This is a genomic window from Methylobacterium organophilum (genome assembly GCF_022179465.1).
Lineage (GTDB): Bacteria > Pseudomonadota > Alphaproteobacteria > Rhizobiales > Beijerinckiaceae > Methylobacterium > Methylobacterium organophilum.
The window spans coordinates 336,941-392,542 of record NZ_BPQV01000002.1; the positions used below are offsets into that span (position 1 = coordinate 336,941).

The 55,602-nt window shown below is 69.5% G+C and carries 54 protein-coding genes (2 of these 54 only partly in view); 28 read left to right on the plus strand and 26 right to left on the minus strand.

All coding sequences use genetic code 11. The features are described from left to right. A protein-coding gene (locus MFF21_RS04240) for a hypothetical protein (protein WP_238309955.1) crosses the window boundary here: on the minus strand, positions 1-84 show its beginning. The gene continues 495 nt to the left of window position 1, outside the view; the window shows 84 of its 579 coding nt (coding positions 1-84); it begins with the start codon at positions 82-84; the stop codon falls past the left edge of the window. Between the two features lie 129 nt (positions 85-213). Next, entirely contained in the window at positions 214-957 is a 744-nt protein-coding gene (gene mtgA / locus MFF21_RS04245; protein ID WP_238309956.1) for a monofunctional biosynthetic peptidoglycan transglycosylase, read from the minus strand. Positions 958-993: 36 nt separating this feature from the next. Between mtgA and MFF21_RS04250 the strand changes: the two genes are divergently transcribed. Next, on the plus strand, positions 994-1,956 hold the full coding sequence (locus tag MFF21_RS04250) for a polyprenyl synthetase family protein (protein WP_238309957.1): 963 nt from the start codon (positions 994-996) through the stop codon (positions 1,954-1,956). Positions 1,957-1,971: 15 nt separating this feature from the next. Here MFF21_RS04250 and MFF21_RS04255 read toward each other — a convergent pair whose 3' ends face one another. The 5 genes from MFF21_RS04255 to olsB all read right to left on the minus strand — a co-directional run bounded on the left by MFF21_RS04255 (position 1,972) and on the right by olsB (position 8,104). Further along, on the minus strand, positions 1,972-3,747 hold the full coding sequence (locus tag MFF21_RS04255) for a carbamoyltransferase family protein (protein WP_238309958.1): 1,776 nt from the start codon (positions 3,745-3,747) through the stop codon (positions 1,972-1,974). Positions 3,748-3,788: 41 nt separating this feature from the next. After that, positions 3,789-4,982, minus strand: coding sequence for a Na+/H+ antiporter NhaA (gene nhaA / locus MFF21_RS04260; protein WP_238309959.1), 1,194 nt, complete (start codon positions 4,980-4,982; stop codon positions 3,789-3,791). Between the two features lie 614 nt (positions 4,983-5,596). Continuing rightward, positions 5,597-5,725: a TFIIS helical bundle-like domain containing protein gene (locus MFF21_RS04265; RefSeq protein WP_238309960.1), complete on the minus strand. Its 129-nt coding sequence runs from the start codon at positions 5,723-5,725 to the stop codon at positions 5,597-5,599. 102 nt (positions 5,726-5,827) lie between these two features. Beyond that, positions 5,828-7,000, minus strand: coding sequence for an MFS transporter (locus MFF21_RS04270; RefSeq protein WP_238310190.1), 1,173 nt, complete (start codon positions 6,998-7,000; stop codon positions 5,828-5,830). A 105-nt stretch (positions 7,001-7,105) separates the two neighbouring features. Beyond that, on the minus strand, positions 7,106-8,104 hold the full coding sequence (olsB, locus tag MFF21_RS04275; protein ID WP_238309961.1) for a l-ornithine N(alpha)-acyltransferase: 999 nt from the start codon (positions 8,102-8,104) through the stop codon (positions 7,106-7,108). A 356-nt stretch (positions 8,105-8,460) separates the two neighbouring features. Here olsB and MFF21_RS04280 point away from each other — a divergent pair, with 356 nt between their 5' ends. Then, on the plus strand, positions 8,461-9,057 hold the full coding sequence (locus MFF21_RS04280; protein ID WP_238309962.1) for an SCO family protein: 597 nt from the start codon (positions 8,461-8,463) through the stop codon (positions 9,055-9,057). On the opposite strand, the gene MFF21_RS04285 is transcribed toward MFF21_RS04280, so the two are convergent. Further along, on the minus strand, positions 9,008-10,846 hold the full coding sequence (locus MFF21_RS04285; protein WP_444543579.1) for a glycosyltransferase family 2 protein: 1,839 nt from the start codon (positions 10,844-10,846) through the stop codon (positions 9,008-9,010). The two genes, MFF21_RS04280 and MFF21_RS04285, sit on opposite strands and share 50 nt — an antisense overlap. Before the next feature lie 198 nt (positions 10,847-11,044). Between MFF21_RS04285 and MFF21_RS04290 the strand changes: the two genes are divergently transcribed. After that, complete coding sequence (locus MFF21_RS04290) at positions 11,045-11,896, plus strand: transporter substrate-binding domain-containing protein (protein ID WP_373324918.1); 852 nt, start codon at positions 11,045-11,047, stop codon at positions 11,894-11,896. A 116-nt stretch (positions 11,897-12,012) separates the two neighbouring features. After that, complete coding sequence (locus tag MFF21_RS04295) at positions 12,013-13,710, plus strand: lysine--tRNA ligase (protein ID WP_238309965.1); 1,698 nt, start codon at positions 12,013-12,015, stop codon at positions 13,708-13,710. A 116-nt stretch (positions 13,711-13,826) separates the two neighbouring features. On the opposite strand, the gene MFF21_RS04300 is transcribed toward MFF21_RS04295, so the two are convergent. Both MFF21_RS04300 and rpoZ read right to left on the minus strand, forming a co-directional pair. Then, positions 13,827-16,085 carry a RelA/SpoT family protein gene (locus MFF21_RS04300; RefSeq protein ID WP_238309966.1) on the minus strand — a complete coding sequence of 753 codons (2,259 nt, stop codon included), beginning with the start codon at positions 16,083-16,085 and terminating at the stop codon, positions 13,827-13,829. A gap of 197 nt (positions 16,086-16,282) precedes the next feature. Then, entirely contained in the window at positions 16,283-16,693 is a 411-nt protein-coding gene (gene rpoZ, locus MFF21_RS04305; RefSeq protein WP_238309967.1) for a DNA-directed RNA polymerase subunit omega, read from the minus strand. 235 nt (positions 16,694-16,928) lie between these two features. Between rpoZ and MFF21_RS04310 the strand changes: the two genes are divergently transcribed. From MFF21_RS04310 to fabF, 5 genes are all read left to right on the plus strand, one after another. Then, positions 16,929-17,651 (plus strand): carbonic anhydrase, encoded by a 723-nt coding sequence (locus MFF21_RS04310; RefSeq protein ID WP_238309968.1) that lies wholly within the window; start codon positions 16,929-16,931, stop codon positions 17,649-17,651. 136 nt (positions 17,652-17,787) lie between these two features. Continuing rightward, complete coding sequence (gene fabD, locus MFF21_RS04315) at positions 17,788-18,732, plus strand: ACP S-malonyltransferase (protein ID WP_238309969.1); 945 nt, start codon at positions 17,788-17,790, stop codon at positions 18,730-18,732. A 19-nt stretch (positions 18,733-18,751) separates the two neighbouring features. Then, positions 18,752-19,492: a 3-oxoacyl-[acyl-carrier-protein] reductase gene (fabG, locus tag MFF21_RS04320; protein WP_238309970.1), complete on the plus strand. Its 741-nt coding sequence runs from the start codon at positions 18,752-18,754 to the stop codon at positions 19,490-19,492. 307 nt (positions 19,493-19,799) lie between these two features. After that, positions 19,800-20,036 (plus strand): acyl carrier protein, encoded by a 237-nt coding sequence (locus MFF21_RS04325; protein WP_147045707.1) that lies wholly within the window; start codon positions 19,800-19,802, stop codon positions 20,034-20,036. 92 nt (positions 20,037-20,128) lie between these two features. Beyond that, positions 20,129-21,391, plus strand: coding sequence for a beta-ketoacyl-ACP synthase II (fabF, locus tag MFF21_RS04330; protein ID WP_238309971.1), 1,263 nt, complete (start codon positions 20,129-20,131; stop codon positions 21,389-21,391). Between the two features lie 160 nt (positions 21,392-21,551). Here fabF and MFF21_RS04335 read toward each other — a convergent pair whose 3' ends face one another. After that, positions 21,552-23,426 (minus strand): AsmA family protein, encoded by a 1,875-nt coding sequence (locus MFF21_RS04335; RefSeq protein WP_238309972.1) that lies wholly within the window; start codon positions 23,424-23,426, stop codon positions 21,552-21,554. Positions 23,427-23,783: 357 nt separating this feature from the next. Between MFF21_RS04335 and MFF21_RS04340 the strand changes: the two genes are divergently transcribed. The 5 genes from MFF21_RS04340 (at position 23,784) to lpxB (ending at position 28,003) form a co-directional block, all read left to right on the plus strand. Continuing rightward, positions 23,784-24,050, plus strand: a complete 267-nt coding sequence (locus tag MFF21_RS04340) for a hypothetical protein (RefSeq protein ID WP_238309973.1) — start codon at positions 23,784-23,786, stop codon at positions 24,048-24,050. Between the two features lie 656 nt (positions 24,051-24,706). Further along, complete coding sequence (fabZ, locus tag MFF21_RS04345) at positions 24,707-25,171, plus strand: 3-hydroxyacyl-ACP dehydratase FabZ (RefSeq protein ID WP_238309974.1); 465 nt, start codon at positions 24,707-24,709, stop codon at positions 25,169-25,171. Beyond that, the gene (lpxA, locus tag MFF21_RS04350; protein ID WP_238309975.1) at positions 25,168-25,983 is read left to right on the plus strand and encodes an acyl-ACP--UDP-N-acetylglucosamine O-acyltransferase; all 816 of its coding nucleotides are present in this window, start codon (positions 25,168-25,170) and stop codon (positions 25,981-25,983) included. Before fabZ ends, lpxA begins: the two co-directional genes overlap by 4 nt. Before the next feature lie 8 nt (positions 25,984-25,991). Beyond that, the gene (locus MFF21_RS04355; RefSeq protein ID WP_238309976.1) at positions 25,992-26,846 is read left to right on the plus strand and encodes an LpxI family protein; all 855 of its coding nucleotides are present in this window, start codon (positions 25,992-25,994) and stop codon (positions 26,844-26,846) included. Then, a complete protein-coding gene (lpxB, locus tag MFF21_RS04360; RefSeq protein WP_238309977.1) occupies positions 26,843-28,003 on the plus strand; it encodes a lipid-A-disaccharide synthase in 1,161 nt (386 codons plus the stop codon). Before MFF21_RS04355 ends, lpxB begins: the two co-directional genes overlap by 4 nt. 70 nt (positions 28,004-28,073) lie before the next feature. Here the strand turns inward: lpxB and MFF21_RS04365 are convergent, their stop codons facing one another. Continuing rightward, complete coding sequence (locus tag MFF21_RS04365; protein WP_238309978.1) at positions 28,074-29,072, minus strand: helix-turn-helix transcriptional regulator; 999 nt, start codon at positions 29,070-29,072, stop codon at positions 28,074-28,076. Between the two features lie 267 nt (positions 29,073-29,339). After that, on the minus strand, positions 29,340-30,554 hold the full coding sequence (locus MFF21_RS04370; RefSeq protein WP_238309979.1) for an NADP-dependent isocitrate dehydrogenase: 1,215 nt from the start codon (positions 30,552-30,554) through the stop codon (positions 29,340-29,342). A gap of 271 nt (positions 30,555-30,825) precedes the next feature. On the opposite strand from MFF21_RS04370, the gene MFF21_RS04375 reads away from it, so the two are divergent. Further along, positions 30,826-31,374, plus strand: coding sequence for a formaldehyde-activating enzyme (locus MFF21_RS04375; RefSeq protein ID WP_076643331.1), 549 nt, complete (start codon positions 30,826-30,828; stop codon positions 31,372-31,374). A gap of 70 nt (positions 31,375-31,444) precedes the next feature. Then, positions 31,445-32,182: an RNA methyltransferase gene (locus tag MFF21_RS04380; protein WP_238309980.1), complete on the plus strand. Its 738-nt coding sequence runs from the start codon at positions 31,445-31,447 to the stop codon at positions 32,180-32,182. A 2-nt stretch (positions 32,183-32,184) separates the two neighbouring features. Here MFF21_RS04380 and MFF21_RS04385 read toward each other — a convergent pair whose 3' ends face one another. Next, entirely contained in the window at positions 32,185-32,364 is a 180-nt protein-coding gene (locus MFF21_RS04385) for a YegP family protein (RefSeq protein ID WP_238309981.1), read from the minus strand. 396 nt (positions 32,365-32,760) lie between these two features. Between MFF21_RS04385 and MFF21_RS04390 the strand changes: the two genes are divergently transcribed. Continuing rightward, positions 32,761-33,942, plus strand: a complete 1,182-nt coding sequence (locus MFF21_RS04390; RefSeq protein ID WP_238309982.1) for a Hint domain-containing protein — start codon at positions 32,761-32,763, stop codon at positions 33,940-33,942. 33 nt (positions 33,943-33,975) lie between these two features. Here MFF21_RS04390 and MFF21_RS04395 read toward each other — a convergent pair whose 3' ends face one another. The 5 genes from MFF21_RS04395 to MFF21_RS04415 form a co-directional block, all read right to left on the minus strand. Further along, a complete protein-coding gene (locus MFF21_RS04395) occupies positions 33,976-34,812 on the minus strand; it encodes an SDR family oxidoreductase (protein WP_238309983.1) in 837 nt (278 codons plus the stop codon). A gap of 34 nt (positions 34,813-34,846) precedes the next feature. After that, positions 34,847-35,026, minus strand: coding sequence for a DUF1328 domain-containing protein (locus MFF21_RS04400; RefSeq protein ID WP_238309984.1), 180 nt, complete (start codon positions 35,024-35,026; stop codon positions 34,847-34,849). 102 nt (positions 35,027-35,128) lie between these two features. Continuing rightward, on the minus strand, positions 35,129-36,463 hold the full coding sequence (locus MFF21_RS04405; RefSeq protein ID WP_238309985.1) for a chloride channel protein: 1,335 nt from the start codon (positions 36,461-36,463) through the stop codon (positions 35,129-35,131). A 91-nt stretch (positions 36,464-36,554) separates the two neighbouring features. Then, positions 36,555-37,943, minus strand: coding sequence for a deoxyribodipyrimidine photo-lyase (locus MFF21_RS04410; RefSeq protein WP_238309986.1), 1,389 nt, complete (start codon positions 37,941-37,943; stop codon positions 36,555-36,557). A 379-nt stretch (positions 37,944-38,322) separates the two neighbouring features. Beyond that, entirely contained in the window at positions 38,323-39,414 is a 1,092-nt protein-coding gene (locus MFF21_RS04415; protein ID WP_238309987.1) for a TRAP transporter substrate-binding protein, read from the minus strand. A 146-nt stretch (positions 39,415-39,560) separates the two neighbouring features. Between MFF21_RS04415 and MFF21_RS04420 the strand changes: the two genes are divergently transcribed. Then, complete coding sequence (locus MFF21_RS04420; RefSeq protein WP_238309988.1) at positions 39,561-40,139, plus strand: tyrosine phosphatase family protein; 579 nt, start codon at positions 39,561-39,563, stop codon at positions 40,137-40,139. A 19-nt stretch (positions 40,140-40,158) separates the two neighbouring features. Here MFF21_RS04420 and MFF21_RS04425 read toward each other — a convergent pair whose 3' ends face one another. Continuing rightward, on the minus strand, positions 40,159-41,283 hold the full coding sequence (locus MFF21_RS04425; protein ID WP_238309989.1) for a branched-chain amino acid ABC transporter substrate-binding protein: 1,125 nt from the start codon (positions 41,281-41,283) through the stop codon (positions 40,159-40,161). Between the two features lie 253 nt (positions 41,284-41,536). Then, on the minus strand, positions 41,537-42,703 hold the full coding sequence (locus MFF21_RS04430) for a polysaccharide biosynthesis/export family protein (RefSeq protein ID WP_238309990.1): 1,167 nt from the start codon (positions 42,701-42,703) through the stop codon (positions 41,537-41,539). A 262-nt stretch (positions 42,704-42,965) separates the two neighbouring features. Between MFF21_RS04430 and MFF21_RS04435 the strand changes: the two genes are divergently transcribed. The 8 genes from MFF21_RS04435 to MFF21_RS04470 all read left to right on the plus strand — a co-directional run bounded on the left by MFF21_RS04435 (position 42,966) and on the right by MFF21_RS04470 (position 49,861). Beyond that, positions 42,966-44,249, plus strand: coding sequence for an alpha/beta fold hydrolase (locus MFF21_RS04435; RefSeq protein ID WP_238309991.1), 1,284 nt, complete (start codon positions 42,966-42,968; stop codon positions 44,247-44,249). Between the two features lie 80 nt (positions 44,250-44,329). Continuing rightward, positions 44,330-44,824, plus strand: a complete 495-nt coding sequence (locus MFF21_RS04440; protein ID WP_238310191.1) for a gluconokinase — start codon at positions 44,330-44,332, stop codon at positions 44,822-44,824. Positions 44,825-44,867: 43 nt separating this feature from the next. Further along, positions 44,868-45,671 (plus strand): Cof-type HAD-IIB family hydrolase, encoded by an 804-nt coding sequence (locus tag MFF21_RS04445; RefSeq protein ID WP_238309992.1) that lies wholly within the window; start codon positions 44,868-44,870, stop codon positions 45,669-45,671. A gap of 177 nt (positions 45,672-45,848) precedes the next feature. Beyond that, a complete protein-coding gene (locus tag MFF21_RS04450) occupies positions 45,849-46,724 on the plus strand; it encodes a transglycosylase SLT domain-containing protein (protein WP_238309993.1) in 876 nt (291 codons plus the stop codon). A gap of 293 nt (positions 46,725-47,017) precedes the next feature. After that, positions 47,018-47,929 (plus strand): helix-turn-helix transcriptional regulator, encoded by a 912-nt coding sequence (locus MFF21_RS04455; RefSeq protein WP_238310192.1) that lies wholly within the window; start codon positions 47,018-47,020, stop codon positions 47,927-47,929. A 221-nt stretch (positions 47,930-48,150) separates the two neighbouring features. After that, positions 48,151-49,014 (plus strand): serine O-acetyltransferase, encoded by an 864-nt coding sequence (cysE, locus tag MFF21_RS04460; protein WP_238309994.1) that lies wholly within the window; start codon positions 48,151-48,153, stop codon positions 49,012-49,014. Positions 49,015-49,204: 190 nt separating this feature from the next. Further along, entirely contained in the window at positions 49,205-49,420 is a 216-nt protein-coding gene (locus MFF21_RS04465) for a DUF3126 family protein (protein ID WP_238309995.1), read from the plus strand. Between the two features lie 111 nt (positions 49,421-49,531). Continuing rightward, entirely contained in the window at positions 49,532-49,861 is a 330-nt protein-coding gene (locus MFF21_RS04470; protein ID WP_238309996.1) for a DUF6949 family protein, read from the plus strand. A 71-nt stretch (positions 49,862-49,932) separates the two neighbouring features. On the opposite strand, the gene MFF21_RS04475 is transcribed toward MFF21_RS04470, so the two are convergent. The 4 genes from MFF21_RS04475 to MFF21_RS04490 all read right to left on the minus strand — a co-directional run bounded on the left by MFF21_RS04475 (position 49,933) and on the right by MFF21_RS04490 (position 53,026). After that, positions 49,933-50,622 (minus strand): transglutaminase-like cysteine peptidase, encoded by a 690-nt coding sequence (locus tag MFF21_RS04475; protein ID WP_238309997.1) that lies wholly within the window; start codon positions 50,620-50,622, stop codon positions 49,933-49,935. A 156-nt stretch (positions 50,623-50,778) separates the two neighbouring features. Then, complete coding sequence (locus MFF21_RS04480; RefSeq protein WP_238309998.1) at positions 50,779-51,414, minus strand: transglutaminase-like cysteine peptidase; 636 nt, start codon at positions 51,412-51,414, stop codon at positions 50,779-50,781. A 227-nt stretch (positions 51,415-51,641) separates the two neighbouring features. After that, complete coding sequence (locus MFF21_RS04485; protein ID WP_238309999.1) at positions 51,642-52,268, minus strand: PilZ domain-containing protein; 627 nt, start codon at positions 52,266-52,268, stop codon at positions 51,642-51,644. A 116-nt stretch (positions 52,269-52,384) separates the two neighbouring features. After that, a complete protein-coding gene (locus tag MFF21_RS04490; protein ID WP_238310000.1) occupies positions 52,385-53,026 on the minus strand; it encodes a PAS domain-containing protein in 642 nt (213 codons plus the stop codon). A 486-nt stretch (positions 53,027-53,512) separates the two neighbouring features. Between MFF21_RS04490 and MFF21_RS04495 the strand changes: the two genes are divergently transcribed. Together MFF21_RS04495 and MFF21_RS04500 are read left to right on the plus strand one after the other, a co-directional pair. Further along, complete coding sequence (locus tag MFF21_RS04495; protein ID WP_238310001.1) at positions 53,513-54,328, plus strand: rhomboid family intramembrane serine protease; 816 nt, start codon at positions 53,513-53,515, stop codon at positions 54,326-54,328. 164 nt (positions 54,329-54,492) lie between these two features. Continuing rightward, positions 54,493-54,924, plus strand: coding sequence for a CBS domain-containing protein (locus tag MFF21_RS04500; RefSeq protein ID WP_238310002.1), 432 nt, complete (start codon positions 54,493-54,495; stop codon positions 54,922-54,924). Between the two features lie 70 nt (positions 54,925-54,994). On the opposite strand, the gene MFF21_RS04505 is transcribed toward MFF21_RS04500, so the two are convergent. Next, a protein-coding gene (locus MFF21_RS04505; RefSeq protein WP_238310003.1) for an aminopeptidase crosses the window boundary here: on the minus strand, positions 54,995-55,602 show its 3' end. The gene runs 658 nt beyond the window's last position; the window shows 608 of its 1,266 coding nt (coding positions 659-1,266); its start codon lies beyond the right edge, outside the window; it ends in the stop codon at positions 54,995-54,997.

Below are 55,602 nucleotides of genomic sequence, written 5' to 3' on the forward strand. Positions count from 1 at the left end.
ATGCGCCTCCGGGTTCCAGGCCACCACGAGGCGCCGGATCAGGGCGATCCGCTCCAGGGTGATCTCGGTGGCGGGCACGGACATGGGAACTCTCCTTCTCGGCGGGCTCCATAACCGATTTTCGGCCGGTTGCGCCCCCCGTGCGCCCCGGCCGCGGCAATCTCGTCCGCAACCGATTCGATCGTCGCGGGGCGGTTTCGGCCTCGTGCGGGATCAGCGGCGCAGGCAGCCCATCAACCCGTCGACCTGCCCCATCCGGCCCTGAATACGGGCGGCGATGGCGCGCAGGCCGCGGGACGGCTTGCCGGCCCGGCGCTCGATCGGGTTCGGCAGCGCGGCCGCGAGCAGGGCCGCCTCCTGGCGCGTCAGCGAACGGGCATCCTTGTGGAACCAGTACCGGGCGGCGGCCTGCGCGCCGTAGAGGCCTTCGCCCCACTCGGCGACGTTGAGGTAGATTTCCATGGTCCGCCGCTTGCCCCAGACCGCGTCCGCCAGCAGCGCCAGGGGGATCTCGAGGCCCTTGCGGATGTAGGAGCGGCCGGGCCAGAGGAAGACGTTCTTGGCCGTCTGCATGGTGATGGTGGAGGCGCCCCGGCTCGGTCCGTCCTCGTCGTCCACGACCTCGCGCAGCGCCCCCCAGTCGACGCCGCTATGCAGGCAGAAGCGCTGATCCTCCGAGGCCATCACCGCCTGGACGAGGAAAGGCGAGATCGCCTCCAGCGCCGCCGGCTCCCGGTCGACGCCCTGCCACGTCAACCATCGGCCCAGCATCAGGGTTGAGGGCGGCATCAGCACGCTATAGACGAGCGCCAGCGTGAGCGTGAGGGCGACCACGATGACGGGAGCGACGGTGAGGAGGGTGGCGAGCAGCCGCAATCCGCGCCCACGGCCCGGCGGCCGCACGCGGCGCAGATCGCGCCCCTCGGGCATCCCGTCGCTGTCCTCCGGCATCCGCAACCTGCGCCTGCCCCTTCTCGACCAAGGCTTGTCCCGATGACCTCAACGCAAGGTTCCGCCGCTCCGGTCAAGGCGAACCCGTCGGCCGATGCCTTTGCCCACAGGCTTGCCGAGGTGGCGGCCACCGTCGAGCGCTTCATGGTCGACCTGCTCGACGAAAGCGTCCGCCCCGGCGAGATCGCCCGTCCGCCCCGGCTGATGGAGGCGATGCGCCACGCGGTGCTCGGCGGCGGCAAGCGCCTGCGCCCGTTCCTCGCGATCGAGACCGCCCGCATGCTCGGCGGCTCCGAGGCCGGGGCGCTCGCCGCCGGCGCGGGCGTCGAGCTGGTGCACTGCTATTCGCTGGTCCACGACGACATGCCGGCGATGGACAACGACGACATGCGCCGCGGCAAGCCCACGGTGCACAAGGCCTATGACGAGGCCACCGCCATCCTCGTGGGCGACGCCCTGCAGACGCTGGCCTTCGAGATCACGGCGGACGCCCAGTGGCAGCCGAACCCGGCGATCCGCGCCGATCTCGTGCTCGGCCTCGCCAAGGCCTCCGGCCTCGGCGGCATGGTCGGCGGGCAGCTCCTCGATCTCGCCGCGGAAGGCCGCTTCGGCGCCGTCTCCCTCGACGTCGAGGACACCCTGCGCATGCAGGCCATGAAGACCGGCGCCATCCTCGCCTATTCGGTGGAGGCGGGCGCCATCGTCGGCAACGCAGACGCCGACGAGCGGGCGGCGCTCCTGCGCTACGGCAAGGCCCTCGGCCAGGCCTTCCAGGTCGCCGACGACATCCTCGACCGCGAGGCCTCCCCGGAGGCCATGGGCAAGGCCACCGGCAAGGACAAGGATGCCGGCAAGGCGACCCTCGTCGATCGCCTTGGCCTCGACGGCGCCCGCGCCGAGTGCGACCGCCTCGTCGCCCTCTGCGAGGAGGCGGTGGCTCCCTGGGGCGGGCGCGCCGAGATCCTGCGCCAGGCCGCCCGCTTCACGGTGGCCCGCAAGGCCTGAAGCGGCGCGCCGGGCTCACGCCCCGGCCGGCATCGCCTTGGTCAGCAACCAGTCCTCGACCACGATGGCGTCGAGGCCCGTGGTGTAGAACATCAGGATCGCGTCCTCCGCTGTGTGGAGGATCGGCTTGCCCATCACGTTGAAGCTCGTGTTGAGCAGGATCGGCACACCGGTCAGGGCGCGAAAGGCCTCGATCAGCGCGGCATAGGCCGGGTTGCGCGCCCGCGTGACGCTCTGGAGCCGGCCAGTGCCGTCCGCATGCACCACCGCCGGCACCTTGGCCCGCACGGCGTCCCGCCAGACCAGGGTGCGCTCCATGTAGGGGCTGTCCGCGTAATCCTCGAACCAGTCGGGCCCCGCCTCGGCCAGGATGGAGGGGGCGAAGGGCCGGAAGGCCTCGCGGTACTTCACCTTGGCGTTGAGCCGTTCCTTGGCCCATTCGGGGCGCGGATCGGCCAGGATCGAGCGGTTGCCGAGCGCCCGGGGACCGAACTCGGCCCGGCCCTGCACCCAGCCGACGAGGCCCCCTTCGGCCAGGATCCGCGCCGCCTCCCGGGTGACACCTTCGTGGCCGAGCTTCCGTGCCCGCGGCTCCCAGGCCGTCATGCGCTCGAAGGGCTCGGTCGAGACCGTCGAGCCGAGATAGGGCGTCAGCGGCCGGGCGGCGGCGGCAGGTCCGCGCCACTCGGGATGATCCTCCGCATAGGCGAGCCAGGCCGCGCCGATGGCGTTGCCGTCGTCGGCGGGCGCCGAGGGCACGTGAAGCCGCCGGAAGCCGGAGCGCCCGAGCACGCGGCCATTGTAGGAGGAATTGAGCCCGCAGCCGCCGCCGATCACCAGATTCTCCGAGGGGGCCAGCCGCTCGGCTTCGGCGACGAGCACGTCCATCAGCTCGCAGAAGATCTCCTGGCCGCTGCGGGCAAGGTCGGCCCAGCCCTGCTCGGTCAGGTCGGGCGGGCGCCGGGCGAGGATCTCCGTCGTCACCGCCTGAACGACCGGCGTGTCGGCGAATTTCAGCCGCCCGTCTTCCACGCCGTAGAAGCGGCGCAGCAGCTCCATCAGATCGGGATCGGGCGTGCCGTAGGGGGCGAGCCCCATGATCTTCCATTCCTCGCCCTTGATCTGGTCGAAGCCGGCCAGGTCGGTGACGAGGCCGTAGAGGAAGCCGACCGAGCCGCGGCCCCGGTGCCGGCGCACCTCCTCGATGCGGCCCTCCGCCAGCCGGTAGAGCGCCGCCGCACCCGTCTCGCCCATGCCGTCCACGATGAGCGCCGTGGCCTCGTCGAAGGGGCTGCCCCAGAGGGCGTAGGCCGCGTGCGCGAGGTGGTGGGGGTAGCGCCTCTGCGCGGCCAGGCTCACCCGAGGCGTCCCGCCGAAGCCGCGGGTCTCGTTGTCGAGCGCCATCAGCGTGCCATGCCCGATCCGGGCCTGCATGGCGTGGAGATCGGCCACCAGGATGCGCTCGGCCCGCTCCGGCACGAAGGAGCGGTTGAGGGTCGACGGATGGCGGCTCAGCGCCATCAGGTCGAAGGCGCCCGCCGCCGCCTGGCCCTTCAGGAACTCCGTGAACTGCTCACCCCAGGAGGAGGCGATGACGAGCTCCGCCCCCTCCGGCACATGGGCCTTCAAAAGGCCGACCATGCGGATGCCGGTGTCAGGCTCGCAGTTCGGGGCCCGCTTGTATTGCAGGAAGCGCTCCGCGCCCTCCGCGAAGAGCACGGTCCCGTCCGGTCCGACGAGGGCGAGGGCCGGATCGTGGAAGGTGGTGGCGAGGCCGAGATAGTACCGCATGGCGCGCAGTTACAACTGGTGCGCGCGCGGGACAACGCGGCTCAGGCCCGCGCCGCCTCCTCCACCCGCCGGGGCGCACGCGACAGTAGCAGGGCGCCCGCAAGCCCCGAGAGCAGGGAGCCACCGAGGACGCCGAGCTTGGTCTCCGTCTCGTGCAGGCCGTCCGTGAAGGCGAGGCCGCCGATGAACAGGCTCATGGTGAAGCCGATGCCGCAGAGCAGAGCGACACCGTAGACCTGCCGCCAGCTCGCCCCGGCCGGCCGCGCCGCGATGCCGGTCAGAACCGCGAGCCGCACGCTCGCGAAGACGCCGACCTGCTTGCCCAGGAACAGGCCGAGTCCCACGCCGAGGGTGACGGGATCGACCAAAGCCGAAGGCGGCAGGCCGAGGACACCGACGCCGGCATTGGCGAAACCGAAGACCGGCACGATCAGGAAGGAAACCCAAGGGCTCAGTCCATGCTCCAGCCGGTGCAAGGGCGAGGTCTCGTCCTCCGGCCGGCCCGGGCTCGGGCGGATCGGCACGAACAGGGCGAGCAGCACCCCGGCGACGGTGGCGTGCACGCCCGAGCGCAACACGAACACCCAGAGCAAGAGGCCGAGCAGCAGATAGGGGAAAAGGGCCCGCACGCCGAAACGGTTGAGGGCGAGGAGCGCGAGCAGCACGCCCCCCGCGCCGGCCAGCATCGGCAGGTCGAGGGAGCTTGTGTAGAACAGGGCGATGATGAGGACGGCGCCGAGATCGTCGACGATCGCCACCGCCGCGAGGAAGATCTTGAGGGAGACCGGCACCCGCGGGCCGAGCAGCGCGAGCACGCCCAAGGCGAAGGCGATGTCGGTGGCGGCGGGAATCGCCCAGCCGCGGGCGGTGCCGGAACCGAGATTGAAGGCGAGATAGACGAGGGCCGGTGCCGCCATGCCTGCGGCGGCGGCGATGCCGGGCAGCACCCGGTCTGGCCAGGTCCGCAAGCGTCCGTCCAGCCCCTCGCGCTTGATCTCGAGACCCACCAGCAGGAAGAACACGGCCATCAGGCCGTCATTCACCCAATGCAGAAGGCTGAAGGGCCCGAGCTTCGTATGCAGGGCGTGGGCGTAGTGCGCGCCGAGGGGCGAATTCGCCACGACGAGCGCCAGCGCCGCCGCCACCATCAGAACGATCCCACCCGCGGCCTCGTTGGTGAGGAAGCCGCGAAGAGCAGAGAGCGGACGGCGCGTGGACGGGGACGGAACGGTCATCGAGGGCGGAGTGCCCGGCTCGGAAGCGGAGCGCAAGGAGGACCGGCCGGTGCCGCGCATGGTTGCGACGCGATGGCCTTACCCGCTTCCGCGATAGACGCTGCCGCACGCTTCAGACATGGAAGGGCCGCGTCGTTTCGGCGGGCCAAGGTCGTGCCGGGATCGCGCTTCGGCACCTGCGTAGCGGACCTGAAGCTCAGGGACCTCCGCGGAGAACCGCGTTCGAGATCCGGATCGGCCGTGTTGCGCAGCTCGCAGGCAACCTGGGCGAAGGTGTCGTCCATGGGGACGTTCGCCAAGGCGAACTCCACCAGTTCCGTGTCTTGTCGCAGCCCCGCTCGTGCGTTCACCCGTTCGATTGGCTCGGGGGAGACGTGCACCGAAACGCACCCCTCCTTCCTGGCGCCATCGCGGTCGGTCAGGCATCGCATTGCCGACCTGCGATTGTCGCTCACATCCGAGACGATGCCGCATTCATTCAACTGCCGATCCAGGTGGCATGGAATCGCCCGCCCATGCGCCGAGCAGGATCGCGGCGGTTCCCTGCTCGGCTTCGGTCATGACGCAACCTATCGCGCGTCCGTCGGCCTCGTGCGGCTGACGGCAACAGGCGCCTACCTCCGCAGGATCTTGGTCACCAGCCGGCCGATCGGCGTGCTGGAGCCGGCATTGCGGTCGTCGCGGGCAACGGGGCGATCCTCGGTGCCGAGGATCTTGGTGACGAGGCGTCCGATCAGGCTCATGGCAGACCTCCGGCAAGGGGCTGAGACGGCGCATGCCGTCTCTCGGGCAGCAGCTTGAGCGTATAACGGCTCCAGGGGAGCGCCCGTTCCAGAATGTGGCGCTCAGGCGCCTCTTCCGGAAGAGCGGGCGAGGTTACGGATCACCACCAGCGCATAGGCGAGGAACGGGATCGCGAGCGCCACCGCGAAGCCGTGGGGCCTGGCGAGGTCCATGCCCCCGCCGATCACGGGCGGCCCGAGCATCAGCCCGACATTGTAGAGCATCACGAAGGCGGCGTTGGCGCCCGCGAGATCCGGTCCGCGCAGGGTCGCGCCGAGATGGGCGAGGCCGACCGTGTAGAGCGTGCCGGCAATACCGCCCCAGGCGAAGAGCAGGCCCGTCAGCCACGGCAGCGAACCGGAAAGCGCCGGAATCGCGGCTGCCCCGGCAGCGCCGAAAAGGCAGGCACCGAGCAGCACCCAGCGCCGGTCGATCCGGTCCGCGAGCAGACCGACGGGGATCTGGAAGGCCACGTTGCCCAGTGCCACGGCGCTCACCAGGGCCGCGGCCGTCTTCGCGTCGAAGCCGACATGGAGCGCATAAAGCGGCAGGATGGCGAAGCCGCCGGCTTCCACCGCCCCGTAGAGCGCGGCGGCGAGCACCGCGACCGGCGCGGTGCGCAGATAGGCGAGCACCTTGCCGCCGCCGCCATGGCCGAGACGCGGGGACAGGTTCCGGGCCAGCAGCAGCGGCGTCAGGCCGAGGAAGAAGAGGCCGGAGCCGGCGAGATAGGGGGCCCAGCCCTCCGTGCCGAACACGGCGAGCAAAGCCGGCCCGATGGCGAAGCCGATGGCGAGCACCGTGGCGTAGATGCCCATCACCAGCCCGCGCCGCGCGGGAGGCGCCGCGTCGTTGATCCAGTACTCGGACAGCACGAACAGCACGCCGAGCGTCGTCGAGAAGACGAAGCGCAGGGGAAACCACCAGGCCAGCCCGTAAAACAGCTTGAATCCCGAGAGGCAGAGGCCGCCCACGAGGATCGCCAGCACGAGCAGGCGCACCACGCCGATGCGGGCGGCGAGCCGCGGCACGAAGGGCACGGTAAGGATGCTGGCGAGCCCGGCCACGGCGGTGTTGACGCCGATGAGCCCGCTGGAAGCCCCCATCCGCTCCATCTCGAGGGAAAGGAGGGGGATCGACAGGCCGAGCCCGGTGCCGACCACGGCCACGCAGGTGATGGCCGCGGCCATGGCGCCGAGGCGTTCGCGGTCGGACCGGGGGGAGGGGGCGAGCATGACCTTCACGGACACGTGAGCGGACGGTCGCGCTGCCTCATCAGGCTTCACGGGCCGGAGCAAGCCGGGATGGAGCGGGTCAGCCCTGCCCGAACGGCGTTCCGGTCACGCGGCGTGCCGATCCGCACTCGCGCCGAAATGGCCGATATAGCGGGCGGCGATCGCCGAGACCGGCAACACCACGAAGACGTCCGTGGTGCCGAACTGGCGGTCGACCACGGCGCCGTCGCCGAAAGTCGCGCCGACGCGCAGATAGCCCTTCATCAGCGGGGGCAGGGCGTTCAGCGCCTTCTTCGGGTCGATCGCCTCCGGCGCCAGCCGGTCCATGGCGACGTAGCGCTCGGGCAGGGCCCGCACCCGCCAGGGCTCCGGCGCCCGGGCATGGTGGTGCAGGAAGCTGAGCGGCAGGGCGAGGCGCTCGGGATCCGTGCCCTCCAGGCTGGCGCAGCCGAGCATCGCATCGATGCGGTGATGCAGCACGTAGGTCCAGATGCCGTGCCAGAGCAGCTCCACGGTGCGCTTGGTGCGGTAGGGCTTGAGCACGCAGGAGCGGCCGAGCTCCAGGAAGCGCTTGCCGGGATGGCGCTCCAGCAGGGGGGCGAGGTCGTATTCCCCGGCCGAGTAGAAGCCGAAGGCCGCATCCGCCCGGTCCTGGCGCAGCAGACGATAGGTGCCGACCACCTTGGGCCGCGCCTTGCGGAAGGGCTTGGCCTCGGTCGCGGCGTGGTCGATCACCAGCAGGTGGTCGCAGACCGCGTCGTAGGCGTCGATGTCGCGCCGCTTCAGCGCCGCCATGCCGGAGGGGATCGCCGACATCTCCTCGTAGAACACGCGGAAGCGCAGGCGCTGCGCCCGGCGGATCTCCGATTTGGTGGTGGCGAGGCGCACCTCCAGCGTGCCGATGCGGCCGAGGCAGGGGTCGAGGCCCGGATCGACGACAAACTTCTTCGCCCGGGGCTTCAGGAGGATCGGCGCGCCGCCGGGCAGCATCAGGTCGCCGCCCTCGAAGGTCTGGCGGAAGCGGGCGAAGGGCGCCTGCACCTTCGTCTCCCAGCCGGCCTTCCACGCCGCGGTGGCATCACGCGCGGAAAAATTCGGCAGCATGGTCGACCCGTCCCGTCGAGGCCCGGGGCCGGGCGAACATCGTCCGCGCCCCCTCGTTGCCGGCGACAACAACACGAAGGCCGGCACGCTTTTATGACGGGAGAATGCGTGTTTGGACAAGGGGTTGGACCAATGGCCGCGCGGCGATTCCGGCGACTCTCCCTCCCGCCTGCCACGTAGCCGACGAACGAAACCGGCTAAGGATTTCAAGGCGTTGTGCAGGGGCATGACGCGTCGCTGCGCCTCGTCATCCGGCTCCGCGGCGACCCGCCCCTTGCCAGCGACCGTCCGGGCATGGTTCCTCCGGCAGCCTTGAGGCCGGACGGGAGCGTCCGCCCGCCCGCGAAGGCCCGACCATGGCACTGTCCCCCCGCACGCGCCGCCTGATCCTGCCCGTCGGCGCCTTCCTCCTCGGCCTGGTCGGCGTCAGCGCCGCCGCGGTGATCATGCTGGTGCCCCAGGCGCATCAGGCGACGAGCGGGATCGGCGGCCCCTTCACCCTCACCGACCAGAACGGGAAGACCGTCACCGACCAGGACTTCCGCGGCGCGACGCATCTCGTCTTCTTCGGCTTCACCCATTGCCCGGATGTCTGCCCGACCACGCTGCAGCAGATCTCCGACGTGCTCGCCGCCCTCGGCCCGAAGGCGGAGGGCATGAAGGTCGCCTTCGTGACGGTCGATCCCGAGCGGGACACGCCGGAGGCGCTGAAGGACTACCTGTCGAGCTTCGATCCCCGCATCGTCGGTCTCACCGGCAGCCCGGAGCAGGTCGCCGCTACGGTGAAGGCCTATCGCGGCTACGCCAAGAAGGTGCCGGGCAAGGACGGCGACTACGTCATGGAGCACACGGCACTGGTCTACGTCATGAATGCCCGCAACGACTTCGTTGGTGCCCTCAACCTCAACCGGCCGGCGCAGGAAACGGCGGCGGAGCTGACGAAGCGGCTCTGACCGTCCCCGTCCGCCGCCGCAGGTGCAGGGCGCCGCTGCGGGAGGTCCGCGAGAGGCCATGCTCGGTCTTGTTCCATCGGAAGGGATGGCGAACCAGCTCGAACATCGCGAGCCAGGCGGCGAGCCCGACGAGCAGGAAATACACGGGCATCAGCGGGACGCGCGGCAGCAGGTCGATCCAGCCGCGGCGCAGGCAGCCGAGAAGGCCGGGCAGCAGCATCGCGCCGGCGCCGCCGAGGAAGACGGCATAGCTGCCCAGGCTAGTCAGGGTCGCGAGCAGCCCGAACTCGGCGCGGGCTGGCCCCGCGATCATCTCGTAGAGGCTCGCGAGCATCAGGAACGGATAGAGCAGGGCGGAGGCGACCGTGCCGGGCAGGAGCGCCCCGGCATAGAGGAAGCCCAGGGGCCCGAGCCGCCGCCACGCCTTCCGCAGCCCGCGGCCATGGGTGAAGCTCGTCTGCAGGTAGCCCTTCATCCAGCGCGTGCGCTGCCGCAGCCAGGCCCCGACGCGCTTGGGCGCCTCCTCGTAGGTGGAGCTCGGCAGGTCGCCGACCGTGTAGCCGGCGAGCGCCAGCCGGATGCCGAGATCGGCATCCTCGGTCACGTTCCAGGGATCCCAGCCATGGAGCCGGCGCAGCACCTGCGTCCGGAAATGCGTGGAGGTGCCGCCGAGCGGGGTCGGCATGCGCCAGCGGGCGAGCGCCGGGCCGAGCACGTCGAAGAGGGCCGCGTATTCGATGGCGAAGAAGCGCGTCAGCCAGCCATCGGCGGCATTGTCGATCACGAGGCGGCCCTGCAGGCAGGCGGTCGTGGCAGGTGAGCGGGCGAACTGGGCCGCCGCGGCCCGGAGCTGGCCAGGATCGACCACGTCCTCGGCATCGTAGACGACGAGATGGTCGCCCCTGGCGAGGGGCAGGGCGATATTGAGGGCCCGCGGCTTGGTCCGCGGCAGCCCCGGCGGTGCGACGATCACCTCGAACCGGGCCGGCAAGGGAGCCGCCGCCAAAGCCGCCGCCGTTTCGGAATCGCCTTCCTCGATCAGGAACTTGATGTCGAGCTTGGCCGCCGGATAGTCGAGCTTCGACAGGGTGTAGATCAGGCGCGGCACCACCGCCGCCTCGCGGTAGAGGGCGACCAGCACCGTGTAGGTGGGCAGGATCGCGTCGGCGAGAGTCTGCATCTCGAAGCGCCGCGGCTCCAGCGAGGCGGCGACGCCGACCGCCGCGATCCGGATCGACAGCATCGCGATCAGCAGGATCTGCGTCGCCGCGAGCACCAGATGGCCGATGAGAAGGGGCAGCCGCGCGGTCACGAGCCCGAGCAGGATCGTGAAGCCGACGAGGGCGAGATGCGTCAGATGCGGACCGGGTCGGCAGGACCATTCGGGATGGTGGCGGCCGAGATCGTCCGAGGCGTCCGCGGCGATCCTGTCGGCATGCAGGGCGAACACCGCCGCGCGCAGGCGCGTCGGCGTCGTGATGGCCGGGGGCGAGGCCAGTTCGCGATGCACGTCGAGCAGCCGCGCGACGGCGTAGCCGCGGGGCGCCGCAACCAGGGCATGGGCCGATCCCGCCGCCAGCGGGGCCGCACCGGCGCGGAGGGCCTGCGGGTAGGGCGTGTCCTCCGAGAGCGCGAAGGCCTCCCCGAGGAAGGCCACGCCGAGATGCCGCGCGAGCGCCCGGTAGAACGCCTCCTCGGAGAGCAGGCCGGTGTTGAGGAGGGTCGTCGCGGCATCCGCGCCGCCCTGGCGGGCCTGCTCCGCCGCCTTCTCCAGAATCGCCCGCGACACGCCCTGCGCAGCGAGGAAGGCGATCTCCGGCGGGAGCAGGAGGGAGGCATGCTCCGGCGGCGCGAGCAGGGACACGGGACCGGCTCCCGGCGGCTCCGCGACGTGCTAGGGAGAGGCGTGAGCCCGATCCGCCCCACCGCCGTCCATCGCACGCCGCCGCCTCGCCGGCGGTCAATCCGCGCCCACGCGGCGCGCACCATGCTGCTGGGGTTACTCGCACCTTTGCTCGGGGCTGCGGCAGATCCGCAACAGGACAAGAAACCGGAGGTCGCGCCCGGCGCCGAAGTCACAATTCCCAATATGTGGAACCCGCGTGCCCGCGGCGAGCGGATCGATGCCCCGCAGCTCGGGCGCGCGGTCCGATTCCTGACGGACGACGAGTTTCCGTCGCTGCATTTCGCCGGGCCGGACGGCACGCCGACCGGCTTCTCCGTCGAGCTCGCCCGGGCGGTCTGCGAGAAGCTCGCCATCCCCTGCACGGTGCAGGCGCGCCGCTTCGACACCCTGCTCGACGCGCTGGCGGACGGCCAGGGCGACGTGGTGGCCGCCGCCGTGCCGCTCACCGGAGGTCTGCGGGCCCGCTTCCTCGCGACGCGTCCCTATTTCCGCTGGCCGGCCCGCTTCGCCGCGCGCACCGGCCGCGACCTGCCCGAGCCCTCCGCCGCGGCGCTCGCCGGCAAGAAGGTTGGGGTGATCGAGGGCAGCGCCCACCAAGCCTATCTCAAGGCGTTCTTCCCCAAGGCGGAGGCGAAACCCTTTACCGACCTCGCGGCCATGGAGGGCGGCCTCAAGCGCGGCGAGATCGACTACGCCTTCGCCGACGGTCTGAGCCTCGCCCTCTGGATCGGTGGCCAGGATTCGGAGAATTGCTGCGCCTTCATCGGGGGCGACTATCTGGAGAACCGCTATTTCGGCGAGGGAATCGGCCTCGTGACCCGGAAGGACGACGCTGCCCTTTCGCGCGCCCTCGACGACGCGCTTCAGCGCGTCTGGGACGACGGCCGATACACCGAACTCTACCTGCGCTTCTTCCCCGTCAGCCCGTTCTGAGCACCGGCCCGCGTTGACCGGGCCGGCCGCGCTCCATAGTTTGCGCCCCTCGCGACGCCCTCCGTGCCACCCCGCACCGCGCGCCTTTCGCCGCTTCCATCAAAAGCTTGCCGATCATGACGACCCCGTCCGCCTTCGATCCCGCCATTCTGGAGGCCGCCGCCACGGCGGCCGCGTGGCCTTTCGAGGAGGCGCGAAAGCTCGTCGCGCGGCTGGAGAAGAAGCCGAAGGCGGAGGTGCTGTTCGAGACCGGCTACGGCCCCTCGGGCCTGCCGCATATCGGCACCTTCGGCGAGGTGGCCCGTACCTCGATGGTGCGTCACGCCTTCCGGGTTCTGACAAACGACAGCGTGCCGACCCGGCTGATCGCTTTCTCGGACGACATGGACGGCCTGCGCAAGGTGCCGGACAACGTACCGAATCGCGAGAAGCTCGCCGAGGCGCTCAACCTGCCGCTGACCAAGGTGCCCGATCCGTTCGGCACGCATGAGAGCTTCGGCCACCACAACAACGCCGAGCTGCGCCGCTTCCTCGACGCCTTCGGCTTCGATTACGAGTTCCGCTCGGCGACCGACTGCTACAAGGCCGGCCTCTTCGACGACACGCTGCGCCTCGTGGCGGAGCGTTACGAGGCGGTGATGGCGATCATGCTGCCCTCGCTGCGGGCCGAGCGCTCGGCCTCCTACTCGCCCTTCCTGCCGATCCACCCCGTCACCGGCCACGTGATGCAGGTGCCGATCGACGAGGTGCGGGCGTCGTCCGGCACCATCGTCTGGCGCGATCCCGCCACCGGCGAGGCCTACGAGACCCCGGTGACGGGCGGCCACGTCAAGCTGCAATGGAAGCCCGACTGGGCCATGCGCTGGGTCGCGCTCGGCGTCGATTACGAGATGGCCGGCAAGGACCTGATCGATTCGGTGAAGCTCTCCGGGCAGATCGCCCGGGCGCTCGGCGCCGAGCCGCCGGAAGGCTTCAACTACGAGCTCTTCCTCGACGAGAAGGGCCAGAAGATCTCGAAGTCCAAGGGCAACGGCCTGACCATCGACGAATGGCTCGCCTACGGCACGCCGGAATCGCTGGCCCTGTTCATGTACAACAAGCCCCGCGAGGCCAAGCGCCTGTTCTTCGACGTGATCCCGCGCCATGTCGACGAATACGGCAATTTCCTCGAGCGCTACGCGAAGCAGGACGCCAAGCTGCGCCTCGGCAATCCGGTCTGGCACCTGCATGCCGGGGAGCCGCCCGCCCCGGAGACGATCGACGCCTCGGGCACGACCATCTCTTTCGCGATGCTCCTGAACCTCGTGGCGGTCGCCAATGCCGACACGCCGGAGGTACTGTGGGGCTTCATCCGCCGCTATGCGCCGAATGTCGGCCCGGAGACCCATCCGGGGCTCGCGGCGCAGGTCGCCGGGGCGCTCGCCTATTACCGGGACTTCGTCCGGCCGGAGAAGCAGTACCGCGCGGCGACCGACGAGGAGGCCGCGGCCCTGCGCGACCTTTCGGAGACGCTGGGCGCCTATGACGGCGCGATCGATCCGGAGGCGCTTCAGGCCATCGTCTACGAGGTCGGCCGGCGCCATTTCCCGGACCTGTCCGGCAAGGCCAAGAGCCCGGATGGGCGCCCGGGCGTGTCCAAGACGTGGTTCGCCTCGATCTACAACGTGCTGTTCGGCGAGGCGCAGGGGCCGCGCTTCGGCTCCTTCATCGCCCTCTACGGCGTGCCGGAGACCCGGGCGCTCCTGGAGAAGGCGCTGGCCGGCGACCTCGTCGCCGAGCACGCGGCCTTCCTCGAGAGCCGGAAGGCGGCCTGAGCCGATCCATCCGGAACGACGGTACGACAGGAAAGGGACCGGATCGGTGCGATCCGGTCCCTTTTTCGTTGTTCACGCCGTGAAGTAAGTCGCTGCGGCAGCTCGGCCGGGCCGCTTCAGCCGTTCACCCGCTCCACGCGGCTGACCGAGCGCTTGGTGCGCAGCTCCGAGATGATGGCGTTGAGCTGCTTCAGGTCCCAGACCGAGAGGTCGATGCCGATCTCGGTGAAGTCCTGGGTGCGCCGCTTCATCGAGACGTTGTCGATGTTGCCGTCATGCTCGGCGATGACATGGGCGATCTGGGCCAGCGTGCCGGGCTCGTTGATCGATTCGAGGGCGAGGCGGGCGGGGAAGCGCTCCTGCGAGCCCGCCTCCACGTCCCAGCGCACGTCGAGCCAGCGCTCGGGCTCGTTGTCGAAGGCCGCGAGCGCCGCCGACTGGATCGGGTAGATCGTGATGCCGACGCCGGGCGTCAGGATACCGACGATGCGGTCGCCGGGCACGGCGCCGCCGTTCGGGGCGAAGCTCACCGGAAGGTCGCCGGCGAGGCCGCGGATCGGGATGCCGCTGATGCCCTCCCGCTCCGCCTCGGGCGTCCCGCCCTCGGCGGGAGACATGACCCGCATGGTCTGGTCCTTCCGGCTGAGCCGCCAGGCGCCGTTGGCCGGCGAGGACTGCGTGCCGGGGGCGCCGACGCGCCGCTCGTCCTTGTAGTCGGGATAGACCGCCTTCACGACGTCGCCGGAGAACATCTCGCCCCGGCCGACCGCCGTGAACACGTCCTCGGTGCTGGCCCGGGCGAGCCGGGGCAGGGCCCCCTTCAGCTTCTCCTCCGAGAAGCTGCGGCCGGCCCGCTCGAAGGCGCGGTCGAGGATCTGGCGGCCGAGGCCGGCATATTGCCGGCGCACCGCCACCCGGGTCGCCCGCCGGATCGCGGCGCGGGCCTTGCCGGTGACGACGAGGGATTCCCAGGCGGCCGGCGGCGAGGCCCCGTCGGAGCGCGCGATCTCGACCTCGTCGCCGTTCTGGAGCTGGTGCAGCAGCGGCACCATGCGGCCGTTCACCTTCGCGCCGACGGCGGTGTTGCCCACATTCGTGTGGACGGCATAGGCGAAATCGATCGGCGTCGCGCCCCGGGGCAGGGCGATGAGCAGGCCCTTGGGCGTGAAGCAGAAGACCTGGTCCTGGAACAGCTCGAGCTTGGTGTGCTCCAAGAACTCCTCCGGGCTGTCGCCCTCGGCGAGCAGCTCGATCGTACGGCGCAGCCATTGGTAGGCGCCGCTCTCGGTGGCGAGCCGCGGATGCACGCTGCCGTCCTCGGCGCTCTCCGGCTCGTCCTTGGAGAGCTCCTTGTAATGGGCATGGGCCGCGATGCCGTATTCGGCGATCTCGTCCATGGCGGCGGTGCGGATCTGCAGCTCCACGCGCTGCTGCTTGGGCCCGATCACCGTGGTGTGGATCGAGCGGTAGTCGTTCTGCTTGGGCGTGGAGATGTAGTCCTTGTAGCGGCCCGGCACCATCGGCCAGCTCGTATGCACCACGCCGAGGGCGCCGTAGCAGGCCGCCACCGTCTCGACCACGACGCGGAAGCCGACGATGTCCGAGAGCTGCTCGAAGGCGATCGACTTGCGCTCCATCTTCGACCAGATCGAGAACGGCTTCTTGAGCCGGCCCTTCACCGCCGCGCGGATGTCCTGCGCCGCGAGTCGGGCCGTCAGGTCCTGCTCGATGGTCTTGATGAGCTCGCCGGACTTGGCCGAGAGGTCCTCCAGCCGGCGGGTGATGGTCTCGTAGACCTCCGGCTTCAGGTTGCGGAAGGACAGGTCCTCCAGCTCGTCGCGCAGCTCCTGCATACCCATGCGGCCGGCGAGCGGCGCATAGATGTCCAGCGTCTCCTCGGCGATGCGCGCGCGCTTCTCCGGCGTCATGAAGTGGAGTGTGCGCATGTTGTGCAGGCGGTCGGCGAGCTTGACGAGCAGCACCCGCACGTCGTCGGCCACCGCGAGCAGGAGCTTGCGGAAGTTCTCGCCCTGCACCGCCCGCTTCGAGACGAGATCGAGCCGCTTCAGCTTGGTCAGGCCGTCGACGAGGGCCCCGATATCCGGCCCGAACAGCGCGTTGATCTCGTCGACGGTGGCCGCGGTGTCCTCCACCGTGTCGTGCAGCACCGCGGCGACGATGGTCGCGTCGTCGAGCCGGAGGTCGGTGAGGATCGCCGCCACCTCGAGCGGGTGGGCGAAGAAGGGATCCCCCGAGGCGCGCTTCTGCGTGCCGTGGGCCTTCATGGCGTAGATGTAGGCGCGGTTGAGAAGGGCCTCGTTGGTCGCCGGGTTGTAGCGCTTGACCCGTTCGACGAGTTCGTACTGGCGCATCATCCGCCGGGAAGACCCTTCACGCTCGACCTGAGACACTCGCCGATTGTCCTGCATCGCCGCCTCCCGCGCCAGAGGCGCGATGCGTCATGTCGCAGATGGGAAGCGGGGCCGGCATGCGCCATGCGCGCCTCGCGCATCCCGGCACGAAAAAGCCCGGCCGGAGCCGGGCTTCCCGCGATCGTCGCAGGGTTGGGGCCTTACTCGGCCTCGTCGTCCGTCTCGGTCGGCGGAGCGAGGTTCTCGAGGCCGCGCAGGAGATCCTCCTCGCTCATCCGGTCGAAGGCGATGTCCTTGTCATCGGAGCTGGACTGGGGCGCCACGGCGGCGGCGGCCGGCGAGCTCGACAGGAGCGGCACGGTCTCGGCCTCGGGCTCGTCCACCTCGACGTATTTCTGCATCGAGTGGATCAGCTGCTCCTTGAGATCCTCGGCGGTGATGGTCTCGTCGCCGATCTCGCGCAGGGCCACGACGGGGTTCTTGTCGCGGTCGCGCTCGACGGTGAGCGGGGCGCCGGCGGCGAGGAGCCGGGCGCGGTGGCTGGCGAGCAGAACCAGCTCGAAGCGGTTCTCGACCTTCTCGATGCAATCTTCGACGGTGACGCGAGCCATGCGAAGCGGCTCCTTCTCGAACGGCGTACGGATTTTGGCGAAATCAACCGGCTCCTTACACCGCATCGCCGCGAAGGAGCAAGCGGATGCCGAAATCCCGCGCCACGCTGCGCGCGACGTCACGAAGATTTCTTGTCCACACGGCAGAGCGAACCGGGCGGCGGACACGTTAACCTCCGATAAGGAGAGGCCGCTTCGCCCGTCATCACAGGCCGCTTCGCTCATGGAGACGCGAATGGACCGCCCGCCGAGCCGCCGTCGCCTCATGGCCTGCGCCTGCCATTGGGGAGCGGCCGCCTTCGCCGCGACGGCTCTGCCCGCCTCTCTCCACGCCACGGAATTCTCCAGCCGCAAGACCGAGATGACGCCCGACCAGGCGCTCGCGACCCTGCGCGAGGGCAACCGCCTCTTCCGCACCGACAGCCCGGTCCGGGCCGGGCAGACCCGGGAGCGCCGCATCGAGATCGCCCTGGGCCAGACCCCGTTCTGCGTCCTCGTCAGTTGCTCCGATTCCCGCGTCTCCCCCGAGACCCTGTTCGGGCGCGGGCTCGGCGAGCTGTTCATCGTGCGCAACGCCGGCAACGCGGTGGACCTCGCCGCGCTCGGCTCCATCGAATACGCGGTCGCGCAACTCGGCATCCCCCTGATCCTGGTGATGGGCCATAGCCGCTGCGGCGCCGTCGAGGCGGCGGTGGAGGTGGTCAACCGCAACACCGTCTATACCGGCGCGATCGGGCGGATGATCGAGCCGATCCTCCCCGCCGTCCTCTCCGTGAAGGACAAGCCGGGCGACCTCGTGGAGAACGCCATGCGCGCCAATGTGGACCGCATCGTCACGCGGCTGCGCACCGCCTCGGAGCCGGCCCTTCTCGATCCCCTGCGCCAGGGCCGGCTGCGCATCGTCGGCGCCTCCTACAGTCTCGACACCGGCACCGTGGACTTCTTCAACGAGGCCTGACGGGCATGTCCGCCAAGGCCAAGATGTTGTGCGGCGCATTGTTGACACCCGCGCCCGACGATGCGAGTGCGCCGCGCTCCCCCTTCGCAGACGTCCGGCCAGGTTCGAGCGTCCGCGCATCGCGGAATCGGCTTTCATGACGCGCGCTTTTCTCTTTCCCGGTCAGGGCAGCCAGGTCGTCGGCATGGGCAAGGCCCTCGCCGAAGCCTCCTCGGCGGCACGCCACGTCTTCTCCGAGGTGGACGACGCGCTCGGCGAGAACCTGTCCAAGGTGATGTTCGAGGGGCCCGCCGAGACCCTGACGCTCACCGCCAACGCCCAGCCGGCCCTGATGGCGGCGAGCCTCGCCGTGCTGCGGGCGCTCGAGGCGGAGCGCGGCCTCGATCTCGCCCGCGACGCGGCCTTCGTGGCCGGCCATTCGCTCGGCGAATATTCCGCCCTCGCGGCCGCCGGCACCTTCTCCATCGCGGACACGGCCCGGCTGCTGCGCATCCGCGGCGAGGCGATGCAGAAGGCGGTGGCGCCGGGCCTCGGCGCCATGGCCGCGCTGATCGGCGCCGACCTCGCCACCGCCCACGCCATCGCCGAGGAGGCGGCGCGCGACGGCGGCCAGCAGGCAATCTGCGACATCGCCAACGACAACGGCGCCGGGCAGGTCGTGTTCTCCGGCCACCGCGAGGCGGTGGAACGCGCCGTCGCCCTGGCCCAGGGCCGCGGCATCAAGCGCGCCGTGATGCTCAACGTCTCCGCGCCCTTCCACTGCGCCCTGATGGGACCGGCGGCCGAGGCCATGCGGGAGGCGCTGCAGAGCGTCTCCATGAGCGCCCCCAAGGTGCCGGTCTACGCCAATGTCACCGCCGGCCCGCTCAGCGATCCGGCCCAGATCCGCGAGGCCCTCGTCGCCCAGGTCACGGGTACCGTGCGCTGGGCGGAGAGCATCGCCGCCATGGCGGCCGCCGGCGTCGACCGCTTCCACGAAGTGGGCGCCGGCAAGGTGCTGACCGGCCTCGTCAAGCGCATCGCGCCCTCCGCAAGCGCCAACGCCATCGGCACGCCCGACGACGTCGCCGCCTATTCTTGAGACTCAGACGGATCAGCCCATGTTCGATCTCTCCGGCCGCAAGGCCCTCGTCACCGGCGCGACCGGCGGCCTGGGAGGCGCCATCGCCCGGGCCCTGCACGCCCAGGGGGCCCATGTCGCCCTGTCCGGCACCCGCCGCGCCGTGCTGGAGGAGCTCGCCGCCGAGCTCGGCGGCGAGCGCGTCGCGGTGGTCGAGGGCAACCTGTCCGACAAGGACGCGGTCGAAGCCCTGGTCCCGGCGGCGGAAGCCGCCCTCGGCGGCCTCGACATCCTCGTGAACAATGCCGGCATCACCCGGGACAACCTGTTCATGCGCATGAAGGACGACGAGTGGGACGCGGTCATCGCCGTGAACCTCACCGCGGCCTTCCGGCTCTCCCGCGCCGCGGTGAAGGGCATGATGAAGCGCCGCCACGGCCGCATCGTGAATATCGGCTCGGTGGTCGGCGCCACCGGCAATCCCGGCCAGGGCAACTACGCGGCGGCCAAGGCCGGCCTCGTCGGCATGACGAAGGCCCTCGCCGCCGAGGTCGCGAGCCGCAACATCACCGTCAACTGCATCGCCCCGGGCTTCATCGCCTCGGCGATGACCGATGCCCTCAACGAGAAGCAGCGCGAGACCATCCTCACCCGCGTGCCCATGGGACGGCTCGGCGCCGGCTCCGATATCGGCGCCGCGGCGGTCTATCTCGCCTCCGACGAGGCGGCCTACCTCACGGGGCAGACGCTGCACGTCAATGGCGGCATGGCGATGTTCTGAGGGCGGCCGCCGCTCTGCGATCGCCGCAATGCGGCGGCCGCCACCCCTGCGTTAACCCGACTTGTCGACCGAAAAACCACGCCGATGAACGGTTTCTGAACCTCCCCTCGCCAGCGCCGGAACGCTGTGTTAACACCCGCGCAGCCGTGCAAGGGGAGTTGACGTTCGGCGGGTTGCGGCACTTCGACGACGCGCGTTCCGACACCGGCCTGTCCTGCGAAAGAAGCCCGAACAAGGGTTAGGGCGGCCACGGCGCCTTCACCACACGCAAAACCATCACGACCCAAGAAGACGAGGACCAAGAACGATGAGCGATATCGCTGAGCGCGTGAAGAAGATCGTCGTCGAGCATCTGGGCGTCGAGCCCGAGAAGGTTACCGAGGGCGCGAACTTCATCGACGATCTCGGTGCCGACAGCCTCGACACCGTCGAGCTCGTGATGGCCTTCGAGGAGGAGTTCAACGTCGAGATCCCGGACGATGCCGCCGAGACGATCCAGACGGTGGGCGACGCCATCAAGTTTCTCGAGAAGAACTCGGCCTGAGTTCGGTAGGTCCGGTGTTCGAGCGAGGCGGCAACGCCTCGCTCACGTCGGACGTTCCTTCCCTCCATGGATCGGTATTTCAGGACAGCGCGATGCGTCGGGTAGTGATCACGGGTCTGGGCATGGTCACACCGCTGGGAAGCGGTGTGGAGCATACCTGGAGCCGCCTGATCGCCGGGGATAGCGGCGCCTCCAAGGTGACGGGCTTCCCGGCGGACGATCTCGCCTGCCGGATCGCCTGCACCATCCCCTTCGGCGACGGCTCCGAGGGGACCTTCAATCCCGACGCCTGGATGGAATCCAAGGAGCAGCGCAAGGTCGACCCCTTCATCGTCTACGCGATGGCGGCGGCCGGCCAGGCCCTCGACGACGCGGGCTGGCACCCGAAATCCGATGAGGATCAGTGGGCCACCGGCGTGCTGATCGGCTCCGGCATCGGCGGCATCGGCGGCATCTACGATGCCTCCGTCACCCTCCACGAGAAGGGTCCGCGCCGGATCTCGCCCTTCTTCATTCCCGGGCGCATCATCAACCTCGCCTCGGGCCAGGTCTCCATTCAATACGGGCTGAAGGGCCCGAACCATGCGGTCGTCACCGCCTGCTCCACCGGCGCCCACGCCATCGGCGACGCGGCCCGGCTGATCGCCTTGGGCGATGCCGACGTGATGGTGGCCGGCGGCGCCGAATCGCCGGTGAACCGCCTCTCGCTCGCGGGCTTCGCCGCCTGCCGGGCGCTTTCCACCGGATTCAACGACGCCCCCACCCGCGCCTCGCGTCCCTACGACAAGGACCGCGACGGCTTCGTCATGGGCGAGGGCGCCGGCGTCCTGGTGCTCGAGGAATACGAGCACGCCAAGGCTCGCGGCGCCAAGATCTACGCCGAGGTCATCGGCTACGGCCTCTCGGGCGACGCCTACCACATCACCTCGCCCTCGCCGGACGGCGACGGTGCCTTCCGCTGCATGAGCGCGGCGGTGAAGCGGGCGGGCATCGACCCGGCCCAGATCGACTACATCAACGCCCACGGCACCTCGACCCCCATGGGCGACGAGTTGGAGCTGAAGGCCGTGGAGCGCCTACTCGGCGACGCCGCCGGAAAGGCGTCGATGTCCTCGACCAAGTCGGCGATCGGCCATCTGCTCGGCGCGGCCGGTGCGGTGGAGGCGATCTTCTCCGTGCTCGCGATCCGCGACAACGTGATGCCGCCGACCCTCAACCTCGACAATCCCTCCGTCGAAACGGCGATCGACCTCATTCCGCACGAGGCCAAGCGCAAGCCGGTCGACGTGGTGCTCTCGAACTCTTTCGGCTTCGGTGGCACCAACGCCTCGCTGGTGATGCGCCGCGTCGCCTGACGCCGGCGCCCCCCTCGGGCTGCAGACGGGAATTCAGCGAACGAACGACGGCTCGGCCCGAAAGGCCGGGCCGTTTCATTTTGAGCGCGGTTCGTCTGTAGGGATCCGCGTCCCGCGGCGCGCTCTCTTTCCGGGGGGCGCTCTTGCAACAGCCGGCCAGTCAGGGGGCGTAAGCTCGCACCCGCTCGGACAGGCCGGGAATCGCCGCCGTCGGGACGGGACGCCGCTCGAACGCGCCGCTCAGCGGATCGGTGTCGCTTCCCCCTTCCCGATGGACGCGCTCGACGGCGACCGCGTCCCAGGGGCCGCCGATCGCGAACAGGGTGGCCGGGCGTCCCGCACCCTCCGCACCCCGCGGCTGCAATTCGGCCTCGGCGCTGAGGCGACGGTCCGGCAGGGAGATGCGGCCCCTCAGGGAGGCCTCCAGCGCCCGCGCGGACAGCACCCCTTCCGCGATCTCGCCGATCCCGTCCGCGAAGCGGATCGAGAGGGCGGCGCGCTCGAAGGGCGTGCGGCCGTTGCGGCGGGCCAGCGCCCCCTGCGCCACGGCTCCGCCGCGATGGACCACGTCGTTCAGATCGAGCCCGGTAAGCGTGCCCGATTCCACGGTCAGGGTCGTGCGGCCGTTGAGCCTCCCGCAGAGCGCCGCCACGTCGGCGCCGCGTCCCTCGAAGGCGAAGCTGCCGCGGGTCTCACCGGCCATCCAGGCCGGGGCGCCGCTGAGCTCCAGCAGGGCGCCGAGATCGATTCCGTCGACGGTGCCGACGGTGCGCAGATCCGTGTCCCCGTCGCGGCCCTGCGCCAGGATCAGCCGGCCCTTCAGCGTGCCGCCGCGCAGGCCGGCCCGTGCAAGGGAGGCCTCGATCCCGTCCTCGCGCACCAGGATGCTGGAGGCGAGATCCTCGAGCACCAAGGGGCCGAGCCGGGCGCTTCCCGCCGAGATGCGCAGGTCGAGGTCGCCGCGGGTGAGGGGAGCGAGCGCCAGGGACTGGCGGGTCCAGCGGCCGTCCTCGGCGGCGTTGTCGAGCCCGGTCAGGTGCATCAGGCCGGCGAGGAGGGGCGAGAGGTTGAGCGTGTCGGCGGCCAGGGTCGCCTGAATGCCAGCGCGGCTCGCCCCGAAGGTGGCGGATCCGGCGCCTTCCAGGACGTTGTCGCCCGCACGGACGCGCAGGTTCGGCACCTCGAAGCTTCCGCTCTTCGCCTCGAAGCTGGCTTCGAGGCCGAGATCCTCAACCAGCGGCGAGAGCGCGAGGCCGCCACCGGCCCAGGCCAGCGTCTCCGGCACGGACCGGACATCGATCGACGCCTGTCCTTTGGCGTGCCATCCGCCCTGCCAGCCGAGACTGCCCTCGGCGTTGAGGGTGCCGGCGGGCCAGGTCGCCAAAGCCATGAAAGGGCTCGTCTGGCCCAAGGCGAGTTCGCGCGGATTGACGCCCTTCAGCACCAGCCGGACGGCCGCGCCGTTCCAGGTGAAGCCGGCCGCGATGTCGAGACTGTCCCGCAGGAGAGGCCAGGAGAAGGCGAGATCGACCTCGCGCGCGGTCTGCGGCGAGCCGTCCCGCGGGTCGCGGCCGACGAGCGTGGTGCGCCCAAGGGTGATCCGGCGGGGGGCCGCCGCACTGTTCCCCGAGACATGCTCGCTCAGCCGGGCGAGCGGCCCGACCCAGCGGTCGTCACCCTCGTGGGATTGCAGGATGACCGTGCTGCCATCGAGAGCCAGCGCGGCGACTTCGATCCGACCACCGAACAGGGCGAGCAGCGAGAATTGTAGAGAGAGAGTGCCGTCCCGGGCGATGAGCGGCCCGCTCGGCCCGGCGGTGAGGCGCACACGTGATGCGTTGAGCCGCGGCAGGGGCAGCAGCGCGATCTCTGCCGGCCCATCGGCTTCAAGGGCGAGGCCGTATTCCTCGCTCAGGCCATTGCTCACGAACTGTAGGAGAGCTGGAGAACGAACGGACCAAGGCAGGCAGGCCGCCAGCAGCCCGAGGGCCGCCGTCGCCAGGCAGAGGGCGGAGAGGGCAGGTCGCTTCAGCACACCGACTCCAGACGCCGGATCGCGGGCGCCGCGCAGATCCCCCAAGCGCGGCCTAGTCATTCGGAGGTACCTCGTCCGAGAACGCGGAGACCGCAGAACGCCTTCCCATAGCCGTTGCGCAGAGGTTTGTCTCGCGCAGCAGAAGCGCCGTCCCGTCATTCGGCACGCGATCCAAGCGTTTCATGGCCCCGAAACGACACGCGAATTCGACGCGAGTGGGGCGCAGGGCGCGGCCAAGCCGCAAAAACGGTGCATAAACCGCGGGATCGGGTCCGGCACACCCGAAGTCAAGCTCGAACTAAAGCGATCTCTCAAGCGTTACTTCTGAAAATCAGGAGATCAGTCAGGAGATCAGCTATGCCGATACGCGCGACCATCGCGGCGCTCGCTTTCGCGGCCCTCCTCACCACCCCTGCCGGGGCTCAGACCCCAAGCGAGACCGGGACCGGCGGCGGTCCCTCCTCGACCTTCTACGCCCCTAACACCTCCGCAGTCGGCCGAGTGATGCCGCCGAGCCGAGGTTCAGCCCCGGATGCGGACGTGTCCTCGACGGCGCGGACGCCGCGGGAAAAGCAGGCCGACAACATCATGCGCGGCATCTGCATCGGCTGCGGCGCTCAGTAAGGCCTCTTACCCCTCCGTAATCGGGTTCGCCCCGGCGCCAAGAGCGCGTTTTTGCGTCCTCCGCGCGTTGAGCGACGATACGGAACAGGTTCTTAGGAAGCGCCCGGCTCACACGAACCGAGCAGAGGATCGCTGGTACTAGGATCCCGGACAGGATCGTCGAGTACAGCAAGCCGCCGATCCTTGCGATCGCCATCAGGGAGTGCATTCACCTCCAGCGCCGATCGCCGCACAGCCGGTATCATGTCAGCCATCATGAGCACGTCGATCACCGAACGATCGCCTTCCTGCGCAACCGGCTCTGCTTGCGCCACGGCGCATTCCCGTGCGCTCTGCAGCTAGGAACTGGATGATCGGCAACATCCGCGGCACGTCCCTCTGTCGATGCCTTGGGCGATACGGTTCTAGGGCGCTTGCCGGCAGGAAAGAGCTTGCGGGCGCCCCTCCACGTTGAGCCCCCCGCCCGCGGGGCCTGATCGGTCTCCGGCGGCGAACCCGTTTGGGCGGAAGGCCACGCGATCGGTCGGGCACGGGCCTCAAAGGTCTTGCATCCGCCCGAATTTCTGTCGAAGAGGGCGCCCGTTCACTTGAAACTTGCAGGCAGGACGTGCGGCTCTCCGGCGCCGACGGACGTGTGCACGGGGACTTTACGATCGATGAGTGAGACGCCGCGGGAACTCGGGTCGGCGGACATCCAGAAGGTTCTGGAGCTTCTGCCGCATCGCTACCCGTTCCTGATGATCGACAAGATCATCGAGATCGACGGCGACGACAGCTGCATCGGCATCAAGAACGTCACCGTGAACGAGCCGCAATTCACCGGCCACTTCCCCGGCATGCCGGTCTTCCCCGGCGTGCTGCTGATCGAGGCCATGGCCCAGACCGCGGGCGCGATCTGCTGCCGCCACATCATGACGAACGACCTCAAGACCAAGCAGGTCTTCTTCATGACCATCGACAAGTGCAAGTTCCGCCGGCCGGTGGTGCCGGGTGACCAGGTGCGCTTCCACATGAAGAAGCTGAACCAGCGCAAGACGATGTGGTGGTTCCGCGGCGAGGCCCGGGTCGAGGGCGCTCTGGTCGCCGAGGCCGAGGTGGGCGCCATGCTGGTGACGGAATGAGCGCCGTGCATCCCGGCATCCATCCGAGCGCGGTCGTCGAGGACGGCGCGAAGCTCGGCGCAGACGTGCGCATCGGCCCCTTCTGCCATGTCGGCCCCGAGGTGACGCTCGGCGACGGCTGCGAGCTGATCAGCCACGTCGTCGTCGCCGGCCGCACCAGCATCGGCGCACGCACCAAGATCTTCCCCTTTGCCTCCCTGGGCCACCAGCCGCAGGACCTGAAGTTCCGCGGCGAGGAATCCACCCTGGCGATCGGTGCGGAATGCCTGATCCGCGAAGGCGTCACCATGAATCCCGGAACTGCCGGTGGCGGCCTGGAGACGGTGGTAGGCGACCGCTGCGCCTTCCTCGCTAACAGCCATGTCGGCCACGATTGCCGGGTCGGCGATAACGTCGTCTTCTCGAACAACGTTATGCTCGCCGGCCATTGCACGGTGGGCAACTTCGCGATCCTGGGCGGCGGCGCCGCCGTGATCCAGTTCGCCCGCGTCGGCGCGCATGCCTTCGTCGGTGGCCTCTCGGGACTCGAGAACGACTGCATCCCCTACGGCATGGTGCTCGGCAACCGCGCCGCGCTCTCCGGCCTCAACATCATCGGCCTGCAGCGCCGCGGCTTCTCCCGCGAGGACATCCACGCCCTTCGCCGAGCCTACCGCCTGCTCTTCGCCCCCGAGGGCACGCTGATGGAGCGGGTCGAGGACGTGGCGGCGGAGTTCGACACACATCCGGCCGTTCAGGAAATCCTGGCCTTCATCCGCGAGGGCGGCAAGCGCTCGATCTGCACCCCGCGCGGCACGCCGGCGGCCGCTTGACGGAGGCCGTGGCGGCGCCGGCGCGCGCGGACGCCATCGCCCTCATCGCGGGGGCCGGACGGCTGCCGCAGCTCGTCGCGGATTCCCTCGACCGGGCGGGCCGCGCCTATCGCGTGCTGGCCGTGCGCGGCTTCGCGGAGCGGTCGATGCGGGCGCGGGCCGACGCCACCGTCGACCTTCTCGACATCCCCGGCGCCCTCGCCATCCTGAAGGATTGGGCGCCCGCGGGGATCGTGCCCGCGGGTAGCGTCGCCCGGCCGAACCCGGCGGCCCTCCTCAACGCCGCCCATGCCCTGCGCAACCGCGACATGCTCAAGGCCATTGCCGGGGGCGACGACCGGCTTCTGCGGGGCGTGCTCTCCCTCCTGGAGGAGAACGGCCATCGGGTAATGGGCGTGCACGAGGTCGCCCCCGATCTCCTGAGCCCGGAAGGGCGCCTGGGCCTCTACGCGCCCGATGCGGCGGCGGAGACCGCCATCGAGACGGGCCGGACGCTCCTCGCCAGCCTCTCGCCCTTCGACGTCGGGCAGGCGGCGGTGCTCGCCGGCGCGCGTGTCATCGCCATCGAGGGGCCGGAGGGCACCGACCGGATGCTCGCCCGCGCCCGGCGCCTCGGGCGGCGCGCCTTCGGCTTCGGCCCGGCCACCCGGGCGAGCGTTCTCGTCAAGCTGCCCAAGCGCGGCCAAGACCTGCGGATCGACCTGCCGGCCATCGGCCCTCGCACCGTGCGCAACGCGGCAGCCGCGGGCTGCGTCGGCATCGCCATCGGGGCCGGCTACACGCTGGTCGTCGACCGACCCGAGACCGTGGCGGCAATCGACCGGCACGGCATGTTCCTGATCGGTTTGAAGGTCGATCCGTGACGCACCGGCGCATCTGGCTCGTGGCAGGCGAGGATTCCGGCGACCAGCTCGGCGCCAAGCTGATCCGCGCCCTGTGCGCCCTCTCCGAGGGGCCACTCGCCTTCGGCGGCGTGGGCGGCGAGGCCATGGCGGCGGAGGGCTTCGCCTCGCTCTTCCCGATCGACGATGTGGCAGTGATGGGCTACCTGCCCGTGCTCGCCCGGGCCCGCACCCTGTTGCGGCGTATCCGCGAGACGGTCGAGGATGTGATCGCGGCCAAGCCCGACGTGCTCGTCATCATCGACAGCCCCGGCTTCACCCACGCCGTTGCCTCACGCGTGCGCAAGAAGCTGCCGGATCTGCCGATCGTCGACTACGTCTCCCCGAGCGTCTGGGCCTGGCGGCCATGGCGTGCCAGGGGCATGCGCCCCTATATCGATCACGTGCTCGCCCTGCTACCTTTCGAGCCCGAGGCCCATCGCCGCCTCGGTGGCCCACCCTGCAGCTATGTCGGCCACCCCCTGATCGAGCGCCTCGCCGATCTGCGCCCGAATCCGGAGGAGGAAACGGCCCGCGCGGCCAAGCCCCCGACCCTGGTGGTGCTGCCGGGCTCCCGCCGCTCCGAGATCGAGCGGCTGATGCCGGTCTTCGGACAGACGCTCGCCGAGCTCGCCCGGCGCGCGGGTCCATTCGAGGCGGTGCTGCCCGCGGTCAGCCGTCACCGCGCCCTGATCGAGCGCCTGGCCCTGGCTTGGGAAAGGGCGCCGCGCATTGTCCATGGCGAGGCGGCCAAGCTCGCGGCCTTCCGCCGGGGGCGGGCGGCGCTCGCCGCCTCCGGCACCGTGACGCTGGAGCTCGCTTTGTCCGGCATGCCGATGGTGGTCGGCTACAAGGTCTCGCGGATCGAGGAGGTCGTCGCGCGCCGCCTGATCCAGGTCCCGACCATCGTGCTGCCGAACCTGATCCTCGGCGAGAATGCCATGCCGGAATTCGTGCAGGCGGAGTGCGAGCCGGGCCGACTCGTCCAGGCGCTGCTGCCGCTCCTCACCACCGGGCCGGCCCGCGACGCGCAGGTGAGGGCGCTCGCCCGTCTCGACGACCGCATGCGCTTGCCCGGTGACGAGGAGCCGAGCCGGGCCGCCGCGCGCATCGTGCTTTCGGCGACACGCGCACGCTGACGCCGATCGCACTGCCTGCTTCGACGCGCTTTCTTTCGCCGATCCGAGAACGACTTCGGCGGTGAGCGCTCTAGCGAGTCGGGTTCAATCCGGCGACGAGGCGGACGAGGTCGACCTGACCCTTGGCGCCGGTCTTGGCGTAAGTGGCCTTGAGCTGCTTGCGCACGGTGTCCTCGCGGACGCCCTGGACCGCTGCGATCGTCTCGATGCTCTTGCCCTCGCCGATGCCGCGGGCGACCCGCGCCTCCGCCGGGGTGAGGTCGAACAGCCCCTGAAGCAGGTCGGCTCCCGGCACCGAGGCCGGCATCACCGGCACCAGGGTGAGCAGCACGGCGCTGCCGGAAAAGATGTCCTGGGCTGCCCCGCGGATCGGCACGAGATGGGCGACCATGGCCGGGTCGCCGTCGCTCTCGGGGATCGGGATCGAGCGGGCCACCCGCGCCCCGCCGGCCGCGAGCGCCCGCTCTAGCACCTCGTCGGCATCCGGATGGGACAGGCCCACGCGCTGGCGCCCGTCGCGCACCACCCGCGGGATCATCAGCTGGAGCTGCTCGTTGGCGGCCTGGATCCGGTTCTCGTGGGATAGGATCGCGGAGGGCAGGCCGACCAGGGCCAGCGCCTCCACCGCCGCCTGGACCAAGCGGAGCTGAAGCCGCGCCGAGAGCATCGCCGCCCGGCCGAGATGCGGGCGCAGCAGGTCGAGCACCTCCACCGCCGAACGCGGCACCGGGCCGTCGGCGAAGCGGCGCTCGATCGAGAAGACGAGGGTATCGCCGGTGGAGATCGGGAAAGCGGTGCCGGTGGCCCAGCCGAGACCCCGCGGCCGCAGGAAGTCGCGGATGAAGATGTCCTCCTCGATCTCCCGAGGGGTGTAGACGTCTTCTTCCAGCAAGAAGCCCGGATGCTGCTTGGACAGGAGCCGCCCGGTCCGCTGGTTGATATCCGCCCAGCCGCCCTCGGCGAATTCCCGCATGAAACCGTCGAGACTGGCGGAATTCAGGGAGCGCAGGTTGTGCAGATCGGAGGCGACGAACACCGTACCGACCCCGCCCGCGACGTCCGCCATCATATCGAGCACACCCGCCAGCGCTCCGGCAGCACCGAGGCCTCATAGATTCGGTCGGTCATGGCCTCGTGGTCGAGGCTCTTGCCCAAGTAACTCAACACGCCTCCGAGATCCTTAACCGCGCGACAGGAGATCTGGCACGAACAAGACGCGCCGTTCAATCCTTCGTTGCATTCCGTTCACTCGAAACGACGGAAATCGAGATCCGACCGAAAAAGCCGCCGGCCTTCGAGGCCGACGGCTGCGAGTCGCATGCGATCGGGTGGCCTGTCAGGCGCCCATCGCCACCTTGAGGTTCGAATCGACCTTGTCGAGGAAGCCCGTGGTCGAGAGCCACTTCTGGTCCGGCCCGACGAGGAGCGCGAGGTCCTTCGTCATGAAGCCCGACTCGACGGTGTCGACGCAGACCTTCTCGAGCGTGCTCGCGAAGGTCGCCAGATCGCCGTTGCCGTCGAGCTTGGCCCGGTGGGACAGGCCGCGGGTCCAGGCGAAGATCGAGGCGATGGAGTTGGTCGAGGTCTCCTTGCCCTTCTGATGCTCGCGGTAGTGGCGCGTCACGGTGCCGTGGGCGGCCTCGGCCTCCACGGTCTGGCCGTCCGGCGTCATCAGCACCGAGGTCATCAGGCCGAGCGAGCCGAAGCCCTGGGCCGCCGTGTCGGACTGCACGTCGCCGTCGTAGTTCTTGCAGGCCCAGACATAGCCGCCCGACCACTTGAGGCAAGAGGCGACCATGTCGTCGATCAGGCGGTGCTCGTAGGTCAGCCCGAGGGACTGGAACTTCGACTTGAACTCCTCGTCGTAGACCTTCTGGAACAGGTCCTTGAAGCGGCCGTCATAGGCCTTGAGGATGGTGTTCTTGGTCGACAGATAGACCGGGTACTTGCGGGCGAGGCCGTAGTTCATCGAGGCACGGGCAAAGTCGATGATCGACTGGTCGAGGTTGTACATCGACATCGCGACGCCGGCCTCGGGGAACTTGAACACTTCCTTCTCGATGACGGTGCCATCGTCACCCTCGAACTTGATGGTCAGCCGGCCCTTGCCGGGCACCTTGAAGTCGGTGGCGCGGTACTGGTCGCCATAGGCGTGGCGGCCAATCACGAAGGGCTGCGTCCAGCCGGGCACCAGGCGCGGCACGTTCTTGCAGATGATCGGCTCGCGGAAGATGACGCCGCCGAGGATGTTGCGGATCGTGCCGTTGGGCGACTTCCACATCTCCTTGAGGTTGAATTCCTTCACCCGGGCCTCGTCCGGGGTGATGGTGGCGCATTTCACGCCGACGCCGTGGCGCTTGATCGCTTCCGCCGCGTCGACCGTCACCTTGTCGTTGGTGGCGTCGCGGTGCTCCACGCCGAGGTCGTAATACTCGAGGTCGAGGTCGAGATAGGGGTGGATCAGCTTGTTCTTGATCTCCGCCCAGATGATCCGGGTCATCTCGTCGCCATCCAGCTCGACGACCGGGTTGGCCACCTTGATCTTCGCCATGTCGCTTCCTCGCGTCCCTTATTCTCGCTCGCGCGCCGGCTCCCGCCGCCCGCGACCTGCCGTCAAGCCGGATCGCCGCCCGCTATAACGCGCTGCAGCATCCCGACAAAGCCGTGGCCGGGCGGGCCGCTTTCGCTTGCGCCCGCCTGTCACCCCTCGCCCCACGCTTTCCAAGCGAAACCCGTGCAACCCCGCCCCCCGCCGGAGCGGGTGGACAAACCAGCCTCCGACAGCACTTTCGCCCCCGGAAACGAAAGCCCAAGGAGACACCATGAGCGACCGCATCATCCTGCGCGCAGGCGAGGCTCTCGTCGCCGGCGGCCCGCCCAACACCGCCTCCGAGCCGGAAGTGATCATCGGCGAGCTCGACGGGCCGGTCGGCACCGCGCTGGCCACCCTGACCGGCGATCAGGTCGTCGGCCATTCCCGCGTCTTCGCGCTCCTCAACACCGACATCATGGTCCGCCCGGTGACGCTCTGCGTCTCCAAGGTGAGCGTGACCGAGAACAAGTACACCTCGATTCTGATGGGCACGGTGCAGTACGCCATCGCGAACGGCGTGCTCGACGCCGTCCGGGCCGGCTACATCCCCAAGGAGAAGGCCAACGATCTCGGCATCATCTGCTCGGTCTGGCTGAGCCCCGGCGTGATCCAGGCCGAGACCGTCGACCACAAGGCGCTGTTCGAGATCCAGCGCAAGGGTATGACCGAGGCGATCCGCAAGGCCATGACCAACGAGCCCTCGATCGACTGGCTCCTCGAGAACCAGGACAAGATCGTGCACAAGTACTACCAGATGGGCATCGACGGTAAGATCTGAGGCGGGATCGGCGCCCTCGGCGGGGCTGGGGGCGCTTTTCGGCTCAGGCGCGACATGCGAGAGGGGGCGCATGAGCGCCCCCGTCGTCATCCTGGTCGAGCCGCAACTCGCCGAGAACATCGGCATGACCGCCCGCGCGATGGCGAATTTCGGGCTGTCGGAGCTGCGCCTCGTCGCCCCCAAGAACGGATGGCCGAAGAAGGGCGTCCGGGAGGCGGCCTCGGGCGCCACCTTCGTCCTCGACAACGCCAAGGTCTATGCCACCGTGCCGGAGGCCATCGCCGACCTGAACTACGTGCTCGCCACCACCGCGCGCGAGCGAGGCCAGATGAAGCGGGTCTACGGGCCCGACGAGGCCATGGCCGACGTGGCGACCCGGATCGGGGGCGGGCAGGGCGTCGGGCTGATGTTCGGCCGCGAACGGGTCGGCCTGACGAACGACGAGGTGTCCTTCGCGGACGCGATCGTGACCTTCCCGGTGACGGAGGCCTTTCCCTCCCTCAACCTCGCCCAGGCCGTCCTGCTCATGGCCTATGAATGGCGCCGGGCGGCGGGACTCGCGAGCCGGCGCTTCTCCGGCGAGATGCTGTCGCCGCCGGCCCCGCGGGAGGCGCTGCTCTCCCTCTTCGCGAGCCTGGAAGAGACTCTCGACGGAGCGGGCTTCTATCCGCCGGAGAAGAAGGCGGTGATCGCGCGCAACATGCGCGACATGCTCCACCGCATGGCCATGACGGAGCAGGACGTGCGCACCTTCCGCGGCGCCCTCAAAGCCCTGTCGCGCCGCATCGACCGGGGAGACCGAGCCTGAGATCAGCGGCGGCGCAGCTCCTCGGAGGCCAGTGCGACCGCGCGGGCGAATTCGGCCGCGGCCGCGCGGGCCTGGATCGGGCTCGGATAGCCGGCCTCCGAGCGCGCGATCGGGATCGCGTCGCCGAGATAGAGGGACCAGGCCCAGTGCCCCGGAGAATTTTCTCGGACTTCGAACCGCATGCTCGCCTCCGTGATCCGCGGACCTCCTCGCGGTGCAGAACGGGCGAGCCTTGCAAACGGATGACCGCCGCCGGCTAAGGACGGCACTTGCCCTCGCTATCCTCGTTTTCCACAAGCCTGGGAAGGGAACTGAGACACGGATCGCAGGAATTGCGCACAGAATTACAACCCACGATTTTGTGATCGCGATTTCGTCATTTCTCCCGCCGGCGACGTCCCTTCGGAGCCGGCCGTGTTCTCCGCGCCACCTCGCGAACTTTCTTAACTGTCATGCTGGACGCTCGGAAATGGGCGTCCCGATCCCGAGCCGGAAGACACCGCCGGCCGGCTGTCGGAGCTAGGCGTCCACGCGAAGGACCACTCCGGATGACGGACGGTCCATCAAGGGGGGGCGGGATGGCCACCGATTACATGCTCGAAGGCCCCAAATGGGGCGGCTCCGCGGACGGGACCCCGGGTGGCACCGTCACCTACGCCTTCGACTCCTCGGTGCCGACCACCTTCTACAACGACATCCGCACGTCCCTCGGCAATTGGTCGAGCTACGGCAACATCCAGTTCCAGCAGGCGGGCTCGACCTCGGACGCCGACATCGTTTTCCATGAGGCGCCGCTCACGGCCGCCAACGGCTCCCCCGACGGGCCGGGCAACACGCTCGGAATCACCAACTACTCGTACTACACCTCCGGCAGCGTGAGCGGGACCTTCGTGCCCGGCGTCACGGTCACCTTCGATTCCGCGGAAGGCTGGACGCTCTCGGGCGACGGCCACGTGACGAGCGCGAACGGCGTCCGGCTCGACCTACTGTCGACTCACGAAGTCGGTCACGCGATCGGCCTCGACCATTACGATGCCACGCCCGCGGTCATGAATTCGGTCTATAGCGGGACGGGGCTGACGAGTTCGGACATTCACGGCGTGCAGGCCCTCTACGGCGCGTCGGTGCTCTGCTTCGTCGGCGGGACAGCGATCCGCACGGCCCGCGGCGCCGTCGCGGTCGAGGATCTCCGCGTCGGCGACCGGGCCGTCACCGCCTCCGGAGCGCTGCGCCGGGTCACCTGGATCGGACATCGCACGATCCACTGCCGGATGCAGGTCGTTCCCTCGGAGAGCTGGCCGGTGCGGATCCGCCGGGACGCCTTCGGCCCGGGCCTGCCCGTCAAGGACCTCTTCCTCTCTCCCGGCCACCCGGTGCTGGTCGGGCAGGATGCGGACGGGGAGGGCGGCGTCCTCGTGCCCGTCATGTCCCTCATCAACGGAACCACCATCGCCCGCACGCGCCGGGATCGCGTCACCTACTGGCACGTCGCCCTAGAGGAGCATGACATCCTGCTCGCCGAGGGCCTGCCGGCAGAGAGCTTCTTCGATCTCGGCCAGCGGGCTTGGTTTACCGGACACGAAGAGGGCGGCCTGCTCGATCCCGACATGGCCCTGGTCGGCGGCTCGCGCTGCCGCCCGGTTGCTGTCGACGGTCCGCTGGTCGAAGCCGAAAGACGGCGCCTCGACGCCGTCTTCGCGGAGAGCCTCGCCGCCCATTGCGGCTGGCCCTCGGAGGGCGCGCTCTGGCGTGCGGCCTGACCGGACGCGCGGCACTCCCCGCCGGCGCCGCCGTCAAGCCAAGCCAATCTGCTTCAAGCTCAGCTCCCAGACACGCTCCTGCAGGGCCTCGTCGCGACTCGTCTGCGAGGATCTCTGTTCGCCACGGCGGGTGAAGTAGCGTCCGCTCACGCCCTCGAGCTCCGGCGCGCTGGCGGCGCGCAGGCTGTTCCGGGCGCCCTCGACCGGCGTAATCATCAACGGCTTGATCAAGCGCCAACCGAAACCGAACAGCCCGCCGGCCTCGCTGGCGAAGCGGCTGGCCACCACGCCCGGATGAAGGGCGTTCACGGTCACGCCGCTGCCCGCCAGGCGCCGGGCCAAGGCATAGGTGAAGAGGACGTTACCGAGCTTGGCCTGGGAATAGTTCTTCATCGCGCCATAGGCGCGTTCGCCACCGAGATCGTCGAGGTCGATCACGCCCCGGCGATGTGCCTCGGAGGCGAGGTTGACGATGCGGGACGGCGCGCTCCGCTTCAGCAGGTCGAGCAGCTCCAGGGTCAGGAGCACATAGGCGAGGTGGTCGAGGGCCCAGGTCCGCTCGAGGCCGTCCTCGGTGAGCCGACGCTCGGAGAAGATCGCGCCGGCATTGTTCACGAGCACATGCAGGCGCTCGTAGCGCGCCTGCACCTCGCCGGCGAGCCGGCGGACTTGCGCCTGCGCGGCGAGATCGGCGACGAAGACGTCCACCTCCGCCCCCGTCTCCCTGCGGATGCGCTCGGCGATCGCCTCCGTCCGGCCGCGGTCGCGCCCGACGACCCCGACCCGCGCGCCCAGGCGCGCGAGGCCGAGCGCCGTCTCGGCGCCGACACCCGAGGAAGCGCCGGTGACGAGGCAGGTCCTGCCCCTCATCGCCCGGCCCTCCGGATCACTCGGCATGTCGGGCTCAGAACACCGCCTGCCCGATGGCAACGGCCACGATCACGATGATGATCGCGATGGCGAGGAAAAGGCCGAACAGGATGCGCGAGATCGAGCGCGCGCCCGACGCGATGCCGGTGAAGCCGAGGCCGCCGGCGATGATCGAGATCACGAAGGCGATCAGCGCCCATTTCAACAGCTTCATGTCGTCCGTTCCTCATACGCCGGTTCGGCTCCGAAGACGCATCGTCGCGTCTCCGAAGCGTAGCGATAACCGCCGATCCCGGGAACGCGTTCCGTAGCCGCCTCATGCCAGCGAGGGCGGGTTCGCCTGCGCGCTGCGCAGCACGATGCCCCGGGCGAGCGCGTGGTAGAGCCCTTCCCGGCAGACCAGCTTCGAGACAGCATCCGCGATGAGCGCAGCGATCATCAGCGGAATCATCATGGCATGGTCCTGGGTCATCTCGGTGACGATGACGAAGGCGGTGATCGGGGCCTGCAGCACACCGGTGAGGTAGGCGACCATGCCGATCAGCACGAGCGCCCCGATCGGCAGGCCGGCGAAGAGCGGATGCAGCGCGGCACCGAGTCCCGCCCCGACCGCGAGGGAAGGGGCGAACAGCCCACCGGGAATGCCGCTGATCGAGGACAGCACCGTCGCGGCGAGCTTCAGGGGGGCGAAGTCGAGCCGGGCGGCCTCCTCCCCGTGCAGGATGGCGCGGGCCTCCTCGTATCCCGTGCCGTAGATCGTTCCCCCCGAAGCCGCGCCGCAGAGGGCGACGCCGAGCCCGCACAGGGCGGCGAAGAGCACGGGCCGGCCGTCCGCGAGCGCGCCGAGCCGCCCGGGCAGGCCCGTACCGAACAGGATCACGATGCGGCTGAACACACCGCCGAGCAGGCCGCCGAGAACTCCGATCACGGGCACGGCGAGCCAGCCGGCGGAGAGCGGCATCCGGGCGTCGGTCGTGCCGAAATACGTGTAGTCGCCGAGGATCGCGAGCGAGGTGAGGCCAGCGGCGATCACCGTGGCCACGATGAGCCCGCTCGACTTGCTCTCGAAGGAACGGGCAAGTTCCTCGATGCCGAAGACGATGCCGGCGAGCGGCGTGTTGAAGGCAGCGGCGACGCCCGCCGCCCCGCCGGCCAACAGAAGGCCGCGCATGCGCTCGGGCGTGAGGTGCCCGACCGCGGCCATGATCGCCGCGCCCACCTGCACGGTCGGCCCCTCGCGGCCGATCGAGGCCCCGCACAGCAGGCCGAGGCACATCACCACGATCTTGCCGAAGGCGACCCGCAGCGAGACCAGGGAATGCCGCAGTGCCGGCGCGTCGATGGCCCGGGCAGCGATCACCTGCGGGATGCCCGACCCCTGCGCGTTCGGGAAGACGGTGCGGGCGAGCCAGGCGGCGAGCGCGAAGCCCGCAGGCGCGAGGAGGAAGGGGATCCAAGACCAGGTGTCCCGCATCTGTCGGAACAGGCCCTGCGCCCCATCGGCGAGCTTCGCCATCACCACCGCCGCCAAGCCGACGCAGAGGCCGCCGAACAGGAAGAGCAGGCGGTGGCGCCAGGTGGGATAGGCGGCGCGGGAGGCCTGCGCCAGCCGGGCAAGGGGCCGTCGCAGGGACGGGGAGGGCAGCGGCATGGTCTCGGATTGATGGGAGGTGAACGGTGGAGGCCTTCGAGAACCTCACGATCTCATCAAGCGTGGCCGGCGCAAGCGCGAATCATGCCGCTCAGCCCTCCGCCTTGCAAAGTCTGTCGACCGCCGCCTCGTAAGACTTGGCATCGAACTTCCTGAGGGAGTTCTCGCTTTGGTAGCGGACCGTGCCGAAGATCGGGCGCTTCTTCCAGGGCCGATCGTGCAGGCCATAGATCCAGGCGACGTTGGTGAAGGAGTTCGCGTCACGCCCATCGAGAAAGTAGCGGTTGTTGATCCGCAGGGTGGTCGCGAAGCCCTCCTCCGGCGAAGGGGACCATTCGAGGATCTTCTTGCCCCAGTACATCCGCAGCTGGTTGTGCATGTAGCCGGTCACACGCATCTCGCGCATGGCCACGTTCCAGTAATGGTCGTGCGTTTCGCCGGCCGTCAGCTCGGCCTCGGAATAGGTCCTGGGACGCGGATCGCCCGCATGCTCGGCCAGCGTCTTGCGCGCCCATTCGGGGATCGCCGTTTCGTAGCGGTCGTAGCCTTGTGTGAAGAACACGTGGTTCATCGCCAGTTCACGGCGGACGATCAGCTCCTCCAGATAGGCCGAGCGGTCGTCCTTCGACGCCGCCTTCGCCCTGGCGACGGCGAGCGCGATCTCGACCGGTGAGAGCTGCCCGAAATGCAGGTAGGGACTCATATGCGAGGCCGCGCCGGCCTCGGGCTTGTTGCGACCGGCGCCGTAGCCCGCGAAGGCGTTGTTCAGGAAGGCTTCGAGGCGCTTCAGCCCCTCCTTGCGGCCGCCGGAAAAGCGTTTGACCGGCCCGACGCCGGTGTCGAGATGCATCCGCCCGAGCAGCGTGTCGGGATCGGAGACATCGATCTCGCTCTCGAGCCTCAGCCCGTCGGCCCGATGCGTGACGATGCGTGGCTTCACCGGGTCAAGGTAATCGTCCCAGAGCCGTTGCAGCTTCGGGCGGAGGGTGCGGGCGGCATATTCGTGCTTGGCCGAGACCGTCTCGACGGGCACGACGACGTCGCCCTCGACCTGGAGGATCCGGCACGCAGCCCGATTGACGATTGTCTCGTACCAGCGCCGCTGGATGGTGAGATAGCCGCGGTCGAGGACGAGGAGCTTCGCCTTCTCCGCGAGCGAGAGGGCCACCTCGGCGGGCGTCGCCTTGCGCACCACGAAACCGATGCCGCGCTCCTTCAGCCCCGCAGCGCATTCGGACAGGCCCTGCAGCAGGAAGGCGTAGTGCCGCGCCGTCGCTTCAGGGAAGCCGCTCTTCCCGTCGAGCAGGCCGTAACAGGCGACCACGGGACAGCCGAGGCAGTTCGCCTCCTCAATGGCGAGTTCGAGGGCGGGGTTGAACGCCGCACGGCAGGATTGCTGGAGGAGGTAGAGCACATAGGCGCCCTCCGGCCGCGGCTCCGCTTCCTTGAGGACCCTGATTCGTTCGCGCTGGATCGCCATGCTCGTCCGTTCCGAAAATTGCCGGAGGGAAAGCTAGGGCAGCCGAGGCGCCACGCCGACCGGTTTTCAAAAATCCCGTCGAAGCGTGAAAACTGAGGCATGGAAAGATCTTAACCGCGCCCCTATTCGCGTACGCCCTGCGAAGATTGACGATCGGCCAACCGGAAGCTCTGCGACATTTTGGATACAGACGCGCACCCGTGTGCGCCGGCGCACGAGAAATGTCAGTGATCCTGTCCCAAACCGCTTGCAATTTCCCGACGAGGGATCAGATTGTGCATTGCGAGATCGCGATGGCGTCGTGGTCTCGCTGCCCTCCTTGGGCGTTTCCTCCCTAGACTTCGGGCCGCTCCTCGGGGCGGCTTTTTTTGCCTTCAGGTCAGCCGCGGGCGCGGGCGCGGATCATGAAGTTGTCGTAGGTGTACTCCGCGACCTGGAACCAGAGATATTCCTCGTTCCGGAAGGTCTTCATCGCCTCGTAGACACGCTTGAAGTCCGGGCTCTTGCCGGAGATCTCCCCGTAGACGTCGTTGGCGTTCTTCAGTGCTGCCTCCATCACATCCTGAGGGAAGGGGCGCAGCTGTGCGCCGCCGGCCACGAGCCGGCGCAGGGCCTGCGGATTGCGCGCGTCGTACTTCGCCTGCATCTCCGCGCCGGCCTGGGCTGCGGCCGCTTCAAGGACGGCGCGGTATCCCTTGGGCAGGGCCTTCCATTTCTCGGCATTGAACCAGAAATGCATGAGCGCACCGCCCTCCCAGAAGCCGGGATAGTGGTAGATCGGCGCGACCTTCTGCAGGCCGAGCTTCTCGTCGTCATGCGGGCCAATCCATTCGGCGGCGTCGAGCGCCTTCGATTCGAGCGCCCCGAAGATCTCCGCACCCGGCGTCGTCTGCGGCTGAACGCCGAATTTGGCGAGCACCTGGCCGCCCAGGCCGGCGACGCGGAACTTGAGGCCCTGGAGGTCGGCGAGGCTCTTCACCTCCTTGCGGAACCAGCCGCCCATCTGCGCGCCGGTATTGCCGCCGGGCAGGGAGGCCAACCCGTGCTTGGCGAAGATCTCGGAGAAGAGATCCGCCGCGCCGCCCTGGCGCCACCAGGCGTTCTGGCCGCGGGCATTGAGGCCGAAGGGCATCGCGGTGGCCAGGGCGAAGACCGGGTCCTTGCCCAGGCCGAGGGTCGCGGGCCCATGCCCCATCTCGACCTTACCCGAGCCGACCGCGTCGAGAAGCTGCTCGGCGGGCACGCTCTCGCCGACGCCTGCCGGCTGGATCTGGAAACGGCCGTCCGTCGCCTCGGTCACGATCCGGGCAAAGGTCTCGGTGGCGCCGAACAGGATGTCGAGGCTCTTCGGATAGGCGGAGGAGAGTCGCCAGCGCAGCTCCGGAGCGCCCTGCGCGATCGCCGGAGCGGGGAAGGTCGCGGCCGCGAGGCCCGCGGTAAGAAGGGCGCGCCGTCCAAGCGACTCAGCCATCGAGCGTCTCAGCCATGCGGTTCCATTCATCGAAGAGCCGATTCCCGGGGGCGGGCCTCGGCGTCGCGAGGCATATACGCTCGAACCCGGGCTGAGAAAGCCTCCCGCGGCTTCGCCGCCGCGCCGGCCTGTGCTAGCGCAGCCCCGTGAACACCTCCGCCATCACCCTCCACACCGTCTGCGGCCTGGACGAACTCGTCGAACACGAGGCGCGGGGCGTGAGCCATGTGCTCTCGATCCTCGATCCTGACACGCCGGACCCGACCGCCTTCACCGCCTACGGAACGCACAAGCGCACGGTGCTGCGCTTCCACGACGCGATCGAGCCGGGGCCGGACGTGGTGCTGCCGGAGCAGGAGCATGTCGCCGCGATCCTCGATTTCGGCCGCGCGGTGGCGGAAGTGGGGGCACAGGACGCCCATATCCTCGTCCACTGCCATGTCGGCATCTCCCGCTCGACCGCGGCCCTGCTCACGCTGTTCGCCCAGGCCGAGCCGGAAACCTCCGCAGAGGCGCTGGTAGCGCGGCTGCACGCGCAGCGGGAGAAGGCCTGGCCGAATGCCCGCATGGTAGGCTTCGCCGACGCGATGCTCGGGCGGGCGGGAAGCCTGATCGAGGCGACGCGGCAGCTCCACGCGCTGCAGCTGCGCAAGCGCCCGCATCTCGAGCCGCTGATGCGCGACCTGAAGCGCGGCGCGGAGATCGACGCGGCGCTGCGCGGTTGAGGCGCGCCTCCGCCTGCCTTCAATTGGACTTGGCGGGGGTGAAGGCGCCGTTCTGCCAAACGTAGAGCACGTAGCCTTGGGCAGTGACGTCGCCCTTGGCATCGAAGCCGACCGCGCCGAGCACGAGGTCGAAGCGCTCCGTATGCAGGGTGCGGGCGATCTTCGGAGCCTCCAGGGAATGGGCGAAGTTCGCAGCCTCCACCAGGGCCTGAAGCGCCGCGTAGCCGTAGATCATCGAGCCGTCCGGCTCGATGCCCTGTCCCTTGAAAGCGGCGACCACGCCCTGCGCCTCCGGCTTGCGGCTCGGATCGAGGTAGAAGGTCATCAGCACGCCGTTGCTGGCGCCCCCGGCGATCTTGGCAAACTCCGGCGTGGCGATGGCCGAGGTGCCGAACCATTGCGGCTTGTAGCCCCGCTCGGCCGCGATCCGCACCAGACGGCCCATCTCCTGGGCGTCGCCGCCATAATAGACCACGTCGAGGCCGGCGCTCTTCAGCCGGTCGGCCAGCGCTGCGTCGTCGGCGTCGCTCGGCTGGAAGGCCGCGAACAAGGCCTCGTTCACGCCGATCCGGTTGAGATTGTCCTTGGTCGCCGCGGCGAGGGTGCGGGCGGCCGGGGAAGGATCGTAGAGGATGGCGATCTTGCGGTCGCGGAACCGCTCCGCCAGCACCGCCGCGGAGAGCCGGGCCTGGTCGTCGTCGCGGCCGCAGACGCGGAAGATCGTCGGAAGCCCACGGTCGGTGAGTTTGGCCGCCACGGAGGCCGCCGAAATCATCACGACGCCGTTGGCCGCGTAGATGTCGGAGGCCGTCAGCGAGGCGTTGGAGCAGACATGCCCGACGACGAGGCGGACATTGGCCTGGACGTAATGGTTGGCGACCGCCGTGGCCTGGTTGGAGTCGCAGGCATCGTCCTGCACGTCCAGGACGATGGTCTCGCCGTTCATGCCGCCCTTGGCATTGGCATCGCGCGCCGCCGCCTGGACCCCGCGCAGCACCTGCTCGCCGACGCCGACATAGGGGCCGGACCGCGGCACGGCCACGCCCACCACGACATCCGCCCGGGCTGCAACGGGCAGGCAGGCCGCGGACAGAGCGAACAGGAATGCGGCGAGCGGCGCGCGCGGCAGGCGTGTAGCGGTCATCCCGCCCCCTATAACGCCTGAAGCGGCCCGTCCAAGTCTCCGCGTCTCGAGTCGTGCGATGGAGAACACGTGGTTGCTCGCGAAGGCGACCTCCGCACGGCCCTCGGTCGCCGCGGGGGCACGGCGCCGCCGATTCGTGCCGCCCACGGCAGCCATGCCGCCGCCATGGAAGACGCGGGGTGCCCAGCTTGGCAAGCCGTGGCGACGACGTGCGACCCTCGGTCCAGACGTTTCGAGAGGCAGCGGCCTCTGCCTACCGCACGGCGGTTGCGATGCCGGCGCCTGCGGCGACGGGGGATGTGACGGTTGAGAAGACGGAGAGAACCTTCTGGAGTTCGACCAGGGGGGCGTTGGAGACGTAGATCAGGTCGCGGTTGCGCATGCGGAAGGCCTGCTGCAGGAACAGGCTGTTGGGGTCGCGCATGTTGAAGCGGTAGACCACCGGCACGAGCTTGGCGTTGAGCAGGGGCGAGCGCGGGCGGAGGCGGCGCACCAGCGAGGCCGGCTCGAAGCGGAAGATGAAGGCGCCTTCCGGATCGGCGGCGAAGGTGGAGAGCCCCGAGGCCCGGGCCAGCGCCTGGGCGAGGGAGATGCCCTCGGCCCTAAACTCGATCTCGGTGGTGTTGCCGAGCGCCCCCACCGCCAGCACCGTCTGCGGATCGCGCACCAGCGTCAGCGTGTCGCCCGGGCGCAGGTAGATGTTCTCGCGCGGGTTGGCCACCACCGCCGAGAGCGGCACCGTCACCGTGGTGCCGTTGCGCGACAGGCGCACGAACACCTCGTGCACCGGCGCGCGGGTGCCCCCGGCCGAGGCCAGCACGTCGAGCAGCCGGTCGCCCTTCTGCGAGAGCGGGATGCGCGCCCCGGCCACCACCTCGCCGTTGACGGTCACGCTCTGCGACAGGGGCCGCGACACGCTCACCAGAACCTGCGGCTGGATCGCCTTGCCGGACAGCTCGTTCTCGATCAGCGTCTGCACGTCCTGGGCGCGCCGGCCCGCCACCGGGATGCGCCCGGCATAGGGCACCGAGATCGTCCCGTCGCGCGCCACCGGCTGGTCCGGGATCATCGCCGACTTGGAGCCCGCCGAGAACCGGTCGGCCACCAGCGGGCCGGAGAACAGACCGCCCGAGCCCGCCTCCCAGATCTGCACCGAGACGGAATCGCCCACCCCGATCAGCGGCTCCGGCGCACCGCGATTGTCCCCGAAGGTCGAGAGCAGGCTGTCAAGCGGGCGCGCCCGCAGGGCCTCCACCACCGACGCGTCCACGTCCACGATCTCGTAGCGCGCAAACAGACCCTCGCTCGTGGCAATGTCCGCCCCCTCAACGACCGCGCTCGTCGTCGGCCCAGAAGCCGGGAGCACCGAACACCCGGACACCGCGAGGGCGGTGACCAGGAGAAATGGGATCGCGCGCATCCAGGCTCGCCTGTGGTTGCTCTTTGGTTCCGTGCCTAGCTCAAAGGCACGGCACTGTCCGTGGCGGGTGGGACACAGTCCCTCGAAGAGCCCTGCCGTCTGCCGGCCGTCCCCGCTGACCACAGGAGGCGATGTCGTTCAGGAATTATTGATGTTTCTTTGTGCTAAGCGTGCGGATGTGTTGCCGAAGATTGCGTTGCGATCTTCGGCAACGGGAGATACTGCCTTTCATGTCGCCGGGGCGGGCGCGTGGGCTGAGAGCATGCAGAAAGCAATCGGCTACACGCCTCCGCATCTTGCGGATCCGCGCCCCGGTCGCGTTTGCCGACGCAGGGTCTTCTACCTGCCGGGCTACGACCCAGAGGCCCGCACCCGCTACCGCCTCCTCTTCGTTCGCGAGCTCAGCCGCCGCGCCAAACGCTTCGGCGAGCCCAAGCCGGAGATCGGCCCGGCGAAGCTGAGCGCGGACGGGTTCGTCCAGAGCTGGACGGTGAAGGCGGGCCCCTCCCTGGGCGACACGCAGACCCGCTACGACGTGCTCCTCTGGGACGATATCGTCATGCGGGATTTCGCGCGCTCGAAATTCGCGAGCGCCGGGCTTCTGCTGGCCGGCATGCTGCACGCCCTCGCCGCGGGCAAGCTGTTCCAGTTCTACCGGCTGAATTGGAAATACGGGAACGTTATCGTCTACCCTTTCGTCATGCTCGCCGCGCTCGGCCTCGCAGCGGCGGGCCTCGCGGCCTTCGCCCACGGCCATCTCGGCAACGGGTACGACCACAGCCTCGGCCTGCCACCCTGGCTGTCGATCTCGCTCGGCATCGCCCTGGCGATCGGCGCCGTGAAGGCGGTCGAGGTCTTCCTGAATCGCATCTTCTTCTGGCAGCTCGTCAACGACTGGGTCTTCAACTGGCAGCATGGGCAGGGCTGGCGCCCCGATTACGAGCGCCGCCTCGACGTGTTCGCCGAGATCGTCCTGGCCGAGATCGCGGCGGATCCGCAGGTCGACGAGATCCTGATCGTGGGCCATTCCACCGGCGGCCTGACAGCAGCGGAGTTGGCCGCCCGCATTCTCGCCCGCGATCCCGGGCTCGGCGGGGAGGGCAATCCACCCCTGGCACTCGCCACCCTCGGCTCGGCCCTGCCGCTCGTCGCCCTGCAGCCCCAGGCCGCGCGCCTGCGCGCCGAGATCGCGAGCCTGGTCGCCTCGCGGCGCCTCGTCTGGATCGACTACGCCGCGCCCCAGGACTGGATGAACTTTCCCGGCTTCAACCCCGCCTTCGACCTCGAAGCCCCCCGGGTCGGCCCCATCGCCAACCCGACGCTGCGCTCACCCTGCTTCAAGGACATCATCGACCCGGCGATCTATCCAAGGGTCCGCTGGCGCCCGTTCCGAATGCATTTCCAGTTCCTGATGGCCAATGACCGCCCCGGAGAATACGACTTCTTCGCCATGGTTCTGGGGCCGCAGCGGCTGCGCGAACGCGCCTGCGCGACCGGCCCCGCCACGTCGCCGAAGGCGGGCTCGCCCTTGACGGACGCCGCTTGAGCTTATCTCCCCGGGCAGGATCAGGCTCCAGGGGAGGGTAGGTGGACAGGAAGGCCGACACGCCGCAGGTGCTCCTGGTGATGGGCGTCTCGGGCTCCGGGAAGAGCACGGTGGCAAGCCTGCTGGCGCAGCGCCTCGCCTGGCCCTTCGTCGATGGCGACGACCTGCATTCCGCCGACCATGTCGCGAAGATGCGCTCCGGCCACGCTCTCGACGAAGCCGACCGAACGCCCTGGCTCGCCCGGATCGGCGCTTGGATCGACGCCCGGCTGAAGGCGGGCGAATCCGGCGTCATCGTCTGCTCGGCCCTTCGGCGCGCCTATCGCGACGCCCTGGTGGGGGGCCGCGCGGTGCGCCTCGTCTATCTCGAAGGAAACCGCGACCTGATCGCGGAGCGGCTCGCCGCCCGGCGCGGCCATTTCATGCCGGGCTCCCTCCTCGACAGCCAGTTCGCCGCCCTGGAGCCGCCCGGGCCCGACGAGGATCCCATCACCGTCTCGATCGAAGACCCGCCCGACGCGATCGTGGCCACAATCTGCGCCCGGCTGGACCTTCCAGCGGGTGATACAGGTTGAGGCGGGCAACCGTTCCGAAACCGCCTCTCGTCGAAGGTCGCGCATGGACATCGCCCTGGTCGTCTCGGACGTGGACGGGACGCTCGTCACCACCGACAAAAGGCTGACGCCGGCGACCGTCGCAGCGGTGCGGCGGCTGCAGGCGGCCGGTATCGCCTTCACGCTGGCCTCGAGCCGGCCGCCGATCGGCCTCAAGGCGCTCGTCGAAGCCCTGGACCTCAGCCTGCCGCTTGGTGCGTTTAATGGGGCTACGATCGTGCGACCGGACCTCAGCCCTGTCGCGCAGACGCTGCTGCAGGAGGATACGGCCCAGGCGGTCGCCGGGCGCCTCGAAGCCGCCGGGGTGGATCTCTGGATCTTCGCGCAGGGCGCCTGGATCCTGCGCGATCCGGACGGCGCCTATACGGATCTGGAAGCCCGGACGGTCGGCGCCGACCCGCGGGTGGTCCCGGACCTCGCGCCCTTCCTGACCTCCGCCTCCAAGCTCGTCGGCGTCTCCCGCGACGTCGGGCTGCTGCATGACCTCGAGCGCGATCTGTCGGACGCCTTCGCCGGGCGGGCCGCCATCCACCGGTCGCAACCCTACTATCTCGACGTCACCCCGCCCCATGTCGACAAGGGCCGCTTCGTGAGTTGGATCGCCGAGAGCCTCGGGATCGGCCCGGACCGGATCGCCACCCTGGGGGATGCCGGCAACGACGTCGCCCTGTTCCGGCGCGGCCGGCTCTCCATCGCCATGGGCAACGCGGCGCCGGAGGTGCAGCGGGCCGCCTCCGCCATCACCGCCTCCAACGATGCCGACGGATTCGCCGAGGCGGTCGACCGGCTGATCCTGCCGCGCCGCTGACGGGCGGGCGGCCTCGATTCGGACCGCACCGAGGGCCGAAGCTGTGCCATTCCTGCGACAGCCTCCCCCGAAACCGCCACGCCTCCACAGCCGAGCCTGCCCGAACCGCTTTCTCGCCTCATTTGCCCGCGACCCAGGCGGGAGAACTGAGCCGTTAGAAACAAACCCGGGTCGACCATGCTCCAACGCGCCCTGCTCGCTGCCTTGATCGCCGCCGCCACGCAGGTGCCCGCGACGGTCCAGGCCCAGGACGGCACCCGGGACAACATCAACCAGCTCATCGAGGAGCAGGCCCGCGCCAACAAGGTGCCCGCCGCCTTCGTGCACCGCGTGGTCAAGCGCGAGAGCAACTACAACCCGAAGGCCAAGGGCGGCTCGGCCCTCGGCCTCATGCAGATCAAGCACGCCACCGCCCGCGGCATGGGCTATTCCGGCGATGCGGCGGGCCTGTACGATCCGGCGACGAACCTCAAATACGGCATCGCCTATCTCGCCGGCGCCTATCGCGCCGCCCAGGGCGACCTCGATCAGGCCTATCGCTACTACAATCGCGGCTACTACTACGTCGCCAAGCGCCTCGGCATCGTGAACGAGACCGCCGAGGTCGACACGGCCTCCCCCCCGGCCGCAGCGCAATCCGCCTCCGGCTTCGACGGCCTGTTCGGCCCGAAGGCGCAGCCCGCCTCCGCCGCAGCCAATCCGAACCAGGCCCTGGCCTATGCCGGCGGCGCGATGCCCGCTCAGGCAGTCGAGGTGCCGCTGCCGCCGATGCGGCCCGCCGCGCTGGCGGGTGGGGCCGTCTATACCGCGCTCGAGCCCGCCGCCGCGCCCCAGGCTGCTCCGGTTCCGTCCGCCCCCGCGCCGATGCCGGCCGCCTCCGCGGCAACCGCGCCCGTGATCGTGGCCGCCGCGGATGCGGTGGAAGTACCCCTGCCGCCGGTGCGGCCGAGCACTATGATGCTGGCCGCGGTCGCCAAGCCTGCTCCAGTCGCTCTCCGGCTGCGGACGGACATGCCGGTTCTCGAAGCCGCCGCTCTTCCCGCAGCGCAATAACGATTGTGTGGGAGCGACCGCGCCTGTAATCGTTTTCAAGCGATTGTCGGCGCCGCACCCGATTCTTGTCGCCGGCTTTCCGCGGATCGGCTTGATCCCAGGCACGGACGACCTCAGATGGGGATCGAGCGCGGCCCGCTCGCGTGAAATTGGTCCGGTGGTTGCAGGAGACGGCGCGTATTGCCTTTCCGAATGCCGGATCGGGGCGATATTCTCCATCGGCCGCCGGCGGTCGACGCCGGCAACGATTCCCGTTCCGGCGCCTCATGAGTAACGAAGTGACGGACGACGCCATGACCGGCGCCATCGATCAAGAAGCCGCCTTCCTGAGCGAGCTCGGACGCAGGGTACGCAATGCCCGCACCGTGCGCGGCCTCTCGCGCAAACTGCTTTCCCAGACGTCCGGCCTGTCGGAGCGCTATATCGCGCAGCTCGAGGGCGGGCAGGGCAACGTCTCGATCATCCTGCTGCGGCGCGTCGCCAATGCCATGGGCGTCCGGCTGGACGATCTCATCGCCGGCCAGGACACACCGGCCGAGTGGCGCATCGTGCGCGATCTGCTTGAACACGCCACGACGGACCAGGTGGCCGCGGCCAAGGCTGCCCTCGCCGGCACGCCGGCCCTCGGCGCGGGCGGCGGGCAGCCGCGGGTCGCCCTGGTCGGCCTGCGCGGCGCCGGCAAGTCGACGCTCGGCAAGCTCGCCGCGGCGCGCCTCGGCTGGACCTTCATCGAGCTCAACGCCGAGATCGAGCGGGAGAACGCCCTCTCGGTGAAGGAGATCTTCGCGATCTACGGCCAGGAGGGCTATCGCCGCCTGGAGCAGAAGGCCCTGCGTCGCCTCACCGAACATCCCGGCCCGGTCATCCTCGCCACCGGCGGCAGCATCGTCGCCGAGCCGCTCACCTACGATCTGCTGCTCCAGTCCTTCTTCACGATCTGGTTGCAGGCCCGGCCGGAGGAGCATCTGCAGCGGGTGCGCGACCAGGGCCATCTCGCCGCCACCGGCGACCAGGCCTCGGCGCTGGAGGATCTGAGGGCCGTGCTCCTCAGCCGCGAGCCGCTCTATGCCCGCGCCTCGGCCGCGGTCGACACCTCGGAAGTTCCGGTCCCGCAGATGCTGGAGCGGGTCGTGGCGGCGATCCAGGCGCGCTTCGGCATCGCCGCCCCGGGCAGCGCCTCGGGTCTCGCGCAGGAGTCGGCCTGACACCGCCCCCCTTGATGCGGGGGCGGGAGCGCACCACGCTAAGCTGCAAGGCCCGTCGGTAGGGAGGACACTCCTTTCCCGGCGGCCAGGAACGGCGATCCGTTCTCCGAGCGGGCGCGTGCAGCACAGGATTCGACCGGGTCTTCGCAAAGCGTTACTCCGGTCGTGGCATGCTGACCTCCCTGCCCGGGGTCCCATGCCCGCAGGTCGAGGAGGAGCTCATGTCCGCCAGCGCGTCCGTCAACCCGACCCACCGGGGGACGGAAGGCATTGCCGGCGTCGTCGATCCGCTCTGGAGCCGCGTCCGCTCGGAGGCGGAATCCGTGCTGCGGGACGAGCCGCAGCTCGCCTCCTTCCTGGTCTCGACCATCCTCAACCACCCGACGCTCGAGGCCGCGGTCTCGCAGCGGGTGGCGGCCCGCCTCGGCCATCCCTCCCTGCCGACCGACCTCGTCGCCCATGGCTTCCATGAGGCCCTCGCCGACGATGCCCGGATCGGGCAGGCCCTGCGCGCCGACATCGCCGCGGTGCTGGACCGGGATCCGGCCACGACCCGGGCGCTGGAGCCGGTGCTCTATTTCAAGGGCTTCCACGCGATCCAGGCGCATCGTCTCGCCCATTGGTACTGGGGCCACGGGCGGCGCGACCTCGCCCTCTACCTGCAGAGCCGCTCCTCCGAGGTCTTCCAGACCGACATCCACCCCGCGGCCCGGATCGGCCGCGGCGTCTTCCTCGACCATGCCACCGGGCTCGTCGTCGGCTCCACCGCGGTGATCGAGGACGACGTGTCGATCCTGCATGCGGTCACCCTCGGCGGCACCGGCAAGCATGGCGGCGATCGTCACCCGAAGATCCGCCACGGCGTGATGATCGGTGCGGGCGCCAAGATCCTCGGCAACATCGAGGTCGGGGAATGCGCCCGGGTCGCCGCAGGCTCGGTGGTGCTGCGGGACGTGCCCGCCCACACCACCGTCGTCGGCGTGCCCGCACGGGTCGTCGGCGCGGCCGGCTGCGCGGAGCCCTCCCGCTCCATGGATCAGCTCGTCGCGATGAGCGACTTCATCGACATCGCCGGCGGCATCTGAACCCGGATCGGCCGGCCGAGGGATCGCGCGGATGTCCGAAGACGTCTCGTCTCTCGGCGGGACGCGCTTGCCCGCCGCGCCGCATCATGGCAAGCCGCCGCCATCCCCGCACGTCCCCGGCTGCCGGAAGATCCCGAGGCCGCCGGTGCGAGCCGTGCCGCACGCCCTCCCGAACCCGAAAGGCCGAAGCGTGAACAAGACCGACATCGCGAAGGTGCAGAGCTACCTCCGTCGCACCTTCGCCAACACGAACATCCGCGTCGTCGGCCGCCCGAAGAAGGACGATTCCGCCGAGGTCTATATCGGCGAGGAGTTCCTCGGGGTCGTCTCCGAGGACAAGGAGGACGGCGACAACTCCTTCCAGTTCAACATGGCGATCCTCGACATCGACCTCGACGAGGAGTGAGCCGGAGGGGCAGCGACCTGTGGGCAGCGTTTACCCTGCCCACGGGTTTTGCTTAACACTTCGTTAAAGGGGCGGCAGAGTGCGCGCGTCGGCAAACGCGGAGCGCGCACCATGGGTCTTTCCCCCTCGTCCATCGAGTCGCTTCAGACCCTCTGCATCGGCCTCGCCCTGGCGGGGCTGCTCGCCAGCGCCTTCGAGCTCGTCACCGAACGCCGGGCGAGCTTCACCCTTCTGGAGAAGGGCGGCGTCTTCGCGGTGGCGGCGCTGCCGATGCTGGCCTTCAGCGCGCCCTTCATCATCCTGCGCAACACCCTGCGCGGACGCCGCATCGAGCGGCGGCCGATGCCTTTCGTGATGATCGCGACGATGATCGCCTGCGGCTGGAGCCTGGTCTCGGGCCGCGTCGCCCTCGACCTCGCCCATCTCGTCGTCGGCGGCTGAGGCGGTCTTCGCCCGGCCTTCCGGAGAGGGGGTCGGCCCCGGTCCCGACCGGGGCACGGAGACCACGTCCCCTATCGGTTGGCGGTGGTGACGGGGGAGGCGCCGTTGTTGAGGGAGACCCAGGCCTTGCCCTCCTGGCCCTCGCGCTTGATGAAGCTGTAGCCGGTGTTCTGCCAGGCCAGCACGGCATTGGTCTTGTTGTCGAGGATGAAGTCCCCTCGGTCGGTGCGGACCATCAGCACGGCGTGGCCCTCGCCGATATCGTCGATCACCACGGTCATGCGCAGCGCCCGGCGCGGCAGGCCGCGCTCGACCAGCATGCGGCGCTTGAGCAGCTGCATGTCCTCGCAATCGCCGAAACCGTCATCGGGATAGTCCCAGCGGTCGACCACGCCCCAATGGGCCATGTCGGTGATCGGCTTGATGCGGGCGTTCACCCGGCGCGTCACGCTGGAGAGCATGCGCCACACCGCGGGCGTCAGGGTGATCTTCTCCGGCTCCGCCGTGTTGACGGTGCATTCCGCGGGCATGCGGTTGCAGAAGTCGTTCCAGGCCGCCACCGGCCGGGCGGCCGCCCCCTCTTCCGCGACGCTGCCCTGGTCCGGAAGCGCCGCGACCGTCCGCGCCTGGGTCGAGGCGCCCCCGATGAGAAGGAGGCTGGCGACCACACTCAGATGCGCGGTGCGGCGGAGGCGGTTCCGGAGGGCGGCGCGCCCGATCGCCGTGCCGCCATCGACGCAACGCAGAACCGCGTACCGCATGATCCGGAGCCCAGCCGCCACTTCCCGGTCATGAAGCTGGCATGACGGTCGCCGGAGCTCAACACGAAAGTTAAACCAGGGGTAACGCGCGACACTGGCTACCCGTTCCACGATAGGACGCCCCAAAATGATGAGCCGCCCTCGTGAGTCCTGCGCTTAGCGATTGGCAGTTGTCGTCGGCGGTGTGACTCCGCCTAGCGAGACCCATGCCACCGCCTCCTGCGACTCGCGCTTGATGAAGGTGTAGCCGGTCTCCTGCCAGGGCAGAACCGCGCTGGTCTTGTTGTCGAGGATGAACTCGCCGCGGTCGGTGAGCAGAGTGAGGACGGCGTGGCCTTCGCCCTTCTCGTCGATCACCACGGTCATGCGCATGGCCCGGCGCGGCAGGCCGGCATCGGCCAGCAGACGGCGCTTGAGCAGCTGGAAATCCTCGCAATCGCCGCGGCCGTCCTCGGCGAGGTCCCAGTGGTCGGGCCGGCCCCAATGCTCGGGGTCCGTGACCGCCTCGATGCTGCGGTTGATCCGGCGGTTCACCGCGTTGACCATCGACCAGACCGCGGGGGTGAGGACGATGCGCGTGGGCTCGGCGGTGTCGACCGCGCATTCCGTGGCATAGGCCTGGCAGAAATCGATCCAGGCGGCGAGCGGCTTGGCGGCGCCGAGCACGTCGAGGCTCATCCGAGGCGTGGGCAGGGCCGCGACGGTCTGCGCGGATGCGGTCACCGGGACCAGGGCCAGCGCCGCCGCGAGCCCCATGCCGAGAACCTTGAGAGAGAAGACCGCCTGCTGCATCGCCGCCATCCGCTGGAATGGGGCGAGAATGCGTTGGGCCCTGCTCCGGCGGCCTGAAGCCGATCCGAACAATTTTATCGAATTTCGGCCTGGACCGGGGCGCTTCGGAGCAGGGGCAACGACACCGTGCGGCTTTTCTTAAAACCGTCCCGGCCGGATTCAGGATCGGTGAACCATCCGCACGGGGGAAAAGGCATGCGGGGCGGCGGGCCGCCCGGCGGAACGCCTCAGAGCGTCAGGCCTTCGTGGAAGTCGTCGGCCGGGATCGGCAGCATGAACTGGGCGCCGATGCCGCCCTCGAAATAGCGCACCACCCGGCCCGGCGTGTTGCCGACCATCACATGCGTGCCGAGCGGCGGCGCGATGCTGGTGGCGAGCGCGACGCCCGACATCGACACGTCGATGATGCGCGCCGGCGCCTCGCGGCCATTGTCGAGGCGCAGCAGAACGGCGCTGCGGGTCGGCACCAGACGCTCGTGGGTCCGGCCCTCCGGCAGGCCCAGCATCTCGCGATTGGCGAGCCAGGTCAGCTGCGAGGCGATCTTCTCGCGCTTGCGCGCGGTGGCGACGATGCGCGCGGCGAGCCCGGTGCGCGTGTGGCGGACGATCACGCCCTCGATGCGGCCAATCTGCTCGATATAGAGCACGATGCGCTCACCGAGCGCGCCGACGACCGCGCAGGTGATGCGGATCCCGCCGGGCGACATGTCCACGGTCTGGCAGGGAAATTCGCGCCGATCCGACAGCATGTAGCGGCCGAGCAACGCCACCGGCACCCGCTGGTGGCGGCGCTGGTCTGCCGCTCCCACCGGGGCGGGGGCGAAAGCAACGGCACGGGCGGCAGCCTCGATCATGTCGTCTCTGCGTTCGAGGGGCGCGGGGTCATACCCTCGAACGTTGCACGACAGAAGTTACCAAAGGCTTGAACCAAAGGAAGTTGGTAACCCTAGATTATAATCGGTTGTATACTTCAAGTCCTGCCGCCGGGATGCACCATCAGATGCCCCCGACGCCAGGGGCGGGAATCGTTGGCCGGCGGCGGGATCGTCGCGATCAGCGGCATCCGCTCGCCCGGCGGCGGGTCGAGGGGGACGAAGGCGGGGAGGGGGCCCCTCAGGACGCGCTGGGAGACCGCCTCCAGCCGCACGATCGGGCGCAGGCCGAACCAGTGCGGCACGTGGAAGGGGCTCAGGGCCCCGAGCAGCCGCGATCGCGTCCGGCCCCGGTGCCGCAGCGGCAGGAGCAGCAATTCGAGATCGAGCGCCTCGCCCTGCCTGGTCCGGCCCTTCAGCCCGGCGATCAGACCGACCCTGTCGCAGGCGACGGTCTCGACCAGGTGCTGGGGATGGGCGAGGGAGGAGGGCGCCATGCCGTCCCCCCACAGGCCGGCGAAGGCGGTGCCGCGCAGCTCGCGCCCGAACATGGCGCAGAGGCGCGTGCCCCCGATCCGGATCACCGCCTCCTCCGCCGGGGCCTCGATCTCCAGGATCAGGCTGTCCGCCAGCAGGTTGCGGATCGCCCCGGGCTCGATCTCGCTGCGCTCCGGGGCGCTGCGCTCGCCCCGCAGGCGATCCCAGTAGGCATGGAGCAATCGGCTCGTCGGATGCTTCATGTCGTTCCGAATCGTAGGGGCCGGCGGCCCGACCCGACGAAGACTCGATTCCCTGCGGGATGGGCGCCGCCAGCGGCCCGCCGCCTCAAGCTCTCGCACAGGCAGACGCCCGAACGGAACCTCGGCTCCGGGACGCCAACAATTAAGTTTCTGTTAAGGTTAACGCTCGGTTGACGTTGCCAGAGCGAGGGCAGCGGGCGACTATGCCTCATCGGATCGGAGCGCGGATGCCGCCGAGATCCACGATGGTGATGACCCGAGGTTGCGAAGTCTTGAACAGAGGAGGGGCCGCGTCGCGGTCCACGCCAATCCCAAGGTCCGGTCGGCGTGCCGCAGCGTTCGTGCGGCGATCCTTTCTGAAAGGGAGAGCGGAAACGCTCTCCCTTCTTTTTTTCTGGAATCCGGCGGATTTCACATGGCCCGCAGGCCGGGATGCGGCGCCTGGAGGGCTTGCGGCGGCGGCGCGAGGCCCGACATGGTGACGGCATGGATGCCTCCCCCGATTTCCCGCGCCAGAGCCGCGTGCCCGTCTTCAACATGCCCGGCATCGTCACGGCGGCGATCGCGCTCCTCCTGGGGCTCCATGCCTTGCGCACGGTCCTCCCGGACAGCTGGGACATCGCGCTGCTGCTCGATCTCGCCTTCATCCCCGGCCGCTGGACCGCCGCGATCGACCCCTCCCGGGCCGCCGACATCATCTCCGCCGCCGGGACGGGGAGCGGCGGGACCGAGATCGCCGCGGCGCGGGAGGAATTCGCGCGCTATCTCGTCGCCCAGCCCTCGGCGAGCCCCTGGACCTTCGCGACCTACGCGCTGCTGCACGGGTCCTGGATGCACGTGATCTTCAACACGGTCTGGCTCGCCGCCTTCGGCTCGCCCGTGGCGCGCCGCTACGGCCCCCTGCGCTGGCTGGTGCTGGCGATCGCGGGCGCCGTGGCCGGCGCGTTCCTGCATCTCCTGATCGATCCCTTGAGCACGATGCCGCTGGTCGGAGCCTCCGCCGGCATCTCCGCGCTGATGGCCGCCGCCGCCCGCTTCGTGTTTCAGCCGCCGGCCCGCTTCACGCCTTCCGTGCCCTGGCAATTGCCGCCGGAGCCGCGGCTCCAGACCCTGCCCGAGCTGATGCGCAACCGCACCGCCGTGCTGTTCCTGGCCGTCTGGCTCGTCACGAACCTGCTGTTCGGCCTCGCCGCCATCCCGCTCGGGGGCGAGGACGGGCCGATCGCCTGGGACGCGCATCTCGGCGGCTTCGCGGTCGGCTTCTTCCTGCTTCCCCTGCTGGAGCGCCGGATACGCACTTAAGTGCATTATTCCGCAAGATTAGGCACGATTTTGCTATCAACATCGTGAAGACCGCTTGCCAGGACGGTGCGGTCGACCCACAATCGTGGATGAGATCGGGAGAAACCCGGCCTGCAACCTGCGCCGCAGGGGCTGGCGGCGCGTCTGTCCAGGGAGGGACATTCATGAGCGTCGCTCGCATCCTTGCCGAGAAGGGGAACGCCGTCGTCACGGTGCCGCCACACCGCACCATCGACGAGGCGATCCATCTCCTGGCCGAAAAGCGCATCGGCGCCCTCGTCGTGACCGGCGCCGAGGGACGTGTCCTCGGCATCCTGTCGGAGCGTGACGTGATGCGGGCGCTCGCCTCCGATGCAGGCAGCGCCTTCGACCAGCCGGTCTCCCGCTACATGACGAGCAAGGTCGTCACCTGCACCCGCCGCGCCACGGTGGAAGAAGTGATGGAGACCATGACCGAAGGCCGGTTCCGCCACCTGCCTGTGGTGGAGGAGGGGCGCCTGCTCGGCGTCGTCTCCATCGGCGACGTGGTCAAGCGCCGGATCGCCGCCGTCGAGGCCGAGCATCAGGCGATGCGCGACTACATCACCATGGCCTGACCCGGCCACGATCGCCGCGACACGAGCCGCAGCCCCCGGGCCGCGGCTCTTTCCGTTTGCGAGGGAGGCGTCAGTGCGCCCACTCGCCGGCGCGCATCACCGGCACCGCCGCGCCGTCGGCGGCGAGGCCGTCCACGTCGATCTCGGCCGAGCCGATCATCCAGTCGATATGGATCAGGCTGCGGTTGGCGCCGCGGGCGGAGAGGTCGTCCTCGCTCAGACCCTCGCCACCCTCCACGAAGCACTTCGAATAGGCCTGGCCGAGGGCGATGTGGCTCGCGGCGTTCTCGTCATAGAGGGTGTTGTAGAACAGGAGCCCGGAGGCCGAGATCGCCGAGGAGGCGGGCACCAGGGCGACTTCGCCGAGGCGGGCCGCGCCCTCGTCGGTCTCCAGCACCTTGGCGAGCACGTCCCCGCCGGTGCGGGCACTCGCCTCGACGATCCGGCCGCCTTCGAAGCGGACGCGGATGCCGTCGATCAGGGTGCCCTGGTAGGACAGGGGCTTGGTGCTCGAAACGAAGCCCTCCACCCGCGCCTTGTGCGGCGTGGTGAAGACCTCCTCCGTCGGGATGTTGGCGTTGCAGACGATGCCGTTCTTGGCCCGGGCCGCACCGCCGCACCAGGCATGGTCGTCGGCGAGCCCGACCGTAAGGTCGGTGCCCGGCCCGCGGAAGCGCA

Excerpts from the sequence above, each read along its gene's own strand:
- MFF21_RS04455 (WP_238310192.1), top strand. The coding sequence starts at position 47,018 with ATGACCGGCGCCATCGATCAAGAAGCCGCCTTCCTGAGCGAGCTCGGA.
- MFF21_RS04255 (WP_238309958.1), bottom strand. The coding sequence starts at position 3,747 with ATGCGGTACTATCTCGGCCTCGCCACCACCTTCCACGATCCGGCCCTC.
- MFF21_RS04380 (WP_238309980.1), top strand. The coding sequence starts at position 31,445 with ATGAGCGCCCCCGTCGTCATCCTGGTCGAGCCGCAACTCGCCGAGAAC.
- cysE (WP_238309994.1), top strand. The coding sequence starts at position 48,151 with ATGTCCGCCAGCGCGTCCGTCAACCCGACCCACCGGGGGACGGAAGGC.
- MFF21_RS04395 (WP_238309983.1), bottom strand. The coding sequence starts at position 34,812 with ATGAGGGGCAGGACCTGCCTCGTCACCGGCGCTTCCTCGGGTGTCGGC.
- MFF21_RS04340 (WP_238309973.1), top strand. The coding sequence starts at position 23,784 with ATGCCGATACGCGCGACCATCGCGGCGCTCGCTTTCGCGGCCCTCCTC.
- MFF21_RS04495 (WP_238310001.1), top strand. The coding sequence starts at position 53,513 with ATGGATGCCTCCCCCGATTTCCCGCGCCAGAGCCGCGTGCCCGTCTTC.
- MFF21_RS04475 (WP_238309997.1), bottom strand. The coding sequence starts at position 50,622 with ATGCGGTACGCGGTTCTGCGTTGCGTCGATGGCGGCACGGCGATCGGG.
- MFF21_RS04425 (WP_238309989.1), bottom strand. The coding sequence starts at position 41,283 with ATGACCGCTACACGCCTGCCGCGCGCGCCGCTCGCCGCATTCCTGTTC.
- MFF21_RS04445 (WP_238309992.1), top strand. The coding sequence starts at position 44,868 with ATGGACATCGCCCTGGTCGTCTCGGACGTGGACGGGACGCTCGTCACC.
- MFF21_RS04490 (WP_238310000.1), bottom strand. The coding sequence starts at position 53,026 with ATGAAGCATCCGACGAGCCGATTGCTCCATGCCTACTGGGATCGCCTG.
- MFF21_RS04405 (WP_238309985.1), bottom strand. The coding sequence starts at position 36,463 with ATGCCGCTGCCCTCCCCGTCCCTGCGACGGCCCCTTGCCCGGCTGGCG.
- fabG (WP_238309970.1), top strand. The coding sequence starts at position 18,752 with ATGTTCGATCTCTCCGGCCGCAAGGCCCTCGTCACCGGCGCGACCGGC.
- MFF21_RS04430 (WP_238309990.1), bottom strand. The coding sequence starts at position 42,703 with ATGCGCGCGATCCCATTTCTCCTGGTCACCGCCCTCGCGGTGTCCGGG.
- MFF21_RS04265 (WP_238309960.1), bottom strand. The coding sequence starts at position 5,725 with ATGAGCCTGATCGGACGCCTCGTCACCAAGATCCTCGGCACCGAGGAT.
- MFF21_RS04415 (WP_238309987.1), bottom strand. The coding sequence starts at position 39,414 with ATGGCTGAGTCGCTTGGACGGCGCGCCCTTCTTACCGCGGGCCTCGCG.
- MFF21_RS04310 (WP_238309968.1), top strand. The coding sequence starts at position 16,929 with ATGGACCGCCCGCCGAGCCGCCGTCGCCTCATGGCCTGCGCCTGCCAT.
- MFF21_RS04480 (WP_238309998.1), bottom strand. The coding sequence starts at position 51,414 with ATGCAGCAGGCGGTCTTCTCTCTCAAGGTTCTCGGCATGGGGCTCGCG.
- MFF21_RS04370 (WP_238309979.1), bottom strand. The coding sequence starts at position 30,554 with ATGGCGAAGATCAAGGTGGCCAACCCGGTCGTCGAGCTGGATGGCGAC.
- olsB (WP_238309961.1), bottom strand. The coding sequence starts at position 8,104 with ATGCTGCCGAATTTTTCCGCGCGTGATGCCACCGCGGCGTGGAAGGCC.
- lpxA (WP_238309975.1), top strand. The coding sequence starts at position 25,168 with ATGAGCGCCGTGCATCCCGGCATCCATCCGAGCGCGGTCGTCGAGGAC.
- MFF21_RS04270 (WP_238310190.1), bottom strand. The coding sequence starts at position 7,000 with ATGCTCGCCCCCTCCCCCCGGTCCGACCGCGAACGCCTCGGCGCCATG.
- MFF21_RS04295 (WP_238309965.1), top strand. The coding sequence starts at position 12,013 with ATGACGACCCCGTCCGCCTTCGATCCCGCCATTCTGGAGGCCGCCGCC.
- MFF21_RS04500 (WP_238310002.1), top strand. The coding sequence starts at position 54,493 with ATGAGCGTCGCTCGCATCCTTGCCGAGAAGGGGAACGCCGTCGTCACG.
- MFF21_RS04375 (WP_076643331.1), top strand. The coding sequence starts at position 30,826 with ATGAGCGACCGCATCATCCTGCGCGCAGGCGAGGCTCTCGTCGCCGGC.
- MFF21_RS04400 (WP_238309984.1), bottom strand. The coding sequence starts at position 35,026 with ATGAAGCTGTTGAAATGGGCGCTGATCGCCTTCGTGATCTCGATCATC.
- MFF21_RS04280 (WP_238309962.1), top strand. The coding sequence starts at position 8,461 with ATGGCACTGTCCCCCCGCACGCGCCGCCTGATCCTGCCCGTCGGCGCC.
- MFF21_RS04385 (WP_238309981.1), bottom strand. The coding sequence starts at position 32,364 with ATGCGGTTCGAAGTCCGAGAAAATTCTCCGGGGCACTGGGCCTGGTCC.
- fabF (WP_238309971.1), top strand. The coding sequence starts at position 20,129 with ATGCGTCGGGTAGTGATCACGGGTCTGGGCATGGTCACACCGCTGGGA.
- MFF21_RS04300 (WP_238309966.1), bottom strand. The coding sequence starts at position 16,085 with ATGATGCGCCAGTACGAACTCGTCGAACGGGTCAAGCGCTACAACCCG.
- fabZ (WP_238309974.1), top strand. The coding sequence starts at position 24,707 with ATGAGTGAGACGCCGCGGGAACTCGGGTCGGCGGACATCCAGAAGGTT.
- rpoZ (WP_238309967.1), bottom strand. The coding sequence starts at position 16,693 with ATGGCTCGCGTCACCGTCGAAGATTGCATCGAGAAGGTCGAGAACCGC.
- MFF21_RS04290 (WP_373324918.1), top strand. The coding sequence starts at position 11,045 with ATGCTGCTGGGGTTACTCGCACCTTTGCTCGGGGCTGCGGCAGATCCG.
- MFF21_RS04450 (WP_238309993.1), top strand. The coding sequence starts at position 45,849 with ATGCTCCAACGCGCCCTGCTCGCTGCCTTGATCGCCGCCGCCACGCAG.
- MFF21_RS04410 (WP_238309986.1), bottom strand. The coding sequence starts at position 37,943 with ATGGCGATCCAGCGCGAACGAATCAGGGTCCTCAAGGAAGCGGAGCCG.
- MFF21_RS04435 (WP_238309991.1), top strand. The coding sequence starts at position 42,966 with ATGCAGAAAGCAATCGGCTACACGCCTCCGCATCTTGCGGATCCGCGC.
- MFF21_RS04470 (WP_238309996.1), top strand. The coding sequence starts at position 49,532 with ATGGGTCTTTCCCCCTCGTCCATCGAGTCGCTTCAGACCCTCTGCATC.
- MFF21_RS04390 (WP_238309982.1), top strand. The coding sequence starts at position 32,761 with ATGGCCACCGATTACATGCTCGAAGGCCCCAAATGGGGCGGCTCCGCG.
- MFF21_RS04485 (WP_238309999.1), bottom strand. The coding sequence starts at position 52,268 with ATGATCGAGGCTGCCGCCCGTGCCGTTGCTTTCGCCCCCGCCCCGGTG.
- nhaA (WP_238309959.1), bottom strand. The coding sequence starts at position 4,982 with ATGACCGTTCCGTCCCCGTCCACGCGCCGTCCGCTCTCTGCTCTTCGC.
- MFF21_RS04250 (WP_238309957.1), top strand. The coding sequence starts at position 994 with ATGACCTCAACGCAAGGTTCCGCCGCTCCGGTCAAGGCGAACCCGTCG.
- MFF21_RS04365 (WP_238309978.1), bottom strand. The coding sequence starts at position 29,072 with ATGATGGCGGACGTCGCGGGCGGGGTCGGTACGGTGTTCGTCGCCTCC.
- MFF21_RS04325 (WP_147045707.1), top strand. The coding sequence starts at position 19,800 with ATGAGCGATATCGCTGAGCGCGTGAAGAAGATCGTCGTCGAGCATCTG.
- fabD (WP_238309969.1), top strand. The coding sequence starts at position 17,788 with ATGACGCGCGCTTTTCTCTTTCCCGGTCAGGGCAGCCAGGTCGTCGGC.
- MFF21_RS04440 (WP_238310191.1), top strand. The coding sequence starts at position 44,330 with ATGGGCGTCTCGGGCTCCGGGAAGAGCACGGTGGCAAGCCTGCTGGCG.